This is a genomic window from Reyranella sp. CPCC 100927 (assembly GCF_007859315.1).
Lineage (GTDB): Bacteria > Pseudomonadota > Alphaproteobacteria > Reyranellales > Reyranellaceae > Vineibacter.
The window spans coordinates 1-54,435 of record NZ_VOHA01000035.1; the positions used below are offsets into that span (position 1 = coordinate 1).

Sequence of the window (54,435 nt, forward strand, 5' to 3'; positions counted from 1 at the left end):
CTTCGTCGCCGATACTCGCTGCTCGATTCCCCTTGCGAAACGGGGGCCGTCCACACATGACAGCAAACCCCGCTGCCGCCGGATGCGCAAGGGTGCGGCGCCGTCTATGGTGCGACCATGTCCGCCGCCACGATCGCCGTCGTTGCCGTTGTCGTCCTGATCACCTCGTTCCTTTCCGGTATTTTCGGCATGGCAGGTGGTCTCATCCTGCTGGGCGTACTGCTGGTCCTGCTCGACGTCGCGTCGGCCATGATCCTGTTCGGCACGACGCAGCTGGGCGCCAACGGCTGGCGCGCCTTCCTGTGGCGCAAGCACGTCGTGTGGCGGCTGATCTGGAGCTACGTCGCCGGCGCCCTGGCCACGTTCGCCGTCATGAAGGTGGTCGCCTTCCTGCCCGACAAGGCCATGGTCTATATCGGCCTGGGCCTGCTGCCGATCATCGGCGATGTCGTGCCACCCACGCTGCGGCCGGATATCACGCGCCGTTTCATGCCGTTCATCTGCGGCGCCTTCATCATGGCGCTGCAGCTGATGGCCGGTGCCGCCGGCACCGTGCTCGACATCTTCTTCCAGAAGAGCCCGTTGGACCGCAAGGCGATCGTGGCGACCAAGGCCGTGACTCAGGTGGTGGCCCATGTCTGCCGCATCGCCTACTTCGGCACCTTCGCGATTCCCGGCAACGACATCCTGCCATGGTGGATCTATGTCGGCGCCATCGCGCTGGCCCTGGCCGGCACGTCGCTCGCCGCCGAGGTGCTCCATCGCATGACCGACGAGAGCTTCCGGCGCTGGAGCCGACGGCTGATCCTGACCGTCAGCGTCGTCTACCTGGCGCGCGGCATCTGGTTGCTGATCGTGCCGTCGGCCTCGTCCTGACGATCATCGAAAGGTGACTTGCTGTCTGCTGTCATCCCGAGCGCAGCGAGGGATCCAGGCCTGCCGTTGGAAAAAGATCCCTCGCTGCACTCGGGATGACAGATGTGGAGCAGTGGAAAAGATTAGATTACGATGCAATTCGATCCGAACGGAAAAGGCCCGTGTCCGACCATCGCATCGAAGATCTCGTCGAGGACAGCATCAGGCTCACGCTTCGCTCCCGTCTCTCGGATGCGGAAAAGCAGCAGCTTGTCCGCGACCTCTATGTCTTTCAGAACCTGTTCGACACGTCCAAGACGATCGGACGCGTCAAGCCGGAACTGGACGCGATCGGCTACGATCCGGAAATGCCCGCCGGCGACCAGCCCTTTCTGGCCACCATTGCCGCGGTGGTCGCGCTGGCCGATGCGGCAAGTGACCGGCAGCTGGTGCACCACTGGCTGGGCGTGCTGGCCAGCGAGATCAACGAACTGACGCTGATCGACGACACGTTGCCGGAGGACTTCCCGGCTTTTCTCCAGCGCGCCGAGGCGATCGCCATCCGCGCGGCGGCGATCCGCCACGATGTGCGCAACTGGCGCGACCGTCGCGGCTATGTCCCGCTGCCGAGCTGGACGACGATCGCCCGCGACTATGAGCGGTCCGATCCGGAAACGATCGACCGGCGATCGATGCTGCGCTTCCTGCTGGATCATCGCGCCGATCCCGACGGCATCGCAGCCGACTACGAAAAGGACACGGCGCGGGCTGCGCGCATCGCCAAGAGCGTGTTGCCTGAATTGCCGGCCATGGTCGCCGCGCGCGGCGATTTCCGCCTGGTCACACACAGCGTCGCGTCCAAGGACAATATCTTCGTCTTCCAGATCGGTGAAAAACCACCCGACGCGGACGGCGCGCGCTTCTACCTTCTGGTCGAGCACCACCGCAGCAACGACGTTCTGTATCCCCGATTTGGCGTGCGTTCCGGACTGATCGAACGCTGGCAAGGCCGCGGCTTTGCGGCCGACGACGTGACCATGCACTTCCGCATCAGCTTGAGTTTCTTTGCGCCGCAGGCCGAGCTCGAGGCCGACCCGCAGTTCAATGGATTGGGTTGGCCATGGCGGCTCAACCAGTCAGCGAAACTGCTCAGCCAGCGGCTCGACTCGATCGTGCGGCATTGGTCCCATGCGGAAAGGCTGATGGCGTTCTATGCCAAGCCGCTGGCGCAGCGCATCGACGAGGAAGGGTTCGAGACGATGGCGCGCGAGCGCAGTACCCGCAAAGAGGAGTTCGGCTACTTCACCAACGAGGTCGACATGCTGTTCGCCTGCGCCTGCCGCGCGTGGGACCGCGGCGAGCGCCCCAGCACCGAGATCGCCGCGATCCGCGACTGGCTGGCGCATATTCATCCGAGCGGCCGAGCCGATCGCGGGGCGTGCCTGGCGCGGCTCGACGCGGGACCCGCCTTTCCGGCCGTCGTCGAGACCCTGGCGCTGCGGCGTTATGATACGCCCTTCCCGCTGGAAGCCGCCTAGTCCCCGGAATCACATGGCCCTGATGCAGCTGTCATCCTGAGCGCCCCTTCGGCAGGCTCAGGAGAGGGATCTTTCGATGCAGGCGCACCCGTGCGCCACTTTCGGAAGATCCCTCGCTGCGCTCGGGATGACGGCGTGGGCCTATGAAATCCCAGGCTGTCAGGACGACCGCGGCGCTTCCGTCAACGATGCGCCGCGCCAGGGTGGCCGTCAGCGCAACGACGCCCACAGGAAGATGGCCGTCGCGGCGAAGCCCAGCGCCGTGCGCACGGCGTGCAGGCGGGCCCATTTCGCCATCAGGGCGCGGCTTTGCGCCTGGGCATCGGCGGTGTCGAGTGCCATGAGCCGGCGATTGGTCGGCATGATGCCGATGATCGTGTAGGGCCAGTTCGCGATCAGCAGCGCTGCCCCCACCAGCCACGACGATTGGCCGGTCTGATGCCACGCCACGACGCCCAACACGAAGCCTGCCACCGCAAGCGGCGCCTGCATCGCTGCCCCGCGCTGATAGGCCGGTTTCCACTGCGCCAGCCGGGCCCGGTCGTCGAGTTTCATGCGCGCGGGTTGCTCGGCGACGTTGATGTAGAGCGCCGCGCCCGCGAACAGGGCGGCAATGACAAGAGCGAGCTGTCCGGCGAGCATGGCTGCGCCTCCGTCGTTCACTGTCGGCGATCGTCGTACCGTGCCGAGCGTGGCAGACATGCACGCCCAGCCTGATCCGCGACACATCATCCGATAGCATGCCGCGCCGGCACTTTGCATTGTGTCGCGCATGGCTTCGCCCCCCGACAGCACCCCTGCACCGCCGACGCCCACGGTTTCACTCGCCGTTCTGGCGAGCGCGACGTTCTCGAGCGCGGCCAGCGTGCGGGTGTCGGATCCCCTGCTGCCGCAGGTGGCCGCATCGTTCGGCGCCACGGCCGGCGAGGCCTCGTCCGTCATCACCGCGTTCACCCTGGCCTACGGGCTGATGCAGATCTTCTACGGCAGCGCCGGCGATCGCCTGGGCAAGGTCCGCCTGATTGCCATCACGACCTTGCTGTCGGCGGCCGGATCACTGGCCTGCGCGCTGGCGCCCTCGCTGTGGGCCTTGACGGTGGCGCGCTTCGCGACGGCGGCGGTGGCGTGCGCCATCATTCCGCTGTCCTTCGCCTGGATCGGCGACGTGATCCCCTACGCCAAGCGGCAACCCGTGCTGGCCCGGTTCATCTCAGGCCAGATCATGGGCATGATCTTCGGACAGGTCGCCGGCGGCATCCTGGGCGACTCGCTGGGCTGGCGCTGGGTGTTCGGCATTCTCGCGATCGGCTATGTCGTGGCCGGTCTCGCTCTTCTGTTGCGCCTGCGGGTCGATCCGCTGACGCGCCTGCGCAGCGGCACGGGGCAACCGGGCCTTGCCGGCCTGGTGCGATCATGGCGCGATACGATCGGCCTGCTGCGCGATCCCTGGGTGCGCGTCGTGCTGGCCGCGGTGGGCGCCGAAGGCTTCCTGTTCTTCGGCGCCTTCGCCTATGTCGGCAACGAACTGCGGCACCGCTTTGGCATCGACTACACCATCGTCGGTGTCGCCATGGCCGCGTATGGCGGCGGCGGCCTCGTTTACACCGCCAACGTTGCCCGGCTGGTCATGGTGCTGGGAGAGCGCGGTCTCGCCCGCATCGGCGGCCTGCTGTTGGGGTTGAGCTTCGTGGCGCTGAGCTTCGCACCATCGCTGTGGACGGCGGTGATCGCCATCGCGGTGTGCGGATTGGGCTTCTACATGCTGCACAACACGCTGCAGACCCATGGCACGCAGATGGCCCCCGCGGCGCGCGGCGCCGGAGTCGCCGCCTTCGCGACCGCGCTGTTCTTCGGCCAGTCGGTGGGCGTCGCCCTCGCCGCGCCGGTCGTCGATCACATCGGTGTGGTGCCGGTGTTCCTGGTCGCCGCCGCCGGATTGCCGGTGACGGGTCTGTTCCTGGCCGCGAGCCTGCGGCGCGCGCCTCAGGCGTCGCGGCTCAGTCCGCGGTAGAGCAGCGCCGCGAGATAGGCTTCCCACTTTTCCGGCTGCTTGACGCCCAGCTCGTGAAGATAGGCCCAGCTGAAAATGCCGGTGTCGTGCTTGTCATCGAAGCGAATGCGGATGGCGTAGTTGCCGACCGGCTCGATCGCCTCGATCCGCACGTGGCGCCGACCGGCAATGATCTTCTTCTGGCTGGGGCCATGACCCTGCACTTCGGCCGACGGACTCTCCACCCGCAGATACTCGGCCGTGTAGCGGAAGGTGTTGTTGTCGTCGAAATCGATCTCCAACTCGCCCTTCTCGCGGAACAGGCGCACCTCGACCGGCCACGGCGTGCCGGCCGCCGGTTCGTAGCCGCCGCTCGATGGCGCCGATTGCGGGAAGTCCGCCGAGTCCTTGGCTGCGCTCATGCCTCAGCTCGTCTCGTCCAGCCGGCGCGCTTCGCCCGGCAGCATGATCGGAATGCCGTCGCGAACGGGATAAGCGAGCCCGGCCTTGCGACTGATCAACTCGTTCTGGGCCGCGTCGAACTCCAGCGGTCCGTGCGTGACCGGGCACACCAGGATTTCGAGCAGCTTCGGATCGATACCCACCCGGCGGGCGGGGCCTTCAGAGGGGCTCATGGCGTGACGCTCCGCTTGCTGGGGGGCGGTTATAGCACCTTGTCCGGGGGGCCTGTCACCCGCTGCCGCGCATGGCGTCAACGAAGGGCAGCGCGAATTGACGCGAGCAGCCAGTCAAGGCCGGCATCGACATGGCCGGCGCGGCGGACAGCCGAAATCGTGAAGCGCGGGCTGGCAAAGGCGATATCGATGACCTGCAGTCCCAGGGGTTTCGCCAGATGCTGCGCCAGGCGGCGCGGGCATGTCGCGATCGCATCGCTGGCGGCGACCATGGTGAGCGCCGTGAGCCAGCGCGGCACCAGCGCCACCGTCGATACCAGGCGCGGGCTGGGCAACGTCGAGTCCGTGATGCCGGTCTCGCCCGACAGGCCAACAAAGACGTTGGGCAACGCAGCGTAGGTGCGCCGATCGATCCTGCCCTTGACCGTCGGATGGCGCCGGCGGGCCACGACGCAGTAGCGGTCCTCGTAGAGCCGCTCCGCCTCGAAACCGGGCGGCAAGGTCAGGAACTGGCCCAGCGCCAGATCGACCTCGCCGCGGCGCAGCGCCTCCAGCGTGGCGCGGCCAGCCAGGTAGTCGATCGCGAACGACGCATGCGGCGCCTCGCGCCCGAACACCGTCACCAGCGGCGCGCCGATCAGGACCGTCACGAACTCGGCCGCGGCGAGGCGAAAGCGCCGGTCGCTGCGCGCCGGATCGAAACCGCCGTCACCGCTCATCACCATGCCGGCCATGTCGATCAGTGCGTCGATGCGCGGCGCCAGGTCCAGCGCCCGCCGCGTCGGCTCCAGGCCGTGAGGCCGGCGCACGAACAACGGATCGGTGAACAGATCGCGCAGCCGCGCCAGTGCATGGCTGACGGTGGACTGCGTGAGGCTCAGGCGTTGCGCTGCCGCCGTGGTGCGTCGTGTGCGCATCAGCTCGCGAAACACCAGCAGCAGGTTTCCGTCGAGACGACGGATATTGACAATGTCGATATCAGTCATGGTTTGAAATCATTATACTGGCGAAGCGGCGTGCGCTAGAGAATGCCTTGTTCATGTGGAAGGACCGTGCGGTGCGTCGATCCAGTGCAACGGTGTGTCGATGCGGAAAAGCTTCACCACAGAGACACAGAGATCACAGAGGCGCACAGAGGAAAGAGGAGATGCCGCGCCAGAGGCGCGCTCCCGACTTTTCTCTCACTACTGACCTCAAGAATCGTCGCGCTGCGATGATTCTCCTTGCGGTGGCTCGGCCAGTGAATGCCGTCCTGGCGACGGCTGGGACCGCGCCGCTCCAGCGGCGCTCATGATCCGCCGCTGCGCGTCGGGGCGTCGCTGGAGCGACGCGGTCCGACCCGTCACCAGCGCCATCTACGCTTAGATTGCGGCCAATGGCTGCGCTGTGCCTCTGTGCCTGAAAGGAAACTGGCCAAGGTGGCTCGATCACACGCTGGGGACGCGCGACTCTGTGGCGCGTCCGTTTGCCCGCACCACCGTGCGCCGCTTCAGTCCTTGTGATTGGCGTAGCCGGTGGAGAACTGTGTGGTGAAATCTTCGGCGGAACCGACATGTCTCATCGTGAGTGACCGGCGCACCGCAGGATCCTTCGCTGCGCTCAGAATGACAGCGGGGTGAGGCATGCCCGTCCGGGCAGATATCCGCGTGCCTCGCGCGGCGACGATTCTGAGACTGTCGTGGCCCGTTGTCGTCGGCCTGACGGCGCAGAACGCCATGAGCCTGATCGCCATCGCCATGGTCGGCCGTCTGGGCGATGTCGCCCTGGCCGCCGTCGGCGTCGGCGGCACGCTGTACGCGACGCTGCTGGCTGTGCTCTTCGGCCTGGACACCGCGGTGCAGACGATGGTTGCCCGCAAAACAGGCGCGCAGGACATGCCAGGCGCCGCCGCGGTGCTGGCCGATGCCCTGCCAATCTCGCTGTTGGCTGGCGCGGTTCTGGCCACGCTCGCCTACACGGCGGCGCCGGCCGTCCTGACCGTGATCGCCGGCGATCCCGCCGTGATCGCGCTCGGCACAGCCTATGTGCGCGCGCTGTGTCCGACCTTGCTGTTCATGGGCGCCGGTTTCGCCTTCAGTGCCTATTGGAACGGCCGCGGCAGGCCCGAACGGGCGCTGCTGGCGATCCTGGTCCAGTTGCCCTGCAGCGTTCTTTTCAGCTACGCCCTGATCTTCGGCGCCTTCGGGCTGCCGCGCCTGGACGTTGCCGGTGCCGGCCTGGGTGCCATGCTCGCCGCCCTGGTCGCATTGGGTGTCCATCTCGCGGTGATCAGGGTGCCGGTGCGCGACGCCGCGCGACGACGGCCAGCGCTGTCCGGCATGGTCGGCCTTCTGCGCCTGGGGCTACCCGTCAGCCTGCAGCAGGTCCTGCTGTACATCGGCATGAGCGTGTTCTTCGCCATCGTGGCGCGGCTGGGTGTGCGCGAGGTCGCGGCCATCAATGTGATGATCGCGCTGTTTCTGATATCGATCCTGGCCGCCACCGGTGTCGGCATTGCTGCCGCCACGCTGGTGGGTCAGGCGCTGGGACGCCATGACATCAGCGACGCGCAGCGCTGGGGCTGGCAGGCGAGCCTGATCGGCATGCTGCTGGTCGCACCGCTGAGCCTGGCCATCGTCATGGCGCCGGGCCACGTGCTCGCACTGTTCATCGTTGATGACACCACGATCGCGCTCGCTGCGACGCCCTTGCGTCTGCTGGCACTGGCCATGGTCATCGATACCGCCGGGCGCGTGCTTGTCTTCGCCCTGCGCGGCGCCGGCGCGGCACACGTGTCGGCACTGGTCTCCTTCGCTTTCCAGTGGGGCGCCCAGTTGCCGCTGTGCTGGATCGTGGGCGTGATGCTGGATTACGGACTGGTCGGCATTGCGGCGGTGCGATTGACGCTCAGTATCGCCGAGAGTGCGGTCATGGCTGTCGCTTGGAGACGCCAAGGCTCTGCAGGCCGCTGAGCAGCACGTCGACCAGCGACACGGCGAAGTCGTCCATCTTGGCCGTCATCGCCGGACGCAGCCGTTGCGGCGTGGTGGCGACGTGGTTGGTCACGCTGCCCACCACCATGTCCATGACCAGGCCGGGATTGGTCGCGGGCGGCAGCTCGCCGCGCTCGATGGCGCGGCGCACGATCGCGCGCGCCTGGCGCACCGTCGCCTCGCCGTAGCTGCCCAGGACGTCTGCGACCTCGGGAAAGCGCGTGGTATCGACCATCATGTGCAGGCTGACCTTGCCGTGGGGTCCCGTGCGCAGGCGCAACGACAGGCGCGCCAGCGCCAGCAGGTCCTCGCGGATCGATCCGGTATCGATCGCGTCGACGCCATACCAGCGCGCCTCCAGCGTCTGGCGCAGCAGCCCGGGACGCGAGGCGCCCCAGCGCCGGTAGAGCGCGTCCTTGCCGACGCCGGACCGCTTCGCCAGGGCATCGAAGGTGAACCCCGCCCAGCCGACCTCGGCATAGAGCGCAATGGCGGCATCGAAGACACGGTCCTCGAGCCCCGGATCCCGGGGTCGCCCCCGGCCGTTGCGGACCCGGCCGCCTGGCGGTGCGGCCCGCGTCGACGTTCTTGCCATCGGCGCTTTACCCCTTGCGTGGCGCGACGCATCGCCATAATTACAGACGAAATCAGACTGATATTAGCAAGGGAGGCGGGATTGGCAATCACGACGACCCTGGAAGAACGCCGGGCCATCGCCGACACGGTGCGCAAGCTGCTGGCGGACGCGAGCAGCGAGAAGCACGTGCGCGCCATCATGGAAACGCCGGAGGGGATCGACCGGGCGCTGTGGTCGACGTTGGCGGCGCTGGGTATCGCCGGCCTGCTGGTCCCGACCCGGTTCGGCGGCGCCGGCCTGGGGCCGGTCGAGCTCGAGCTGGTCGCCGAGGAGACCGGCGCGGCACTGGCGTGCACGCCGTTCCTGTCGAGCAGCGTGCTGGCGGCCGGCCTGCTGACGGAAAGCGGCGATGAGGCCGCCTGCGCCCGCCTGCTGCCGGGCATCGCCGACGGCACGACGATCGCCACCGCGGCGCTCACCGGCGCGCGCGGCTCATGGCAGGCGCCGGATGTGACCGTGACGGCGGCGGATGAGGGCGGCACGACCCGGCTGTCGGGCGTCGCCTCCTATGTGATGCATGCCGCCATCGCCGACGTTCTGCTGGTGATCGCACGCACGGCGGATGGTCACGGCCTGTTCGAGGTCGACCCGCGCGCCGACGGCGTGGCGATCGAAGCGCTGTCGACGTTTGACCGGACGCTGCGGTTGGGGCGGATCACGTTCGCGCGCACGCCGGCGCGGCGGATCGGCACCGCGGGCTGGCCGGCCGTCGAGGCGGCCTTGCGCCTGGCCCTGGTGGCGCGAGCCGGCGAGCAGGCCGGCGGCGCGCGGCGCATTTTCGACATGACCGTCGAATACACCCGCAACCGCATCCAGTTCGGCCGTCCGATCGGCGGTTTCCAGGCCATCAAGCACATGGCGGCCGAGCTGCTGCTGGAGGCCGAGTCGGCGACATCGGCGGCGCGCGACGCAGCCCAGCAGTTGGCCCAGCAGACACAAGGTGCCGACGAAGCGATCGACATGGCCGCCTTCGCCTGCGCCGATGCGTTCGCGCAGATCGCCGCCACGGCCATCCAGATGCATGGCGGCATCGCCTTCACGTGGGAACACCCGGCGCATCTCTACCTGCGCCGGGCGCGCGCCTACAGCTACCTGCTGGGATCGTCGGGCTCCCATCGCGAGCGATTCGTGACCCGGATCGCGGCCCAACCCGAGGATGTGAGGATCGCATCATGAGCCATGACGATCTGCGTCGCGAGGTGCGCGACTGGCTGGCCGCGCATTGGACCGGGCTCGGCTCGGTCGGCCAGAGCATGTGGGAAACCAACGACGCCATGCGCGCCTGGTACACCAAGGTGTTCGAGGCGCGGTGGTCGGTGACGGGCTGGCCCGAGATCTGGTTCGGCCGCGGCTTCTCCGACGAGGAGACGCGCATCGTGATCGAGGAATTCGCCCGCGTCGGTGCGCCGGGAGCGGGACAGGATCGCTTCAACCTGCCGGCCAACACGCTGCTGGCGTTCGGCAACGATGCGCTGAGAATCACGCTGATCCCCGGGCTGCTGAAGCGCGAGATCACGACATGCCTGCTGTACAGCGAGCCGGGTGCCGGGTCCGACCTGGCGGGCGTGCGCACGCGGGTCGAGCGCCAGGGCGACACCTTCGTCGTCAACGGCCAGAAGGTGTGGACGTCGGGCGCCGCGTCGGCCGACTACGGCATGCTGATCGCACGCACCGACTGGGACGTGCCCAAGCACAGCGGACTGAGCTTCTTCTTCCTGCCCATGAAGCAGCCCGGCGTCGAAGTACGGCCGCTGCGGCAGATCACCGATGAAGCGCACTTCAACGAGGTGTTCATCACCAACGCCGTCATGCCGGTCGACAACCTGGTGGGCGGGCTGAACCAGGGCTGGCGCGTGCTGCAGACGGCGCTGGCCTACGAACGGTCGGTCATGGGCGCCAACGCGCGCGGCGCCCGCCGCGGCAGTGCCGACGTCGTGGCGCTGGCCCGCGCCGCCGGCCGGCTGAACGACCCGCAGGTGCGACAGGACATCGCCCGCGTGGTGGCGCTGCGCCGGCTCAACGCGCTCAACAACGCGCGCGCCAAGGCCGACCTCGAGCAGGGCACGTCGTCGTCCATCATGTCGCTGGGCAAGCTCGCGATGTCGCGCATCCTGCACGAGGAAGCGCGCGTGCGCACCGCCATCATCGGTGCCGAAAGCCTGCTGGCGGGCGATGCGCATCCGGTCGCCGACGACGTCAACTTCCTGGCGCTGAACGCCTACTTCACGTCGATCGGCGGCGGCACCGACCAGATCCAGAAGAACATCATCGGCGAACGCGTGCTCGGCCTGCCCAAGGAACCCGAACTCGACCGCAACATCCCGTTCAAGCAGGTGCGCAGCGGGTGAAACCCCGGGAGCGCGCGCGTTTCGCCCGTCCGTCCTGTGGTCCTGAGCGATGCGAAGGACCTCGCAGTGCGCCGATCACCGATCGGACGTCTCAGTTCTGCTGAAAGAATTCACCACAGAGACACAGAGACACACAGAGGGAAGAAGAGACGGCGCGCTAAAGGCGCGCTCCCAACTTTCTCTGTGTTCTCTGTGCCTCTGTGGTGAATCTCTTAACGCGCACCATCTGAACGGGACAGGCTTGGCGTGCTGATGCGGGCGGGACGCCCGCGGTTCCAGGAGGCTCAATGCCGCGAGGTGCTGCCGCCTTCTTCGCCGCGGCTGTCCATCTCCAGCAGCGCGATCAGCAGGCGCGCGCGGGCGGTGCTGTCGGTGGCTTCCAGCAGCGCCTGTTTTTCGGCCGGCCCGAAGGGCAGCACCATCGACAGCGACGTCACCAGATTGCGGTCGCCGGCATCCTGCACGGCTTTCCAGTCGGTCGACAGCTTGTGGCCGCGGAAATAGGCCTGCAGCGCCGCCATCATGCGCGGCCGGTCGAGTTCGATCATCTCGTCGGCATGGTCGAGATCGCCACGGTAGCGCTCGAAGTGCGTCATCACCCGGCGATAGCCGCTGTGGTGCAGTCCTAGCTCCTGCCCGATCTCGAAGCGGCTGATGCCGGCCAGGGTGATCAGCAGCCGACCATCCTCGGTCTCGGCGAACTGGATGATACGGCCGGCACAACCGACCGGCTGGACCGGGGGCGGCCCCTCACCGACCGGCAATCCGTCACCGGCGTAACCGCCGATCTTGGCCGGCTGCACCATGCCGATCATGCGATGGCCGGCCAGGCAATCCATCACCATGGCCAGATAGCGCGGCTCGAAGATGTTCAGCGGCAAGCGGCCGCCCGGCAGCAGCAAGGCGCCGGACAAAGGAAAGATCGGAATCGCTTCCGGCAATTGCTCGAATGCCGGGTCGAACGGGTTCCTGCCGACGCGCTGATCGGTCATGCCGTATGGGCTCTCCCTGGCCGTCGGTCGAACGGCCTTTGCCGCGTCAGCGCACCGGCAATGTCACCCGGCGATCGCCGCGCGTTTCCTACCACTCATGAGAACAGGATCGACGACAGCCGCTTGCGGCCGTCGACGGAAATCGGGTCGTTGAAACCCAGAGCCTCGAAATACTTCAGCAGCTGCTTGCGGGCGGCTTCCTCGTTCCACTTGCGGTCGATCTTGATCGACTGCAGCAGGTGATCGACGGCGGCCTCCTTGTTGTCGGCAGCATAAAGGGCTGTTGCCAGCTCGAGCCGCGCCTCGTGATCCTTGGGATTGGCGGCGACCTTCGCCTCCAGCTCGCCGACCGGACCGGCCTGTTCAGCCTGCTCGGCCAGCTCGATCGCCGAGCGAACGGCGGCGATCTCGGCGTTGTTGGCGACCGCTGGCGGCAGCGACGCCAGCAGCGCCTTGGCGCGCTCCGCATCGCCGCTGGCCAGGTAGCATTTGGCCATGCCGGCCACTGCCGTCGGGTTTTCCGGTTCCTGCTGCAGGATCTCGCCATAGACGCGGGCCGCCAGCGAGACGTCGCCGCCCTCGAGCGCCGCCTTGGCATGCTCCAGCAATTCGGCGAGCTGGTCGCCGCCCGGCGTGCCGCCGGTCGCCTGCACCAGCCGGTCGATGAACTGCTTGATCTGCCCTTCGGGCAGCGCGCCCTGAAAACCGTCGACCGGGCGGCCCTGGAAGAAGGCGTACACCGTCGGGATCGACTGGATGCGCAGCTGCTGGGCCAGCATCTGGTTTTCGTCGATGTTGATCTTGATCAACTGCACGGCGCCCTTGGCGTTCTTCACCGCCTTTTCGATGATCGGACCCAGCGTCTTGCACGGACCGCACCAGGGCGCCCAGAAATCGACGATGACCGGGCGCGTGCGGCTGGCCTCCAGCACGTCCTTGGCGAAGCGCTTCTGGTCGGAGTCCTTGACAAGGTCGGCATCGGCGGGGGCGCCGCCGCCAATAATCTGGTCCATCTGTCCTCGACAGGTTCGCATGGCGGACCCAGCCGCCGTCGGGTTTCCCGGAATGTGGCCGCTGGCCGCCGGGAAGGCAAGGCCGGCGGCATCGCCGGCCATGTTCAAGCGTCGAAGGCCAGCGGCTGTGGCGTGTGGCCCGTGGCGGCAAAAAAGCGCTGGAGGTCGGCACCCGACAGGCGCGTGACCATGGTGTTCACCATCGGATGGGCCCAGACCGCCGCGGCGTCGAGCACGGCACGGTCAACCGCCAGGCGCACCTGGCGGCCCGCATCGTTGAGCAGCGCCAGCGGCGTCACCGATCCGGGCCGCACCCCCAGGTGGCGCATCAGCCGTTCGGGGCTGCCGAACGAGACGCGGCCGGCGCCGATCCTTTCACCCAACTGCTTCAAGTCGACCACGCGGTGGGCCTCCAGGGTCACCAGCCACATCTCCTCGCGTTTGTTGCGCAAAAACAGGTTCTTGATGTGCGTACCGGTCTGCAGCACCGGCAACCGGGCGCGCACCGCCGTTGACTGCTCGACGGTGAACACCGCTTCGTGGGTGACCGTCTCATGGGCGATGCCGAGCGCCGACAGCCGCGCCAGGGTGGCGGCGGGCGTGGTCGGCAGGTCGTTGCCTTCGGGATCGGCCTGGGGATCGGGAGCGGAACTCATGACGGCGGCTTTGGTACCGGCGCGCGGCGATGCAGGCAACCATCTTGCCAAGGGATGAGAAAGCGGTTATCTCCGCGCCTCCACGCCGATGACCCAATGCGGCGCGGGACATGGAGTGCGGGCGTAGCTCAGGGGTAGAGCACAACCTTGCCAAGGTTGGGGTCGAGGGTTCGAATCCCTTCGCCCGCTCCAAATTTGTCAGGAAAATCAGAGCCTTATAAAAGGGCTGCCGTGAGGCGGCCTTTCGCCTTTCCGACTGGCTCGAGCCCGGAAAACACCCTATCGCGCTCATTGCGCGACGGGGCCATCCACGTACGCCCTATCTGCCACGGAAATGGTCGCGCCCTCAAATGATGGGACGGCGGGGCGCATTATATTTCGCATCCAGCAGCTTACAGTTCCACGTCATCGCGACAGGGTCTTCCGGCACCACGATCATCTTGGGCTTCCGTGGCGCGGCGACGAAGTGGGGATCTTTCAACGTAATTTTGTCGTTCGGCGTGAACCACGGGTGCACAGGCCGGTCTTGCTGCTCCGACCAGCGCTCATTGAACAAGTTCATCGCATAGCGCACCAACCCGGAATTGGATGGCGGTTGCAGCTGCAGATGCCGCCCCAGTCTTGTGAGGAATGCGCCACTGACCGTGCCATAGGGTGACCCCGCCCACTTCCACGTCTGCTGGTAATTCGACACCACCGTAGGCGGGCTGTTTATTCCCTCCATCAGGTTCTCTTTCTCGATGCCCACCCATTCGATGTCCAGCTGCAGGGTGCCTGCATGTCCCGCGGATCTGGGATGAAAGACGTGCAGCTTGTAGCGGACGTGGTAATCGCATTCCCAGACGTCTGATGGTGTATGGATGATGCGCATGCTGCCCCCCGCGTTCACGACACGCTGACGCCGAGGCTAGCGATCTGCTGATGACGGCGCGTCAACCCCAGGGTTGACACGCCGCTGTCGCGCTTCCTCGCGCGGTCCGCGTCGAGGCGGCCGGATCCTCGCCGTGTCGTCGTTCACGTGCGAGATCTGGGCCTGTCACGACCTTCTGTAGACGCCGGGTCCGCTCAACCATGCGCGCGTCGCTTGGCCGCCTCCGCCACCTTCGCTCTGCGGCAGGAGGCGGAATGTCTTCCCCACGCGCGCTCGACGTCGATATGCTCCGCCGCCTGACACTTGACGGAAGACCCCATGCGCGCCCGTATCCGCGATACCGAGATCTACTTCGACGTCGATGGCGTCGGCCTCGTGCCCGATGGCCCGCGCATGCGCGAAAAGCCCACCGCCTTCATCATCCATGGCGGCCCGGGCGGCGATCACAGCGACTTCAAGACCGCGCTGGGGCCGCTCACCGACAAGATGCAGCTGGTCTATTTCGATCATCGCGGCCAGGGGCGGTCGGCCCAGGGTGATCCCGCGAAATACACCCTCGACGAGAATGTCGAGGACATGGAGGCCTTGCGCCGCCATCTCGGCCTGGGCCCGATCGTCAGCGTCGGCACCAGCTACGGCGGCATGGTGGCCATGGCCCACGCCGCCCGCCATCCCGCTGCAGTGTCGCATCTCATCCTGGTCGTGACCGCCGCGCACGGCGGCTTCAACGCGCGCGCCAAGGAGATCGTGGCCCAGCGCGGCACACCCGAGCAGATCGCGGTATGCGACGATCTGTGGGCCGGCCGCCTCGATACGCCGGCGAAGCTGCGGCACTACTACGAAGTCATGGGCCCGCTGTATTCGTACAAGTACGATGCGGCCCTGGCCAAGGTCGGCCTCGATCGGCGAATCCAGGCGCCGGAGCCTCTCAATCGCGCCTTCAGCCCAGGCGGCTTTCTGCGCAGCTTCGATCTGCGGCCGGAACTCGGTTCGATCACCGCGCCGACCTTGATCCTGGCCGGCCGCCACGACTGGATCTGCGCGCCGGAGTTCTCGGAAGAGATCCACCGCCTCATCCCCGGATCCGACCTGCGGATCTTCGAGAACAGCAGCCATTCGATCCGCGGCGACGAAACGCAGCTCTTCCTCGACGCCGTGGCCGGGTTCCTCGTCTACAAGACCAGGGGGAACAGCCTCTGACCGGAGCGTCCCGGGATCAAAGCTCGTCTCGAACGGCACGAATCGCCTGTGCGACGGACAGCTCGCGGCTTTCGTCTTTGTCGTTGTCATCGCCTGCATGCCACGCGGCCGACAGGCATCCGTAGGCGATCGCGTAGTCGAGCAGCCGGCGCGGGCTCTGTCTCAGCGTTCGGGAAAACACGGTGGCCATATGGGCGATCCGGGCCGGATCGAGGCAGAGGTCGTCGCGGCCCAGGGGGTTGTAGAACAGGTTGGCGGCGTCAAAGGCGGAATCGCCGAGCACGCCCTTGGGATCAATCGCCAGCCAGCCGCGCCGTCCGTGCAGGATGTTGTCGTGATGCAGGTCGCCGTGCAGCGGACGGACGTCATGCGGCTCCGCCAGCAGGCGCTCGGCGATACCGGCCGCTTCGAGGTAGAAGCGCGGCTGTCCGGCGTCGGCGCAGGCTTTGGCTTTGTCGAACAAGGCCGCGAAACGCTGCCGCAACGGCTGCAGGTCTGACGGCAGCGGCGTGTCGGACGGCGCGAACAGCCGTGCCATCACATCGGCAGCGACGTCGGTCGCGAACGCATCGCCCTGGTCGACGAGGTCCTGTGAGAGCAGCCGGTCGCCGGCATACTCCAGCAACATGCGCTGGCCGTCGCGATCCAGCAGCCTGACCGCGCCGACGCCATCGCGCCAGCTCAGATAGTGGGCGCCGCGCAATTCGTCCTCGACGTCGTCGAAGGGCTTGAGGTCCTTGATCACGGCGATATCGCCGCTGTCCAACCGCACCGTCCAGATGCGGCTGGAAAACGTTTCGGCGATGAGCGTGGGGTCGCTGACATTCCAGCGCGCGGGGAAAACCGGCTCGATCATGTCGGCGGGATTTAGGAACTCACGACATCGATGTCCATCGCGCACCGACATCACACCCACACAAATGCAGGCATTCGGTCAATAATTCACACATTCGCAGAGAAACCGTCATCGGCTCTTTATCGTCGGCGCGTTAGCTGGCCTCACGATTTTTCGGAGGTCCGCCGATGAACGCCCTTCCTCTGCACCGGCGCGCCGCGCTCGCCGGCATGCTCGCCACCACGGCCATCGCCGGTGCCCGCGCCGCCGACGGTGACGGCAAGAGCAGCGCGCGTCGCCGGCTGATCGTCGGCATGTCGGGATTTCCGCCGGCACTGGAACCCGTGCTGGCCAACCACACGGCAACGCGGCGGGTGGTGCCGCAGATGTTTGACACGCTGATCGCGTTCGACCACGGCAACCAGATGGCGCTGCGGCCGGCGCTGGCGGAGCGCTGGGAACGGCTCGATGCGCGCGCGCTGAAAGTGGCCCTGCGGCCGGGCGTGACCTTCCACGATGGCAGCCCGTTCACGGCGGCCGATGTCGCCTTTTCCTTCAGCCCGGATCATCTGCTGGGTCCGGACCGGTCGGGCCGTTCGGTGGCCATGCAGACGCTGGATCGCCTCGACCGGGTCGAGGTGGTCGATCCGCACACCGTGATCATCCACGCCAAGGGCGACGACGCCCTGCTGGAGCAGCGCCTGGCGGCGTGGGCGTCGGAGATCGTCAGCCAACGCGCCTTCGACGCCGCAGGTTCGTGGGATCGCTGGGCCGCGGCGCCCGTCGGTACCGGTCCTTATCGGCTGGTCGAACAGAAGCTCGACCTCCATGTCGTGCTGGCATCGCACGACGCCTACTGGGGCGGACGTCCACCCTTCGACGGTGTCGAATTCCGCATCCGCGCCGAGCTGGCGGCGCGCGTGAACGGTCTCGTCGCGGGCGAACTCGACGTCGTGACCGACGTGCCGCCGGACCAGTTCGGCGACATCCGCAAACGCGCGCAGCTCGAGATCGTCGGTGGGGCCGTGCAGAACGTCCGCTTCCTGGCGATCGACACCGGTGATCCGGTGCTGAAGGATCCGCGCGTGCGCCGCGCGCTCAGCCTGGCGATCGATCGCAAACTGTTCGTCGAATCGCTGTGGGACAACCGCGTGCCGGTACCCAACGGCTTCCAGCTGCCGAGCTTCGGTGTGGGCTACATCGAGGATGCACCGGCGCTGGCCTACGATCCCGACCAAGCCCGCGCGCTGCTGGCGGCAGCCCAGTACAAAGGCGAGCCGATCACCTATCGCCTTCTGGGCAACTACTACACCAACCAGGTCTCGGGCGCGCAGGCCATGGTCGAGATGTGGCGCGCTGTCGGGCTGAACGTGCAGATCCAGATGATGGAGAATTTCTCGCAAATCCAGCGCAAGCCGGTGAGGGCCATCTACGACAGCTCATCGACGGCGATCTTTCCCGATCATCTCGGCCACGCCTGGCGCGAATTCGGCCCCAACGGCACGCTGCCCAAGCAGGTGGGGATCTGGAGCAACGCCGAATACTTCGCGCTCGGCGCCCGCCTGCAGGATACGTTCGACGTACAGAAGCGCCGCGAGATCGTGCGGCGGATGCTGCAGATCATCGATCGCGATGATCCGCCCTGCATCATCCTGCACGCCTCGGGCCAGTTCTACGGCAAGCGCCGCGATGTGCCGTGGCTGCCCGGGCAGACACTCGATCTCAATTTCGGCCCCTCCAACCAGGCCCTGTCCCGCACATGACGATACGGACCGCCCTCAAGCTTGGCGCGGCACGCCAGCAGAGCATTCGCGGGATGATCGCGCGCGGCGACATCCTGACGGTCGGCGACCTGGCACAGCGCTTCGGCGTGTCGCAGGAGACGATCCGCCGCGACATGCGCGTGCTCGACGAGGCCGGCCATCTGCGCCGCGTGCATGGTGGCGCCACCCCGCCGGCCGCGGTCGATCTGACCGCACGCCGCCCGGTGAGCGAGCGCCTGGATGTCGCGCGCGCGGCCAAGATGCTGGCGGCAAAAGCGGCGCTGCCGCTGTTCGAGGACGGCATGACCGTGTTTCTCGGCGGCAGCTCGACCATGCTGTTGTTGGCCGAGGCGATCGCGCGCAGCGACAGGATGCTGTCGGTGACAACCAACATGATCGACATCGCAACCGTCCTTGCCGGTGCGGGCCGCGGCTCGGTGACGCTGCTGGGCGGCATCGTGAAGGCGACAACCCACACCCTGGTCGGCCCCGACGTGCTGCGGGCGTTGGACCAGCGCGTGTTCGATCTCGCCGTCTGCGGCGCCAGCGCCGTCGACGCCACGCACGGAGTCCTCGGGCCGTCGGCCTGGCATGCGGCGATCGGGGCAACGCTGGCGCGGCGCGCCCGCCGCATGGCCTTCGTCGTCGACGCAACGAAGTTCGATCGTACGGACAGCCATGTCGTCCTGCCTTTCGATGACGTCGATGCCCTGGCGGCCGACCTGCCGCCGCCACCGCCGGTCCAGGCCGCTCTGGAAGCCGCCAGCGTCACGCTGTACCTCGACGCCTGACCGATACCGTCTCGCGGCCGTTACTAAGAGCGCTCGACTGCAAGCGTTTGCAGTTGACGGACAACGGAAGCGGGTGATTACGTGTGGCGTCTCGTTCTCACGTCGGGCTGACATCGCGATGCCCGATCGGTGTTGTCGGCGCCTTGCGGTGAGCGCCTGTTGATCACCGCCTGCCCTGGTTCGCGTGCTTCGCATTCTCTTGACGTCTTGGCCGAACCCACGGGGTTCGGGCTGACGCCATGCCGTAGCGTGATCGCGTTCAACAAATGACCTTGGGAGGAAGGCGATGACAAAGGTTCATCGAGGCCTGCCGCTGCTGGTCGCCGCCCTATCGGTGTCGGCGAGCCTGCTGGGCGGATCGGCCTCCGCCATCGACATATCGCGCCTGGATGCCTCGAAGGACAGCCCGGGCGACTGGCTGACGTACCACGGGACCTACCGGTCCTATCACTTCAGCCAGCTTGACCAGATCAACGCGGGCAACGTCAAACAGCTCAAGGTCGCCTGGATGCACCAGCCCGGCCGATCGACGCGCGGCCTGCAGTCGATGCCGCTGGTCGCCGACGGCATACTCTACTACTCTGGCTCGTACAGTCGCGTGTTCGCGCTCGACGGCGCCACCGGGCAGGTCAAGTGGACCTACTTTCCCAAGCTCGACGACGATCTGGTCGCCGCGCAGACCCACTCGCCCTACAACCGCGGCATCGCGCTGGGGCACGGCAAGGTGTATGTCGGCACCGTGGACGGACGCCTGATCGCGCTCGACATGGCCACCGGCAAACCGGTGTGGGACACCAAGCTCATCGATTCCAAGAAGCTCACCGTCGGCTTCACGGGCGCGCCGCTGGTCGTCAAGGACAAGGTCATCATCGGCTCGCAGGGCGGCGAGTGGCCGTGGCGCGGACCGATCTTCGGCGTCGACGCCAGCACCGGCGACAAGAAGTGGGAGTTCCTGACGGTTGCCGGCACCGAGGAAGCCAAGGCGACGTGGGGCAATGAATCCTGGCGCACCGGTGGCGGTGGCGGCTGGATGCCCGGCACGTACGATGCCCAGACCAACACGGTGTGGTGGGGCACCGGCAATCCGGCGCCGCTCTACGACTGGGCTGGCCCGAACTGGAAGACCCAGGGACCGCGGCCCGGCGACAACCTTTACACCACGTCGGTGATCGGCCTCGACCCCGACACCGGAAAGCTGCGCTTCTATCATCAGGAACTGCCGCACGATGCATGGGACTTCGACAGTTCCGTCGGCGAGTTCGTGATGATCGAGCGCGGCGGTCGCAACCTGATGGTGCATCCCAACAAGGGCGGCTTCGTGTTCGTCTACGATCGCGGCAACGGCAAGGTCGCCAATGTCTGGCGGCTGGTCCAGAACATCAACTTCGTGAAGGACATCGATCCCAAGACCGGCGAGCTGATCGGGCGTCGCGACATGGTCGAAGGCGCGCACAAGAACCTTTGCCCGGCAATCCCCGGCGGTATCAGCTGGAACTCGGGCTCCTATAGCCCGCAGACCGGGCTGTACTACAAGGTCGGCCAGGAATGGTGCATGGATCTCGAGGTCGTCAAGACGACGCCGATCCTCGAGCCCATGGCCCAGCTCAACATCGGCGCGAATTTCAAGCTGACCAATCCCGAAGGCAGCAAGGCACATGGCCACGTCAGCGCCCGCGATCCGATCACGGGCGAGAAGAAGTGGGAGGTCAAGTTCGACGAGCCGCCGCTGGCCAGCCTGCTCTCCACCGCCGGCAATCTCGTGTTCGTACCCGACGCCCGCGGCGTGCTGCGCGCCTACAACGCCGCCAATGGCGAGTTGTTGTGGTCGCACAACAACGGCAACGGCCACAACGGCGGCATCATCAGCTACCGCGCGGGCGGCAAGCAGTATGTCGCTGTCACGACCGGCTGGGGCTCGCTGGTGGGCGACGAGTTTGCCGCACTGTTCGGCGAGCCGTACGCCAGCATGGCGAAAGACTCCGGCGCGCTCGTGGTCTTCGCGCTGCCCTAGATCGCGTGACGAGGGCGGGCCGTCCGGCTCGCCCTCGTGCGCCGCTGCCAGTCACCTCGGATGATTCGATCCATGGCCCGGTTTCGATGGTGGTCCGTTGCCGTCCTGAGCGTTGCCGGCGCCTTCATCGCCGCAGCGTCGGCCGACGCGCAGAGCGCGCCGTCGGCCGATCCGGATAAAGGTCCGTCCGTCGACCCGGCCGTCACCCGGCTGTTCGCGACCTCGTGCGGCTGGTGTCATCAGGGCGGCGGCCGCGTGGCAGGGCGCGGGCCCAAGCTGGCCGGCACGGACAAGTCGGACGAGTTCATCATCAAGCAGATCAAACAGGGTAAGCCGCCGGGCATGCCGGCCTTCGGCAAGAGCTTCAACGATGACCAGATCCAGGCGATCGTCGCCTATATCCGCAGCCTGCCCGACGCACCGTAGCGATCGCCGGGCCGGCGGCACGGCGACATGTCTTGCGCTCATTGCCGGCGCCGTGGTTTGCCTCACCGCGACAGCGTCGGCGCGTTCGCTGGAAGCGATCACGGCGCGCGGCGTCCTCAGCCTGTGCGCTCATCCCAACGCACTGCCCTTTGCCAGCCGTCGCAACGACCCGCCCGGATTCCAGATCGACCTGGCCCGTGCGATCGCGCAACATCTCGATGTAAGCCTCGACGTCGCCTGGGTGGTCAGCCCGATCCAGTACCGCTCGGCCGACTGCGACATCGTCCTCGACACGATCGTCGAACCGCAGGTCCAGGCCGAAGGCCGCATCCGGATCTCCAGGCCCTACCATCGCAGCGGCGTCGCGCTGGCCCTGCCGATGAGCGCTGCGGCCATTGCATCGTTTCGCGATCTCGACGGCACGCGACGCATTGGCGTGCAGGCCGGATCGCTGGCCCAGATGGTCCTGGGCCAGCGCGGCCTCAAGACGACGCCGTACGGTTTCGAGGACGAGATGATCGCGGCGCTGGCGGCTGGCGGCATCGATGCCGCCGCGGTGTCGCCGGCGAGCGTCGGTTATTTCAACCTGCAGCACCCGGCCACGCCGATCCGGCTGGTTCACGCCTACGAGCAGGAGCCGCAGCTATCCTGGAACATCGCCGTCGGCATGCGCGGCGGCGATACCGCGCTGCGCCAGAAGATCGATGCTGCGATCGACCGCATGCTGGGCGACGGCACGTTCAAGACCGTCTACGCGCGCTACGGCATCGAACACCGATCGCCGGCGCCCTAGATCCCTCGCTGCGCTCGGGATGACGGCGTGATCGCGTTCAGTGCCGCGTGCTCGACCGCGATGCGGGCGGCCAGATCGACATTGCTTTTGACCAGCGCGATGTTGGCCTTGAGGCTGGCGCCGCCGGTCAATGCGTTGACGAGCGCGAGCAGGAAGGGCGTCACGTCCTTGCGCGACACGCCGGCGGCCTCTGCGTCGCGGCAGGCGTCGGCGATCAGCGCATCCATGTCGGCTGCCGGCAGTGCATGCTCCGCCGGGACGGGATTGGCGATCAACATGCCGGTTTCGATACCCAGGCGCTGCTGGGCGTGCATGATCTCGGCGACGGCGCGCGGCGAGTCGATGCGGTAGTCGACGGCGTGGCCGCTCTCGCGGGCGTAGAACGCCGGGAACACCTGCGTGCCGTAGCCCAGCACCGGCACACCTTGCGTCTCGAGGACCTCCAGCGTCTTGCCGATGTCGAGGATCGATTTGATGCCGGCCACGACGGCGACCGGCGTGCGGCCCAGTTCGATCAAGTCGGCGGAGATGTCGAACGTCTCCTCCGCGCCGCGATGCACGCCGCCGATGCCGCCGGTGCCGAAGACGGCGATGCCGCACCGCGCCGCAATCAGCATGGTGGCGGATACGGTCGTGCCGGCGGTACCGCGGCTCGCAACGAGCGCCGCCAGATCGCGGCGCGATGCCTTGCGGGCCTCGCGCGTCTGCGCCAGCCGGCCGAGTTGCTCATCGCCGAGCCCGACGCGGATACGCCCATCGATGACGGCGATGGTTGCCGGCGTCGCGCCCACCGCGCGCGCGATCCCCTCGACCGTCGTGGCCATGTCCAGGTTGGCGGGGTAGGGCATGCCGTGGGTGATGATCGTCGATTCGAGCGCCACGACCGGCCGCCCTTCGGACAGCGCCGCCTGAACCGACGGCGCAACCTCGATCAGATCGTCATCACGTGCCCGCATCGGCCACCTCCCGGCGCGCGACTCATACCGTGGGCAGCCGGCAACAGCCAGCCGGCGGTGGCAGGCTCAGTGCACGTCCGCCCCCTGCCGCGCCGCCGCTTCCGGCTGGAACGCGACCTGCAGCAGCGTAAGCTTGCGGCTTTCGCCGTTGCGCGTGTGCCAGGACATCGACTGGCCCTCGCCAAGGCCGATCAGGGCTGCACCGACCGGCGTGAGGACCGAGATCTGGCCGGACGCGAGGTCCTCATCCTCGGGATAGACCAGCGTCACCGTGCGATCGCGGCCGCTGGCATCGTCGCGAAAGACGCAGCGCGAATTCATGGTCACGACCGAGGGTGGAATCTGCTCGGGCGCGACAATGTCGGCGCGATCGATTTCGCGGGCGAGGAAATCGGCTTCGGCCGCCACGCCATCCGACGCGACATCGACCAGGTGACCCAGCCGCTCGTGGTTGTCGGCGGTCAGCACGATGGGCGGCAACGCGACGGCGTCGCCGGCGTGAAGCACGGCAGAAGTCATGATGGTCCCTTTCTTTGACCGATGCGAAACGACGCGACGTTCCAGCGCCGCGCGAGAGACAGTCTGATCTGGTGAGATGAGGAGAAAATCGGCCCCGGCTGGGCCGACGAACGCACAAACGTGCGAATCGGCTCCGGGGCGGGCTAGCCTGCCCGCACGCGTCCTGCGCGAGCGTACGTCTGGATGTGCCGGCGAGCCGTCATGATCCATCACACATGGGTCGATGCGACGGGAATGTCAAGCTGGACCGAAATCCTCGGCCTTTACAAGGCTTACGAAGTCAAACCTTCACTTGATCGCAAACACAGGACCGTGGAAAGTATTTGCGTCCGCAGCGTCCGTTGCGCGCGCCCGCCAATAAACCAAGAAGAGGAACGCCCCCATGCTTCGTGACCGGTTTGCCGAATACGCCCAGGATCGGTTTCTCCGCAAAGGCTACGACATCGTGCGCTATGGCAGTCGTATCGCCAGCCTGACATTCTTCATCGCCGCAGTCGGCATCGTCAGCTACGTCACGTTCATCGCCGACTGATCCCGCTCAACCATGGGAGGAAACATGCCTGTCACCCTTTTGCGTCGCGCTGCCACGCTTGCCCTCGTCGGAGCCGCTTTGCTGGGCACGTCGCCGGTGCAGGCGCAGAGCGATGACTGGCCCAAGCAGCCGATCAAGTTCATCGTACCCTTCCCGCCCGGCGGCACGGTCGATCCGGTAGCGCGCATCGTGCAGAAGCAGATCGTCGATGCGACGGGCTGGAACATCATCGTCGACAACCGGCCCGGCGCCGGCGGCTCGATCGGCACGGCCGCGGCCGCGAAGTCGCCGCCCGACGGCTATACCTGGGTGTTCGTGTTCGATACGCACGCCGTCAATCCCAGCCTGCTGCCGAACATGCCGTTCGACACCATGAAGGACCTGGCGCCGGTGATGCTGATCGGCACGTCGCCCAACACCGTGGTGACGCCGCCGGGCCGGCCGTTCAAAACCTTCAGCGAAGTGGTGGCCGCCGCCAAGGCCAAGCCCGACACGATCACCTACGGCTCAATCGGCAACGGCAGCCTGGGCCATCTCACCATGACCCTGGTGCAGCAGGCGGGCGATTTCAAAGTCGTGCATGTGCCCTACAAGGGCGGCGGGCCGATGACGCAGGATATCGTCGCCGGCCAGATCGACCTCGCCATCGGCACGGTGGCGTTGCTGGTGCCACAGATCAAGGGCGGCAAAGTGCGCCCGCTGGCGGTCACCGGCGACAAGCGCTCGGCGGTGTTGCCCGACGTGCCGTCCCTGGCCGAGCAGGGCTTCCCGAATTTCTCGGCCCTGGCCTGGTGGGGCGTACTGGCGCCGGCCGGAACGCCCAAGGCGATCCAGGAGCGCATGCATGCGGCGTTGAAGAAGGCCCTGGAGCACCCCGAGGTGCGCAAGCAGCTCGGCGAACAGCTCGGCATGGACCTCGTGGCCAGCTCGCCGGAGCAGTTCAACACCTTCCTCACCGAGCAGGTGGCGCGCTGGGGCAAGGTGGTGAAGGACAACAACATCAAGGCCGACTGATCGCTCCGCGCAGAAGCTGCGGTGGTCGTATCAACCCAGGCGGTGCTGATGATCCATCAGCACCGCTGTTCTTTAAGCAATCCACCGCAAGCCGACGTGACTGACGGAACCCGCACATGACCACGAAGCTCGCCATCCTCGACGACTATCAGAACCTCGCCCTCAGCTACGCCGACTGGGACAAGGCCCGGGCACGCGACGTGGCGATCACCGTGTTCAATCAGCCGCTGGGGACGATCGACCAGGCGGCGGCAGCCTTGGCGCCGTTCGACGCCATCGTGCTGATGCGCGAGCGGCAGCCGATGCCCGGGACGTTGATCGCACGACTGCCGAATTTGAAATTCATGGTCCTGACCGGCGCGCGGGCACCCAGCCTCGATCTCGCCGCCTGCACGGCGCGCGGCATTCCCGTCAGCAACACCAGCACCGGCCCCAATCAATCGGCGACGTCGGAACTGGCGTGGGCGCTGTTGATGGACGCGGCGCGCCATGTCACCCGCGCCGACCGGCTGGTGCGCGCGGGCGGCTGGCATGACGGCCTGGACATGGGATTGATCCTGGCCGGCAAGCGCCTGGGCGTCATCGGCCTGGGCAAGCTCGGCGCCAAGATGGCGCACTACGCCAGGGCGTTCGACATGGAGGTGGTCGCCTGGAGCGCCAACCTGACGGCTGAGCGCGCCCGCGACGGTGGTGCCCGGTTGGTATCGAAGGACGAGCTGTTGTCGACATCGGACATCGTCTCGATCCATCTCGTGCTGAGCGATCGCACGCGGGGGCTGATCGGCCGTGCCGAGCTGGCGCGCATGAAGAAGGGCGCGGTCCTGGTCAACAGCTCGCGCGGCCCGATCGTCGACGAGGCGGCGTTGGTCGATGCCCTGCGCAGCCGGCACCTGGGCGCCGCCGGGCTCGACGTTTACGACATCGAGCCGCTGCCGGCCAGGCATGCGCTGACGACGCTGGACAACGTCGTGCTGTCACCACACCTGGGCTACGTCGCCGAGGCGACGTTCCGTGCCTTCTACCAGGACAGTGTCGAGAACCTGCTGGCCTGGCTCGACGGTCAGCCCGTGCGCGTGATCAATCCCGAGGCGATCGGAACGCGTTGAGCGCCTGGCTCAGGGCGATACCTGAACGCCCGGCTGCGATCGCGAAGACACTCCGGCATCGGCCTTTTCCGGGGCAATGATCGGGTAGACGATTCCGGCGAGAACCGCACCAATGACCGGTGCAACCCAGAACAGCCACAGCTGCTGAATCGCCCAGCCGCCGACGAACACGGCCGGACCCGTGCTGCGGGCGGGGTTCACCGACGTGTTCGTCACCGGAATGCTGATCAGGTGGATCAGCGTCAACGCCAGGCCGATGGCGATGGGCGCGAACCCGGCGGGCGCCCGCTTGTCCGTCGCGCCCAGGATGATGAACAGGAACATGAACGTCATGACGATCTCGGTGACCAGGCCCGCGACCATCGTGTACTTGCCGGGCGAATGATCGGCGTAGCCGTTCGATGCCAGGCCGCCGGCGAGATCGAACCCGGCCTTGCCGCTGGCGATCACGTAGAGAACGCCGGCGCCAATGATGCCGCCGATCACCTGCGCGACGATGTAGGGAATGACCTCCCCCATCGGGAACCGCCGCGCGGTGGCGAGGCCAACCGTCACGGCCGGGTTGAGGTGACAGCCCGACACGTGCCCGATGGCGAACGCCATGGTCAGGACGGTGAGACCGAAAGCCAGGGAGACCCCGGCCAACCCGATGCCGACATCAGGGAAAGCGGCCGCCAAGACGGCGCTGCCGCAACCGCCCAACACCAGCCAGAAGGTACCGACGACTTCCGCAATGCATCGATTCGCCAGAGACATGACGACCTCCTACTCAAGCGCCGAGCTGTGTTGGGGAGACGATGTCAGCTCCCCTGGAAGTAATAGGTGAAGACGCCGGACTTGCCGCCCACGTCGATCTGGTTGAACTGCCGCCGCACATATCCCTGTGAGCACTGCACTTCGGCGATGCGGAAGGACTTTTCGCTGACGCACATCGGGTAGCCGCCCGACCAGTGCGAGCTCGACGACTCGGCGTAGACGTAATAGTAGCGATTGGCCAACGGGCCGTTCCACAGCGTGATGCACTGGGACGGATTGAGTTCGTACCAGCCCTGGGACAGGAAGACGTTCTTGCCATCCTGCTGCTGGCCGGTGGCCGCCGCCTTGGCGACCATGACCACCTTGCTGCTCTGATTGCAGGCCCGGATGGACGTCACGTCGCTGAACTGACCACCTTGTGCGTGCGCCGCGGGCGTCAGTGACAGCGCCACGATCGCCATTGCCAGCACCGCGCCCCACCGCATCATGAATATCCCCCCACAGACATAAATCCGGCAGGAGTTTAGCGCCGCTCCGACAGGGCCTCAAGCAATGTCACGCGAACCACCTTGAATGCTTCGCATACGAAGCGTCGGTTGTGAAGTGGGATGTGAGAAGCGCGCGGCCAACCGTTTGCGCACCCGTGCGATCTTAGCTGTGCGTCGCGCGGCACGGCCCCGCCAGTCCACGCTTCAACCGGTCCGCGATGCGCTCGACGCCATGCTCGAAGGAGAACCGGGTCCGCACGATCTCGGTCCCGCGCTGCGCCAGCCGCGCCCGGCGTGCCGGATCGCGAATCACCTGTTCCAGCGCCGCGGCCAGCGCCGCCGGGTCGGCCGGCGGCACCAGCAGGCCGCTGTCGCCGTCATCGATCAGTTCGGGGATTGCCGACACCCGGGTCGCCACGCACGCCATGCCGCTGAACTGGGCTTCCATCAGCACGTTGGGCAGTCCATCGCGATCGCCGTCGCCGGCGACCTTGCTGGCCAGCACGAAGATGTCGGCCCGGGCATAGGCGTCGAAGACGAACGCCTGCGCGCGTGCGCCGTGCCACACGCAGCGTTCGCCGAGCCCCAGCTGCACCGCCCGCGCCTTCAGTTTTGCGCCCAGCGGCCCGCCGCCGATATGCTCGAAGCGCCAATGGATGTCCCTGGGCAGCACGGCGAGCGCTTCCAGGACGTCGTCGAGACCCTTCTTCTCGACCCGCCGGCCGACCGACAGGATGATGACGGGATCGGCGCTGTTGCGTCCATCGCGCACCGGTCGGGTAGCCAGGGCCGGCGGCAGGCGCTGCAAATCGAGCCCGTGATAGACCAGCATCACCGTGCCCGGTGTCGGCGCCAGGGCTGCCAGCCGGTCACGACCGGCCGCCGTGCAGGTCACCAGCCAGCGGCAGTCGGCCAGCTTCTCGGCGATCTCCCAGTCCGGCGTGGTCCAGATGTCCTTGGCGTGCGCCGAGCCGCTCCAAGGCAGGCCGCGCATCATCGCGGTGTAGCGCACCACCGAGGCCGGCGTGTGCAGGAAATGGACATGGAGCCAGCCCACGCTGGCCGGCAGCTCGCGCGCCAGCACCAGCGCCTGGCCCCAGCGCCGGCCGCGGTTGGGGGTCGGGTCGCGCCGCCAGTCGCGCAGCCACTGCGCCCGGGCCGCGGGATAGCCCGGCAGGCGCCGGGCCGCCCACCAGCCGCGCAGGACGCGCAGCGGCTCCTGATAAAGATATTCGGGCAGATAGGAGACGGCGGCGCGGATGCGCTCATGGACCGGGTGGTGCGTGGTATCCGTCGGGTGACGCAGCGAGACCAGCGACAGCCGCAGGCCGTGTCGCTCGAGACCCTCGATCTCCTGCGCAATGAAGGTCTCGGACAGTCGCGGATAGCCCTTCAGCACGACCGCCACCGACGGTGAACCGTCCGCCACCACGCCGCCGTCGGCGGACGACGCCGGATCGAGGTTCGCGCTCACGCCACGCCGCGTTGGCGTTCCTGGACCGATTCGTACGGCACCGGCTCCATCGACGATCCGCTGACCACGCCATCATCAGGCGTGACCACCGACACCGGCCGCAGCAGGGGCCGCTTGAGGTGCTTGGCCACCAGCTTGCCGACATTGGGCAGGCCGTCGAGCAGGCCGGGGATGATGGCGTCTGACGGCAGCCCTTGCTGGGGCAGCTGGCGCAGTGCCGTGGCCATGGTCGCCGGGTCGCGCCGGCCATCATCGGCCAGCATTTCCAGCAGCTTCTGCTGACGCGCGCTCTGGGCACGGATGAACTGCTCCAGGCGCGGTCGGGTGCGCGGCACGATCAGCGCCCGCTTGTCGAAGCTGAGGATCTCGCAGAACGTATTGTAGCCGCCCATCGCCACGACGCCCGCGGCACAGGACATCAGCGCGCCGAGGTTGGTCTCGAACGTCATCGTGCGGATGCCGGACAGGCGTGCCGCGCGCTGGCGGAAGCCTTCGCGCACCTCCGGCGCCATGAAGGGACCGAAAACGACGACTGCGGCGTATGGGATCTTGGCGTCGTGCTCGTAGGCGCGCAGCACCCAGTCGACCAGCAACTCGCCGTCGCCGCCGCCGCCGGGCGTCACCAGGATATACGGCCGGTCCAGGCCGCGGACCACGGCCGGCAGGCCGGACTCGGTGGGCAGGTCACGCCGCAGATAGCCGGTATAGACGACCTTGCGCTTGACCGATTTGGGCAGCGCAATGCCGGCCAGCGGGTCGGTCATCTGCGGCAAGCCGTAGATCCAGATGTCGTCGTAGAGATCGCGCAGCGCCGGCAGGACGTTCTTGCGCTTCCATTCCGGCGCCAGCAGGGCCGGCTCGTCCATGACGTCGCGCAGGCCCAGGACCAGCGGCTTGCCGCGGTCCTTCAGCATGCGCAGGGTAGCCGCCACCTCGCCGCGCAGCCCCAGCGGCTCCTTGTCGACGATGAACAGGTCCGGCTCGAAAATCTCGGCGGTCTGCCGGATCAGCGCTGCCCGCATCTCCAGGGTGCGCTCGATGCCGATGTTCAGGTTCAGCGCTTCGTACTCGCCGTCCTGCTGCTTGACCACCCCGGGCACGCGCACGAAATCGACCCGGGCCTTGAAATCAAAGCTGCCGATGATCGGGGAGCCGGACAGGATCAGCACGGACAAATCGTCGTCGGCGCCAACCAGGGCATTGGCGATCGTGCGACAGCGGCTCAGATGGCCCAGCCCGAAGCTGTCGTGGCTGTAGATCAGTACGCGCCTGGCCCGGTCCGCTCCGGTCATACGCTTCGTCTCCCCACAGCCACCCGGGTCCCCAACGCCTGTCCGACGGCCGGTTTTGCGGCCAGACTATGGCACGAAGAATCCTGGCGTGGCGACCAAAAAAGCGCCGCGGAAAGCCGTTTTAGGCTTGACATCAATGGGTTACAAGGAGGTTGCGGTTTCGGGTACAGGACTTGATGGGGCCAAATCCACTTGATGGACATGGCTTTTATCGCACCCTGCGCCGTCGAACATAGGAAGCCGACGCGCGCTCGTCAGCGCGACGTTTCAGCCACCATCGCCTGACACGAAACCATATTCGCGGTCGGGGAATATACCGAGGGCTCTATTCCGCTGCCCGCCGCACCGCCGTCGCGGGCGATCCCGTCGTGCGCAACACCGCCATGGCCGCCTGCACACCACCCTCGCGGTGGGGCACGCCAGCCAGCGCCAACCCCATCTCGACCCCGCCCAACGTCCCGACCAGGGTCAGGTCGTTGAAGTCGCCGAGGTGGCCGATGCGGAAGACCTTGCCGGCGACCTTGGTCAGACCCTGGCCCAGCGACATGTTGAAGTGCTGCAGGACGATCTTGCGGAAGGCATCGGCATCGTGGCCGGCCGGCATCACCACCGCGGTCAGCGCCTGGCTGTACTCGGCCGGGTTGAGGCACAGCAGGTCCAGGCCCCAGGCCGTGACCGCCGCGCGCGTCGCCGCGCCGTGGCGGGCGTGGCGGGCAAAGACAGCCGTCAGGCCCTCCTCCATCAACATGTCGATGGCCTCGGCCAGGCCGTAGAGCAGGTTGGTGGCGGGCGTGAAGGGAAACCAGCCGTTGGCATTGGCTGCCAGCATCTCGTCCCAGGCCCAGTAGGATCGCGGCAGCCGCGCCGTCTTTGACGCCGCCAGCGCCTTGGCGCTGATGGCGTTGAACGACAATCCGGGCGGCAGCATCAGCCCCTTCTGCGAACCGGCCACCGTGACATCGACACCCCAGGCATCGTGGCGATAGTCGATCGAGCCCAAGGACGAGATCGTGTCGACCAGCAGCAGCGCCGGGTGGCCGGCAGCATCGATGGCGCGGCGCACCGCGGCGATGTCGGACGTGACGGCAGTCGATGTCTCGTTGTGCACGACACAAACGGCCTTCAGGGTTCGGCCGGTATCCTCGCGCAGCCGCTGTTCGACCTGGGCGGCATCGACGCCATGGCGCCAGTCGCCCGGCAGGAACTCGGGCTTCAGCCCCAACCGCTCGGCGAGCTTCTTCCACAAGGTGGCGAAATGGCCGGTCTCCACCATCAGAACGGCATCGCCGGGCGAGAGCGTGTTGACCAGCGCCGCCTCCCACGCGCCCGTTCCCGACGCCGGATAGATCACCACCGGACCCTGGGTCTGGAAAACCGGCCGCAACCCGGCCAGAACCTGCTGGGCCAGCGCCTGGAATTCAGGGCCGCGATGGTCGATCGTGGGATGGTCCATTGCCCGCAGGATGCGGTCGGGCACGTTGGTCGGGCCAGGGATCTGCAGGAAGTGCCGGCCACTGGGGTGCGCGTTCAAGCGTGCCATGGGCATTCTCCGGGTCGGGCGTCCAGCGTTCTACGTGACTCGCCGCGTCGGTTTTGTCGAGCGATTGTCATGGTGTCCCGCCGTCGGACCGGGCACATCACCGGTGAACGGCGCGCCAGGAAACGATGCTCCGCCTACAGGACCCGGCGAAACAACCCCGGGTAGGTCACGACCAGGCCATCGGTATCGATGTCGATGTCGCGCGTGAAATCGCTGTCGAGCGACTCGTAGCGAAAGCGTCGACCGGGCTCGAGACAGGTGTAGCGCTGCGGGTCGGCCGATACGGCCAGATCGGGCAGCAGCACGTAGGCCATGCGCAGATCGGCCGCGCGGCCCGCCGCCCACTCCAACCGCCGGATCGGCAGCGTGTTGGTGAACGGCGTCACCGAGATGTCGATGTCGATGGCACCGGCGAGTTGCGGTAGCGCCGCACCGGCGCCGTCCGTCCAACGGCCCGCGCCATCGCTGCGCAGCTCGAGTGCTCGTTGCTCGCCGGGGATCATGATGCGCGCCTCGCGCACGCGCCATTGGCGATCGAGGCGCAACTCGTATTGCACGACGAACGGACGCTCGTCCGTCATCGCCAGTACGATCGACGACGCGGTGACGCCGTCGGCATCAAGATCAAGGACGATGTGTTCCAGTCCCTTGCCCGACCAGTCCTGCCAACGTGCGACCCATCGCCGGGACATGCGCGATCACCGCGGCGCGACGGTGCTGTCCGTCGCCACGTCGCATTCGAGCACCGATGCGGATGCCATGCAGAACAACAGCACTGCGATGCACGTGTCGACGGGGGCGATCGTTTTCATCAATGCCCTCAATGCTACACTTGCCGCATCTTGACAACCCACCGCATGGAGACCCGCCATGGCCAAGTCTTTGTCATCGGCCCGCGACCAGCTCGGATCGTTCGCCCCCAAGCTGCTCGATCTCACCGAGAACGTGCTGTTCGGCGATGTCTGGGAGCGTCCCGGCCTGTCCAAGCGGGACCGCAGCCTGATCACCGTTGCCACGCTGGTGGCGCTCAACCGGACCGAACAGCTGCGCGGTCATCTCGTGCGGGCACAAAGCAATGGCGTGACGCAGGACGAGCTGGTCGAGCTGATCACCCACCTGGCGTTCTACTCCGGCTGGCCGACCGCGATGTCCGCCGCCAAACTGGCCAAGGACGTGTTCGCCGAGAAATGATCCGTCGCCGCCCGCGCAGCGCCTTGCACCAGGAGACCATGTCATGGCTACGCCACTGACGCCGCCGGCCACCATCGCCTTCATCGGACTGGGCATGATGGGCAAACCGATGGCGGCCCATCTGATCGCGGCCGGCTATGCGCTGCGCGTCTATGACGCCTCACAGCAAGCGGTGTCGGACTTCGTCGGCGCCCATCCCGCGGCAACGGCGACACCATCGGCCAAGGCAGCGGCGGACGGCGCCGACGCCGTCATCACCATGCTGCCCGACGGCAAGATCGTGCGCCAGGCCGTGCTCGACGGCTCCGACGCCGCCGCCGACGGCCTGCCGCGCGGCCGCATCGTGATCGACATGTCGTCGAGCGCGCCGACCGGCACCCGCGCGCTGAGCGCCGATCTCGCGGCGCGCGGCCTGCGCTGCATCGATGCGCCGGTCTCCGGCGGCGTGCGGCGCGCCCTCGACGGCTCGCTCGCCATCATGGCCGGCGGCTCGGCCGAGGACGTTGCGCAGTGCCAGCCGCTGCTGCAGGCGATGGGCAAGACGGTGTTTCACGCCGGCGCCATCGGATCGGGCCATGCGCTGAAGGCGCTCAACAACTACCTGTCGGCCACCAGCCTGCTGTCGATGTGCGAAGCGCTGATCGTCGGCGAGAAATTCGGCCTCGATCCCAATGTCATGGTCGAGGTGTTCAACACCTCCAGCGGCATGAGCAACAGCACGCAGGTCAAGGCCAAGCCGTTCGTGATCCCGCGTAACTATACCGCCGGCTTCGCCCTGGCGCTGATGGCCAAGGACCTCGCGACGGCAGCCGAACTCGCCGACCAGATGGGCGCGCGCGTCGATACGATGCAGGACATGGCCAAGGTGTGGGCCGACGCGATGCGCAAACTCGGCAAGGACACCGACCACACGGCGATCCACCGGTACCTGGAGCAACGTGATTGACGGCGCAATCTATCGGCTACGCGTGAAGGCAAGCCAGACACCACCGCCGATCAACGTAGCGCCGCTGATCTGCGACATCAGCCGCACGCGACGGCGCGAGAACAGGCTGCGGGCGCGGCCGGTCAGGACAGCGTAGACGCTGTCGGATACCAGCGCGACGCCCATCGCGGTCACACCCAGCAGCGCGATCTGACCGACCTGGTCGTGCTCGGGATTGATGAACTGCGGGATGAAGGCGCCGAAGAAGATCAGCACCTTGGGATTGCTCAGCATCACCAGGAAGCCTTGCAGGAAGAAGCCGCCGCGCGGTTTGGGCGTGATGCCGCCGGCGTCGACGGCGCCGGACGTGCGCAGCAGCTTCCAGCCCAGCCAGACCAGGTATGCGGCGCCCAACAGCCGGATCCAATCGAACCAGAAGCCCATGGTTTCGACAATCGACGCCAGTCCGACAACCAGGACGCCCATCATCGCCGCCAATGCCAACTGCGTGCCGGCGACGTTCAGCAGGCCCGCGCGCATACCGTGTGTCAGGCTGTTGGCGACAACCAGCGCCACGGTCGGGCCGGGCACGATGGCGATCAGGATGCAGGTCGCGAGATAGGCAAGATAGAGCTCCAGCGACATCGATTCCTCCGTGTGGGCGGCGACGGTGTCACGCAGCCTTTGAATCGGCAAGACGCCTGTCATCGCAAGAGCCGCACGGATCGCTGGTCATCGCTGCCATTCTGTGATGCTCTCGCCGCGCTCTGACCAACAATGGGGGACTGCCATGACACGCGAGGAATTTCCCGACGGCACGGAGATCGCCGGCTGGTACGTGCGCGCGGTGAAGACCGGGCCGTTCGTGTTCGTTGCCGGCACGACGTCGCTCGACAACAAGGGGCGGGTGCGCGGCAAGGATGCCGGTGCGCAGACACGCCTCACCATGAGCAAGATCAGCCGCGCCTTGCGTCAGGCCGGTGCCAAGATGGAGCACGTCACGCGACTCACCATCTACTGCACCGACATCCGCGACGGTGGTGCGATCACCAGCGAACTGGCGCGCTGGGTGAAGAAGTCGCGCTGCGCCTCGGCCTTGATCGGCATCTCGACGCTCGCCGTGCCCGGCCTGGTGGTCGAGATCGAGGCGACCGCGGTGATCACCGACGCTTGAGTGTCTTGTTCTCCCTTCCCAGCTCCGGCGGGGAGAGGGATCATGCAGCAACCGCGCTGTCGTTCTGACAGGGTTGCATCAACCGCAACCGGCGTCGATTGACTTAACCCCACCACCGCTGCGAGCGTTTTCTTTCCTAATATGGATTGGGGAAACGGCATGGCGGCGACGTGGTCGGACAAGCCTGTCGAAGTGGCCGGCATCAAACTGCATGTATCGCGCGCCGGCAGTGGCGCGCCGCTTCTCATCCTGCACCACGATATCGGCACCCTGGAGCGCCTGCCGCTCTACGAGGCGTTGTCGCGGCGGTTCGACGTGCTGGTGCCGCACCATCCCGGATACGGACGATCCGAGCGCCCATCATGGCTGCGCCGCGTGCGCGACGTGGCGGTCATGTATCGTTGCCTGCTGTCGGATCTGGGCCTGCAGCAGGCATCGCTGCTGGGCCTGGGCTTCGGCGGCTGGATCGCGTCCGAAATGGCAAGCATGGCGCCGCGTGATCCGAAGCGGCTCGTGCTGGTGGGCGCCATGGGACTGAAGCCGCCTGAAGGCGACATCCTGGATCAGGCGCTGCTGAGCTACATCGACTACGCGCGCGCCGGCTTTCACACGGACGAAGGCTTCGCGGCTGCCTACGGGTCCGAGCCCAGCACCGACCAGCTCGAGCAATGGGACATCTGCCGCGAGATGAGCTTCCGTATCGCCTGGAAGCCCTACATGTACAGCCAGACCCTGCCGCACCTGCTCGCCGGCGTGCGATTGCCGTCGCTGGTCGTGTGGGGCGAGGACGATCGCGTGGTGCCGCTCAGCGCCGGCCGCCTCTATGCGTCGCGCCTGCCGGACGCGCGCCTGGAGATCATTCCGGCGTGCGGCCATTGCGTCGACATGGAAAAGCCGGCGGCGCTGGCCGCCCTGGTCACGTCGTTCCTTGACGGAAAATGATGCGAACGACGCTGTCGTGACATCGGTCGGCCATGGGAGGCCCTCATGCATCTGATGTACTTCACCGAACAGCCGATGTCGGCCTACGCCTCCGAGGAGGGGCTGCGATTCGGCGCCACGGCGTTGACGTTTTCCAACAAGCACTTCGATCCGGTGGCCGGCAGCCGGCTGTACAACGAGTACATCGAACAGTACGTGCACGCTGAGGACATGGGCTTCGACGGCATCATGCTGAACGAGCACCACAACGCGCCATTCTGCATGCAGGCTAAGGCGAATGTCTTCGCCAGCGTGCTGGCCGGCGTCACCAAGCGGGTCAAGCTGGTGATGCTGGGCAACCCGCTGCCGCTGGCCGAGAATCCGATCCGCCTGGCCGAAGAGCTGGCGATGATCGACATGATCTCCAAGGGCCGACTGGTATCGGGCTTCGTCCGCGGCGGCGGCCAGGAGCAGCTCGCCACCGGCGTCAACCCGGCCTACAACCGCGAGCGCTTCGAAGAGGCCCACGACCTGATCGTCAAGACCTGGACTCAGCCCGGCCCCTTCCGCTGGGAAGGCACGCACTATCAGCATCGCGTCGTGAACCCGTGGGCTGTGCCGCTGCAGAAGCCCTATCCCCGCGTCTGGATTCCGGGCGTCGTCAGCCGCGAGACCATCATCTGGTCGGCCCAGCAGCGCTATCCCTACATCGCGCTCAACACCTCGATCGAGGCGACCAAGAAGATCTGGGAAACCTACGACAAAGCCGCCGCCGAGGCCGGCTACACCGCCGGCCCGGAGAACCGCGGCTACCTGCAGCGCGTGCACGTGGCGGAGACCGAGGAGAAGGCGATCGAGAACGCGCGGCAATTCATGTGGATGCAGGGCGAATTCACCGGCCTGGCGCATCCGGTGTGGAGCAGCCCGTCGGGCTATTTCTCGCCGACGCAACGGCGCGCCTTCGTCGAGTTCGCCAGCGGTCGCGCGGTGAGCCCGCGCGGCCGCCCCAGCTTCGAGCAGCAGCTCGAGGACATGCAGATCATCGCCGGTACGCCCAAGACGGTGATCCCCAAGCTCAAGCGCATCCTGGAGGAAACGCGGCCCAGCATCATGGCCATCTGGGCCAACGACGGTGCCGTCTCGCACCAGGACTCGATGACCTGCATCCGCCTGCTGGCACAGGAGGTGTTGCCGGCACTGCGCGACTTCGGCGACACGCTGGGCCTGAAGAGCCCGTTCGAGGCCGACGCACCGGTCAGCATCGCCTATTCGAAGGACCTCAAGAAAGTCGCGGCCGAGTAGGGCCGCGGCATCTCACCAGAACAGGTCGCGCGCACCGCTGGGGCTGACGCTGAGAACGGGCCGTTCCAGCCGCACGTACAGCCGCTTGTTGATGCGACCCTTGTTCTCGACCCGGAAGATCGAGAACCGTCCGACATGTGACGTCATCGGCACGTGCGTGCCGCCGCAAGCCTGCGCATCGAAACCCTCGATCTCCACCACGCGCACCGTGCCGTTCACGACAGGCGGCTTCACCTCCAAGGTCCGCAGCAGATCCTGGCGCTCGCGAAACGCGCCTTCGCTGATGGTGTAGGACCGCAGCGGCCGGTTGGCATCGAGGACGGCGTTGACCTTGGCTTCCACGGCCGCCGTCAGCGCCGCGGCAAAACCGTCCCACTTGAAATCGATCCGCGAGTAGTCGACACCGATCTGCACGCCGGTGATCCATGCACCGTAGTCCTGCAGGGCGATCGTGTTCAGCACGTGCAGCACGGTGTGATAGCGCGCCAGCGCCAATCGCCGCTCGCGGTCCACCGCCAGCCGGACGCGCGCCCCTACGGTATCCGGCGATGGCGCCACCGCGCAGGCATGCCAGATCACGCCATCAGGATCAGCATGGACGGACCCGATGTCGACAGCAGTGCCGCTCTCGAAAGTCGCCAGTCCCCGGTCCGGTGGCTGGCCGCCGCCACCGGGATAGAAGCAGGTACGGTCGAACGCCATCGCGGCATCGCGCACGGCGATCACCGTCGCATCCGTGTCGAAACAGTGATCGTCTTGCAGGTAGAGGCGCTCGGTCGCGGGTAGGGTCATGGATCTTCCCTCCCCACTGCGTGGGGAGGATCACATTACCGTTGCATCGCCTGCGTGGCGGCACCGCCGGTCGCCGTGCGGCCGCCATCGACGACCCATTGCGCACCAGTGACATTGCCCGACAGGTCCGACAGCAGGAACAGCACCACGTTGGCGATTTCCTCGGGCGTGGTGTAGCGCCCGGTCGGCAGCGCCGCCTGGTAGCGCTGGCTGGCATTGGCGGGGTCGTTGGGATCAAGCTGCGCTTCCAGTGAGTGGATCATGCGGGTGTCGACCGGGCCGGGGCAAACGGCATTGATCCGGATGCCTTGGCGCGCCACCTCGCCGGAGGCGGTCTTGGTCAGACCGATCACGGCGTGCTTGGAGGCGACATAGGCCGGCATGCCGGGCGTACCCACCAGGCCGGCGACCGATGCCGTATTCACGATCGTGCCCGACTTCTGCTTCAGCATGACGGGCAGAACATGGCGCAGACCGAGGAACACCCCCTTCACGTTGACCGAGATGACGGCATCGAACATGGCTTCGTCGTAGTCGGCGGTCGGCTGGACCTTGCCTTCGATGCCGGCGTTGTTGAAAAAGCAATCGATGCGTCCGTAGGCGTCGAGGGCCGCCTTCACGTAAGCCTGCACCTCGGCCGACCGCGTGACGTCGGCGGCGACGGACCGCGCGTCGCCGCCCTGTTGCCGGATGGCGCCGGCGGTGCCCTCAGCCCCCGCCGCGTCCCGATCGACGACGATCACTTTTGCGCCATGACTGGCGAGCGCCAGCGCCGTGGCGCGACCGATACCGTTGCCGCCGCCCGTGATCAGGGCAACCTTTCCGTTGAAATCCATGACATTCCTCCCGAATTCCGCCTGCGATTATTGCCGTCGCCACGCGCGGTTGCGACCGGGCGGCGCAGCGTGTCTGCCATGCGACAGAACGCGTCGGAGGCCATCATCAAATTCGCCGACGCCCTTTGACATTCCGGGAACCCATCGCTATCTAGGGCGCAGATACCGGGGTGCCCCGATGAGTGGCGCAGCACCGGGTCGCGCCAGATACCGCTGCGTCACACTTTCCCGGTAAGCCGTCTCCAGACGGCCGACGTCCGCGGCTAACCTCCTGACGTTTCTCGTAAATCCGGCCTGGTGGTCGATTTTCCATCGCCGCTGCCCGCCCGGGCCCCGCCTACCGATACTCCCAAGACACTGAGATGAATCTCAACGACCTCAAGAAAAAGACCCCCGCCGAACTCCTGGCCGCCGCCGAGGAGCTGCAGATCGAGGGTGCCTCGACACTCCGACGCCAGGAGCTGATGTTCGGCATTCTCAAACGGATGGCCGACAGCGACCAGGCGATCTACGGCTCCGGCGTGGTCGAAGTGCTGTCCGACGGCTTCGGCTTCCTGCGCTCGATCGAATCGAACTATCTGCCGGGACCCGATGACATCTACGTCAGCCCGGCCCAGATCCGCCGTCACGGCCTGCGGACGGGCGATACGGTCGACGGCGAAATCCGCGCCCCCAAGGACGGCGAGCGCTATTTCGCACTGACCAAGATCAACCTGATCAATTTCGAGGACCCCGACGCGGTCCGCCACCGCATCAACTTCGACAACCTCACGCCGCTCTATCCCGACGAGAAGCTGAGCCTCGAGATGGAAGGCGCCGGGTTCGTCCCGGCCGCCGCGCTCGCCGAGGAAGCCGGTTCGGGCCGGACCTCGACGGCCGGCCGGGTCAGCACCGGCCGTACCCGTGGCACGCTCACCGCCAAGAAGCAGGTGTCGCACCAGCAGCAGATCGACATGAGCACGCGCGTGATCGACCTGATCACGCCGATCGGCAAGGGCCAGCGCGCCCTGATCGTGGCGCCGCCGCGCACCGGCAAGACCATGATCCTGCAGAACATCGCCCACGCGATTGCGCAGAACAATCCCGAGTGCTTCCTGATGGTGCTGCTGATCGACGAGCGGCCCGAGGAAGTCACCGACATGCAGCGCACGGTGAAGGGCGAGGTGATCTCCTCGACCTTCGATGAGCCGGCGTCACGCCATGTCCAGGTGGCCGAGATGGTGATCGAAAAGGCCAAGCGCCTGGTCGAGCACAAGAAGGACGTCGTCATCCTGCTCGATTCGATCACCCGCCTGGGCCGCGCCTACAACACCGTGGTGCCCAGCTCGGGCAAGGTACTGACCGGCGGTGTCGACGCCAACGCCCTGCAGCGGCCCAAGCGCTTCTTCGGTGCCGCCCGCAACATCGAGGAAGGCGGCAGCCTCACCATCATCTCGACGGCGCTGATCGATACCGGCAGCCGCATGGACGAGGTGATCTTCGAAGAGTTCAAGGGCACCGGCAACAGCGAGATCATTCTCGACCGCAAGGTGGCCGACAAGCGCACCTTCCCGGCCATCGACATCACCAAGTCGGGCACCCGTAAGGAGGAGCTGCTGGTCGATCGCGCCACCTTGAGCAAGATGTGGGTGCTGCGACGCATCCTGATGCCGATGGGGCCGGTCGACGCCATCGAGTTCCTGCTCGACAAGCTGCGCACCAGCAAGAACAACGCCGACTTCTTCTCGGCGATGAACCAGTAGGCGGTTCGGCCGCCTCAATATCGGAGATCGGCCCAGACGCCGAAATGATCGGATCCGATCCGGTCGGCGTCGGCACCCAGCAGACCGCAGGCCGTGGGCTGACCACGGCCCGCCGGGCTACCCCACGCCGAGAATATGTAATCGATACGGCAGTCTGATCGCGGGGACGCCTTGGCATAGGCGTTCGTGCCGGACCAGGTAAAGCCACGCTCGTCCGGCCGGATGGCGTCCCACGCGTCATAGAAGACCAGCCCGGGTGCAGGCGGCCTGGACTTGCCCGTGAGCATCCGGATCTCGTCGGAGTCGGGTGGCGCGTTGAAGTCGCCGCACAGCACGATGGACGCACCCCGTACGCGACGTTCCCGTATCCATGCGCACAGTCTTTCGACCTGGCGCTGGCGGACGTGGCTGAGATCCGGACGCCAGTCCAGCATGGCATTGAAAACCTGGAGCACGCCACGTGGCCCGGCGAGTTCCGCGAACTGGAAGACCGCGCCGCTGCCGCGGTCCTCCGGCGGCAACCTGAGGTCTTCACGCTTCGCGATCTTCCAGCGCGACAGGATGGCCGTGCCTGACGCCAGCTTCAGGGGTTCGAACCACTCGATGGTGGCGGCCTGATCATACCCCAGGCTGGCAGCCAGCACTTCCGCCGCGTCATACCCGTCGTCACGCCATGCTTCCTGCAGGCAGATCACATCCGGGTTTGCATCACGCAGCACGGCCTCGATCATGGCGTACCTGTCGCGCCACGGCCCAAAATTCCCCCACACGTTCCAGGTCGCGATCCGGGCGGTCGAGCCGACCAGGTCCGCCGTTTCAGTCGCAACGGGTTCACTCATCGCCTCACCTTCCCACGACTGTCATCGTCGATCGCCAAGGTTGCGTCAGTTGCCGGCGTCCGTCACGGTCATTCGAACGAATGCCGACACCGACGGAGGAGCACATGACGGACACCCCAGAAACGGTCAACTGGCTCGGCTTGAGCGGGCGGGTCTGTGTCGTCACGGGGGCCGGTGGCGGCATCGGCGGCGCGATCGCGGCCACCTTCGCGGCGGCGGGCGCCGCGGTTGCGCTCCTCGACAAGAACGAAGCGGCCTGCCGGGCTGCCGCCGACGCGCTGGCGGCCCGGGGCACCCGCGCTGTGGCGGTTGCCTGTGATACCGCTGATCCCGCCAGCGTCGACGCTGCCTGCGCGCGGGTGACGGCGGCGCTGGGACCGTGCGACGTGCTGGCCAACAATGCCGGCTTCCTGAGCCCAGGCGCCCTTGCCAGCCTGCCGCTGGAAGCCTGGAACGCCAACATCGCGGTCAATCTGACGGGCTATTTCATCTGCGCCCAGGTCTTCGGCCGCGCCATGCTGGAGCGCAAGCGTGGTGCGCTGGTGCATGTCGCCTCGATCGCGGCCACCAACCCACAGCCATGGAGCGGCGCCTACAGCGTCACCAAAGCCGGTGTCGCCATGCTCTCGCGCCAGCTGGCGGCGGAATGGGGCGCCTCCGGCGTGCGCAGCAACGCCGTCAGCCCCGGCCTGATCCGCACGCCGATGTCGGAAGCGTTCTACCAGCACGAAGACACCGCCCGCCGGCGCGCCGAGCTGGTGCCCACCGGCCGGGTCGGCACGCCGCAGGACATCGCCGATGCCGTCGTCTGGCTCGCCAGCGACCGGGCCGCCTACATCAGCGGCGAGGAAGTGATCGTCGATGGTGGCGTCACGCAGACGCTGATGGGGATGATCCCGCGCCCCGGTTTCACCCAGGCGTCGACCCGGTAGAGGGCGCCAGTGCCAGCGCCAGCACGCGCGCCACGTGAAGCGCCTCGCGCGCGGCGCCATCGCGGATCTGATGCCGGCAGCTGGTGCCGTCGGCGACGATCAGTGTCTCGCTGTCCGCCGCGCGCACGGCCGGCAGCAGCGACAGCTCGGCCATCGCCATCGACACGTCGTAGTGCGCTTCTTCATAACCGAACGCGCCGGCCATGCCGCAACAGCTCGACTCGATCGGCTTGACGGTCAGGCCGGGGATCCAGCCCAGCACGGTCTGCACCGGCGTGAACGCATCGAATGCTTTCTGATGGCAATGGCCATGCACCAGCGCCGTCTTCTGCGGCAGCGCCTTGAGCGGCAGCTTCAAGCGCGCGGCCTTGTGCTCGCGCACCAGGAACTCCTCGAACAGGAAACTGTTGGCCGCCACCTGATCAGCGCCGCTGCCCAGGCCCATGACCGTATATTCGTCACGCAAGGTGAGCAGACACGACGGTTCCAGACCCACGATCGGCACGCCGCGGGCCGCGAACGGCGACAGTGCCGCCACGGTCCGGCGCGCTTCGGCCTTGGCCTCGTCGACCATGCCGCTGGCCAGATAGGTGCGCCCACAGCACAGCGGTCGCGACCGGCGTCCCTCGCCGCCCGGTATCGCCACGTGAACCGTGTAGCCAGCCGCTTCCAGGATCGCCAGCGCACTGTGTGCGTTCTCGGCTTCGAAGGCGTTGTTGAACGTGTCGGCGAACAGCACGACCTCGCCGGCCGGACCCTCGCATAGCGGCGCCACCGCGCCGTCGCTCTCGAACGGAAAGACCAGGCCGCCCAGAAACGTATCGCGGCGCCATGTCGGCAATGTGCGCCGGGCGGAGAAGCCCGCCATGCGCTGCGACAGTGCGGCGGCACCGGGCAGCTTGTCGCGCAGATTGAACAGCCAGGGCAGACGCGCGCCCCAGTGGGCGTAGCGCGGCAGGTGCGCGACCAAGCGGTCTTTCAGCGTATGACCGTGGCGCGCCTTGTAGTGATGCAGGAACTCGATCTTCATGCGCGCCATGTCGACACCGGTCGGACAGTCGCGCTTGCAGCCCTTGCAGGACACGCACAGATCCAGCGTCTCGTACAGGGCGTCCGATGTGAAGGCGTCGGCGCCGAGCTGGCCCGACAGCGCTCGCCGCAATGTATTGGCGCGGCCGCGCGTCAGATGCTGCTCGTCACGCGTGGCGCGGTAGCTGGGGCACATGGTGCCGGCATCGAACTTGCGGCAATGGCCGTTGTTGTTGCACATCTCGACGGCCTTGCCGAAGCCGCCGGCCGGATCGCCGCCGCTGCCGGGTGCCGTCAGCGCCTCGGTGCGCGGGTCGTTCTGCACATCCCAGGCCGACCAGTCGAGTGCGGTCTTGAGCGCAAGACCCTGGTAGCCCGGCGGATAGCGGAACAGCTCCCGCTGGTCCATCCGGGTCGGCCGCACGATCTTGCCCGGGTTGAGCAGGTTGTGCGGATCGAACAGGCCCTTGATCTCCTCGAACGCGCGGGTCAGGCGCGGGCCGAACTGCCAGGCCACCCATTCGCTGCGCACCAACCCATCGCCGTGCTCGCCCGAGTAGGCGCCCTTGTACTGGCGCACCAGGGCCGACGCCTCCTCGGCGATGGCGCGCATCCGGGCGGCACCGTCGCGGCGCATGTCGAGGATCGGCCGCACATGCAGGGTGCCGACCGAGGCGTGCGCATACCAGGTGCCGCGCGTGCCGTGGCGGGTGAAGACGTCGGTCAGGCGCGCGGTGTAATCGGCCAGATGCTCCAGCGGCACGGCGCAGTCCTCGATGAAGGACACCGGTTTGCCGTCGCCCTTCATCGACATCATGATGTTGAGCCCGGCTTTGCGCACCTCCCACAGTGCCGACTGGCGCCTGGCATCGGTCATCTCGACGACGCCGTCGGGCAGGCCGAGATCGCCCATCAGCTCGACCAGCTTCTTCAGATCACGCCGCGGCGTGTCCTCGTCCTCGCCCGTGAACTCGACCAGCAGGATCGCATCGGGCGCACCGATCAGCGCATCCTCGATCACCGGCCGGAACGCTGGGTTGGCGCGCGCCAGCTCGATCATGGTGCGATCGACAAGCTCCACCGTCACCGGCTTCAGCTTCACGATGTGCTGTGCCGACTCCATCGCCTTGTGGAAGGTCGGGAAATTCACCACGCCCAGCACCTTGTGCCGGGGCAGCGGCGAGAGTTTCAGCGTGAGCCGCCGCGTCACTGCCAGGGTGCCTTCGCTGCCGACCAGCAGATGCGCGAGGTTGACGGTGTTGTCGGTGGTGTACGGCAGCTCGCTTTGCGGATGGAAGATGTCGATGTTGTAGCCGCCCACGCGCCGCAGCACCTTGGGCACCTGCCGCTCGATCTCGTCGCGCTCGCGCGCCGCCAGCGCCCGCACGGCGTCACCCAGATGGCGGACCGCGGCGCCTTCGGAGCCATCCAGCCGGCCGAACGTCGCCTCGCTGCCATCAGCCAGGATGGCGTCGATCGCCGCCACGTTGTGCACCATGTTGCCGTAGCGGATGGAGCGCGAGCCGCACGAGTTGTTGCCCGCCATGCCGCCCAGGGTGCACTGCGCCGCCGTCGAGACATCGACCGGGTACCAGAGGCCGTGCGGCTTGAGCCAGGCATTGAGGTGATCGAGCACCAGGCCGGGCTGCACCGTGACCTCGGCGCGATCGCGGTCGAACGAGACGATCTCGCGCAGGTATTTGCTGCAATCGATCACCAGCGCCGCGCCCACGGTCTGCCCGCATTGCGAGGTGCCGGCGCCGCGCGGCAGGATGGGCACGGCAAGACCGCGTGCGATATCGACGACGGCCTTCAGATCGGCCTCGTCGCGCGGCACCACGACCCCGACGGGATCGATCTGGTAGATCGACGCATCGGTGCTGTAGCGACTGCGCGATGCGGCATCGAACATCACCTCGCCACGTACCTCGCGCCGCAACGCCCGCTCCAGCGTCAGGGCCGGAACGGTTGCGGGTTTGGGTGTTGCTGTTTCAGAGGTGCTCATCGCGACCTGTCAATCCAGCCCGTCATGTCGAGCGCAGCGAGACATCTCCATGACATGGAGTCTCCATTCGCAGAAGATTCCTCGCTTCGCTCGGAATGACAGAGCGCCCTAATCCAGCTTCACGCCGGCTTCCTGGCTCACCTTGGCCCATTTCTCGGTCTCGCTGCGGATGCGCTTGGCGAAGTCGGCGCGCGACTCGCCACCCGCCTGCGCCGACTGCTCGGCCCAGATCTTCTGCAGATCCGGGTGCTGCAGGGCCTTCACGAGTTCCGCGTGCGTGCGATCGATGATGGGTTCGGGGGTGCCCTTGATCGCCCACAGGCCATACCAGCTGGAGACTTCCCAGCCGGGGATACCCAGCTCCAGCGCGGTGGGAATGTCAGGGAATGCTTGTACCCGCTCCCGCGTCGCCACGGCCAGCCCCTTGAGGCGCCCGGTCCGGATCGGCTGTGCCGATGTCCCCATGCCGTCGAACATCATGTCGACCTGCCCGGCCAGCAGATCCTGCATCGCGGGGCCGGCGCCGCGGAACGGCACATGCGTCAGCTTGATCTTGGTCTGGATCTGGAACAGCTCACCCGCCAGATGGTGGGCCGTGCCGGCACCCGGCGAGGCATAGTTGATCTTGCCGGGATTGGCCTTGGCGTAGTCGAGGAACTCCTTGAGCGTGTTCACCGGCACGCGCTGGGGGTGGATCGACACCACCTGTGGCACCAGCGCCACCATGGTGATCGGCACGAAGTCCTTCTCCAGGTCGTACTCCAGTTTCTTGTACACGCTGGGTGCGATGGTGTGATGAATGGCGCCGACGAAGAAGGTGTAGCCGTCCGGCCTGGCCTTGGCCGCCTGGGTCGCGCCCACCGTGCCGCCCGCGCCGCCCTTGTTGTCGATCAGCACCTGCTGGCCCAGCGCCTCGGTCAGCTTTGCCGCCAGCGGCCGGGCGAACACATCGGTGCCGCCGCCGGCCGGGAACGGATTGATCCAGGTGATCGGCTTGTCGGGCCAGGCCTGCGCCCGCACCACCGGCGGCATGGCCATCGCACCGGCAACCGCCGCCGCACCCCCCAACAAACCCCTGCGCTTCATCGTCATGACGTCATCCTCCACCGTTCTGGTCGTTAACTTGACGGTACTCCCCACGATCTTCACATGAAAGAACCCTGGGTCTCATGTCCGGCGACGGCCGCCCCGGATCTTCGTTTCGACATCACGACCCGCGTAGGCAACTGCCAGAATCACAACCCGTTTGCGGCGCCGATCGAGACGAAAAACGATCGTGGCACGGCGCTCAAATCCCAGCGTTCGCAATCCCGGCCGCAGATCATCTCGCCGCGTGCCGCGCTCGGGGAATGTCTGCAAGGCGAGGCAATGGTCGTAAATCCGGCGTACATAGGTGCGCGCAGTCCGTGCGCCTGCGTGCCTGCCGATATAGTCATAGATCTGTTGGAGATCCTGCAGCGCGGTGGGATCGAAGGTGACCGTGTAGTGATTGATCACCACCTACCGCGCCTGTTTCCGCCTGTGCTTCATATGGTCTTCAAGGCTTGACCAAGCTTCGTCCGCTGACAGCGCCCGAGCGGGGTCGGCAACCGAGGCGTCGTATCGAGCGACACCTTCTGTGCGCAGCCATTGCTCCTGCGCCACATCACGCGCCATCAGCGCCCGCAGACCGTCTCGGATAACCTCACTCTCAGACGCGTAAACGCCTGACCGAACCTTTTCCTTGACCAAGCGTCCCAGTTCATCGGGTAGCGTGACGCTGAATTGCATGACTGCGCGCATGGGCTTTGGTTCCAAACCGATACCGAGTGGAAGAAAATCCTATCACGATCCGATCGCGTTGCCATGCGGGCTGCTTCAGCACGCCCATACTTCCGTCACCTTCGCCGTCTTGAATACGCCCATCCTCATCCCATCTGTCGAAAGCACCGTCATGGCCCGGCCGCTCACCCTCTACTATGCGCCGTTCTCCCGCGCTTCGCGCGGGCTCTGGATGCTGGAGGAGCTGGACGAACCCTACGCCTTGCGGCTGATCGATATCCGCAAGGGCGAGCAGAAGCGGCCGGAATTTCTGGCGATCAATCCGGCGGGCAAGGTGCCGGCGCTGCGCGACGGCGATCGCACGGTGGCGGAATCGGCAGCGATCTGCGCCTACCTGGCCGATCGCTTTCCTGACGCCAAGCTGGCGCCGGCAGCCGACGCACCGGAGCGCGCCGCCTACCTGACGTGGCTGTTCTACGCCGCCAGCAATATCGAACCCGCCGTCATGGCACGCGCCAACAAGTGGGACGTCTCGGCCTACCAGGCGAGCTGGGGTGGTTACGAGTCCGTCATCGACAATATTGCCGGCGCTGTGCGTCGCGGCCCTTATCTGCTGGGCCCGCAGTTCACGGCAGCCGACGTCATCCTGGGCTCGATGGTGCGCTTCGGCGTCAGCGCCAAGCTGATACCGAACCGACCCGAGTTCACGGCCTACATCGCCCATCTGGAAGCGCGGCCGGCCCTGCAGCGCGCGATCAAGATCGAGGCGGAGTATGTGGCGCAGCTGAAGACCTAGGCGGCGGCCCGAGGTCCAGCGTGTAGAGCGGCAGCTGGCGGCCGGGAATCGCATCGGACGGCGCCGTGCGCAGGAACCGGGCGCCCATCTTCTCGTAGAACACCGCTGCGTTGGGATCGGCCAGGACCACCATGCGGCGCGCCGCGCGCTCGCGTGCCAGCGCCACGGCGTGTCCGAACAGCACTGCGCCGACACCGCGACCGATCGCCGGCGGATCGATGAAGAGTTTGTCGAGCTCGATCACATCGCCGGCGATGGCGCTGAGTTCGGCCATGCCGATGACCGTGGACGGATCGGGGCCGTGGGCAACCAGCACGCGACCTTCGGCGATGGCATCGACCGACACCGCCAATGACAGCGCCGAGCGTGCCATGAAGGTGTCGTCGTAGCCCCAGTGACGCTTGGACCGCCGACACAGTGCCGTCAGCGCGTCGGCCTCGTGGACCTGCGCCGAGCGGATCACGATGCTGGTCGGCATCGCCGTGGTCGCGTTCATGGCTGACTAGACGCCGCGTTCCTTGAAGACGTCCTTGGCCGTCTTGAAGGCATCGAGGCAAGCCGGAATACCGCAGTAGATGCCGACCTGCAGGAAGATCTCCTTCATTTCCTCCTTGGTGACGCCATTGGTCAGCGCGCCGTTGATGTGCAGCTTCAGCTCGGGCCCGCGGTTGAGCGCCGCCAGCATGGCCAGGTTCAGCATGCTGCGCGTCTTCTTGGAGATCCCGTCGCGGCCCCAGACATAGCCCCAGCAGTACTCGGTCGTGATCTCCTGGAACGCCATCATGAAATCGTCGGCGTTGGCCAGGGAGTTCTCGACATACTCCTTGCCCAGCACGGCCTTGCGGATCTCGAGGCCCTTCTTGAACACCTTGGGGTTGGCGGGCTTGGGTTTCACTTTGGGCTTGGCCATCATCGTCTCCTGTTGGCGGTCATGTGACATCATCGGCACCGCGCTCGCGGGCAAGCCGCCGGCCGACGAGCAGCAGCAGCACATCGTAACCGGCCTTCAACCCGCCGCCCACCACGACGGCCCAGCCGAACGGCGATGACGCCAGCAGCCAGCCGGCGATGATCGGCGCACCGGCGGCGGCCAGGGCGCGCGGCACCGCCGTCACGCTGGTCGCCGCGGCGCGCTCCGTCGGCGGCACCAGCGACAGCACCAGGGCGGTGCGCGGCGCCACGTCCATCGACGACAGCGCGCTGCGCAGGAACAGCAGCGCCAGCGCGATTTCGAGGCTGGGTGCGAACGGCGCCAGCATCAGGAACAGGTTGGCCGGCAGATGGGTGAACACCATGGTGTTCACCAGGCCGATGCGGCGCGCCACCCAGGGTGCGGCCAACTGCGAGAAACCGCCCAGCAAGGCCATCACGAACAAGGTGCGACTGGCATCGGCCAGCGAGAAGCCGAAGCGATCGAACAGCCACAGGGCGATCAGGGACTGCAGCACGAAGCCGCCGCCAAAGGCATCGATGCAGAATAGCGCCGTCAGCACCAGGATCGGTCGCCGCGCCTGCGGCGACAACCCGATCCGCGGCGTTTCGGCGACCGGTTCGACCCGCGGCAGCGTGAGAACATAGATGGCCGCCAGGATCACGCCGGCCACGACATAGCTCAGGAACGCCGGTGCCAACGGCCAGCCGAGCCGGTCGAAAACCTCGGCCGCCAGGGTGCCGACGGCACCGGCCAGGGTCGCGAACAGACCGTAGCGCGCGAATACCGCCGTGCGCTGGTCCGGCGCCGCCAGATCGGCCATGCGTGCCTGTTCGGCCGGCAGGAACAGGCTGACGTCGCCCACCGACGGATTGAGCGTGCCGATCAACGCTGCCAGCACCAGGGCCCAGAAGGCCTCGATGCTGAAGAAGGCCAGGCCGGTAGCCACCATCAGGCCGCAGCCGGCCAGCAGCACGGCGCGCCGCGGCAGGCGTGCCGACCACAGGCCCACCGCCAGGGTCAGCATCGCCGAGCCCAGCAGGGTCGCGGTCGCGATCACGCCGACATCGAAAGCATCGTACCCGAGCCGCAGCAGGTGCAACGGCAGCAGCACGCTGACCAGCCCGTCGGCAAAGGCGCGCACAGCGCGCGCCAGGATCAGCAGTCGGAGGATGGACGGTGCGGACACCGCCTGACTATCCGCCGCAATTGCCGCGGCGGAAACATGGGAAATGCCGCCAGCCGCTACGCAGCGCCCACCACGGCCTGCCGGAAGCGGTCCTTCAGGTAAGCGCCGTCCTTGGGCGGCACGATGGTGTTGGGCAGCGTCTCGACCAACACCTTGACGTTGCGGAAGATCGGCCCGGACTTGGTTCGCGCATCGCGCGCCAGGACCGCGATGTCGGCTTCCTGCGTCACGGTGGTACTGTCGGCGATTCCGCAACCACGCGCCACCGCCGCCAGGTCGGTGCCGGCACCGCGGTCGCTCGGGCCGCCGGCGACCGGGGCGGTGTGCGTGGCCTGGTTGCCGGTCTCGCCGAACTTCTCGTTGTCGAGCACCACGATGACGAGATTGGCCGGACGTTGCGCCGCCACGGTCGCCAGCGAGCCCAGCCCCATCAGCATGTCGCCATCGCCGGTGATCACCAGCACACGCTTGTCCGGCTGCGCCAGCGCCAGGCCCAGCCCGATCATCACTGCGCCGCCCATGCCACCCCACAGCGGCAGGTTCTGCGGCCGGTCGCCGGCCTCGGTGATGTCCCAGGTGCACTGACCCAGGCCGGCGATCACCAGCAGGTCGTCGGTCGGATTCTGCATCAGCGCCCTGACCACGGCGCGGCGGTGAAGCGTCATCTTATTTCTTCCCGAAGCTCTTGGCGCCGATCAGCTTCTGGCGCAGCAGGACGGCCACGGCCTGGTTGCCCTCGAACGCCATGTTGGCCGCGGCGTTCACCGTCGGCTGCACATCCTCCGGCCGCTCGACGGAGAAGACGATGCAACCGGTCGCCTCCAGCACCTTGGGCGTCGCCTGCCCCATCGAATTCTGCCAGGGATTCATCTCGCCGAAATCGCCGCGCATGGTGATCAGCATCAGCATGGGGTAACGCAGCGTCTTGCTGAGCCCCAGCATGTTGATGCAGTTGCCGACACCCGAGGACTGCATCAGGGTGACGCTCTTCTCGCCGCCGAGCCAGGCACCCAGGGTGCCCGCCATCGCCTCTTCCTCGGTGGTGAGCACGATGGCGCGCATGGAATTGGCGTTCTGACACGCCTCGATCAGCGTCGCATGACCGGCGTCCGGCACGTAGTAGACCTGCCGGATGTCGTGCGCCTTCAACGTATCGAAAATCTGCTCGCGCCAGTCGGCGGTGGCCGTCGTCATGCCGTCTCCCTGCGATCGCGACGCGATCCTAGCGATGCCGCTGCAGCGGCGGAAGACGGTGCGGCGCAAGGCACGCTTGCACGGGTCTATCCACCGACTGTCCCCGCACGTTCTGTGGAACAATCACGTAATGATATCGACGGCTCAACCCGCACACGAACCGGTGATCATGCCGCCCAGCCTGAAAGCGGGCGACAAGGTGCGTTTCGTATCGCCCGCCAGCACGCCCGAGCGAGAGGCCGTCCTCCACCGCGCGCACGTGTTGCGGAGCTGGGGCCTTGATGTGGATTTCGGTGAGCACGCCTTCGACAAAGACGGTTATCTCGCCGGCACGGATGATCAGCGCCTGGCCGACGTCAACGCGGCACTGCGGGACCCAACGGTTCGCGCCATCTTCGCGACGCGCGGCGGCAAGGGTTCGTATCGCATTGCCGATCGTCTTGATTTCGCGACTGCGCGACGCGACCCGAAGTTCCTGGTCGGCTTCAGCGACATCACCATCCTGCATCTCAGCCTGTGGCGAGAGTGCCGATTGGTCGGCCTTCACGGTGCGCTGATGGACGACGATCCGGGATGTCTCAGTCCTCAAAGTGCGGCGGCACTGAAGAGCGCGCTGATGCGAGACGATGCCATCGTGCTGAGGAGCCGCGACGAGGAGCCGACAGCGGCCCTCACGACGAACGGCCGCGCCACGGGGCCCCTGATCGGCGGCAACCTCTCCATGATCGCGACCGCGGCGGGCTGGGCACTGCCCGACCTGCGGGGTGCCATCCTGCTGATCGAAGCCGTCAACATGTACGTGGGCCAGGTGGATCGTCAGCTCACCATGCTGCGCAAGGCCGGCCATCTGGCCGGGCTCGCGGGCGTCGCGGTCGGTCAGTTCACCGATTTCAAACCCAGTGACGGCTGGTCCCTCATCGACCTGCTGCGCGATCACCTGGCAGCGCTTGGTGTTCCCATCCTCGGCGGATTGCCGCTGGGCCACGGCAGCCATCCTCTGGCCGTACCCGTGGGATCCATGGCCTGTCTCGACGCGACAGCCCGGACACTGACGGTCGCGCGATCGACGATCAGGATGGCTTGATCACCACGATGAACACGATACCGATCATGAGCAACGTCGGCACTTCGTTCCAGAAGCGATAGAAGCGCGCCGACCGCGTGTTGCGATCGGCGTCGAAATCACGGCGCCACCGTGAGAACAGGCCGTGCACGGCCGACATCGCCAGCACCAGCACGATCTTGGCGATGAACCAGCCCTGCAGCCAGTAGCCGTTGAGCCATGCCAGCGACAGCCCCATCACCCAGGTCAGCACCATCGCCGGGTTGATGATGGCGCGCAGCAGCCGGCGCTCCATGACCTTGAACGTCTCGGACTGCACCGACCCTTTTTCGGCACCGCAGTGATAGACGAACAGCCGCGGCAGATAGAGCATGCCTGCCATCCAGGCGATGACGGCGATGATGTGCAGCGATTTCAGCACCAGGTAGAGCATCAGCCCGCACCCACCGGGATCCAGCGTAGGGCGGCGGCCGCACCCGCCCGTTTCGGACACGCACTGAATTCGACATGGCACGCCGGCATGCTGTCGTCATTGCCGATGGCGCGCGTCGGATCACGCACGGCGTGCAGCACCAGGTCGGCCAGGCCATCGATGAATGCCGTCGTGACACCCACCGTCGCCACCCGCCGATAGTCGGCAACGCCCGCCTGATGCGCCAACTCGCGATATTCGATATCGAGCTCGACCAGGGTTTCGGAGTGCTCCGAGACGAATGCGATCGGGAATAGCACCACGGCCTTGCCGTCGTTGCCGGCCCGACGGATTTCGCTGTCGGTCGACGGTCCGATCCATTTCAGCGGGCCGACCCGGCTTTGGTAGCAGACCGCCCAGTCCAAGCCGGGAATGGCCAGACGTTCGACGATGGCTTGCGCCGTGCGTTCGACCTGCCACTGGTAGGGATCGCCGGCGCGAATGACCTTCTCGGGCAGCCCATGGGCCGAGAACAGCAGGCGCACGGGACGCGTGGTCGCGGCCGGATCGTAGGCGTGCCGGATGAGGGCCGCGGCCGCCGCGATCAGGCCGTCCTGCGCGGGATAGCAGCAGATGGTCTGCGTCGGCGCGTCCAGTCCGGCCGACCGGGCCGATCGCCGCCAATCGATCACCGAGGATTCCGACGTTGCCGTCGACATCTGCGGATAGAGCGGCAGCAGCACGATGCGATCCGGCGCATAGGCCTTGACCGCACTGACGGCCTCGGCGCTGAACGGATGCCAGTAGCGCATCGCAATGAACGACCGGAAAGCATGTTCGGGCGACCGCGCCGCCAGCGCGGCGTCGAGTGCCGCCGCCTGGGCCTGGGTTTGCGGCAGGATCGGCGAGCGACCGCCCATCTGGGCATAGATCGCCTGTGCCGTGGGCGCCCGGCGCCGGGCGATCAGCGGCGCCAGAAAGCGGCGTACCAAGCCGGGCACCCGCAGGATGGCGGGGTCGGCAAACAGGTTGCGCAGAAACGGCTCGACCGCCGCCGGTGAGTCCGGGCCACCCAGGTTGAACAGAACGACGGCGATGCGGCTCATGTCACCGGCTGGTCCAGTCGCGCACGATCTCGACCAGGCGCGCGACGTTGTCGGGTGGGGTTTGCGGCAGGATGCCATGGCCGAGATTGAACACATGGCGGCCGCCGGCGAGCTTGCCGAGGATCCGCTTGACCTCGTGCACCATGGTCTCGCCGCCGGCAATCAGCATGGCCGGATCGAGGTTGCCCTGCACGGCGACGTGCGGCTGCAGTTCCTGCGCCGCCCAGTGGGCGCCGATCGTGGTGTCGATCGACAACGCCGCGAACTCAGGCAGCCGGCGGTACATCAGCGC

At 66.8% G+C, this 54,435-nt stretch carries 58 protein-coding genes and 1 tRNA gene (1 of these 59 only partly in view); 25 read left to right on the forward strand and 34 right to left on the reverse strand.

From position 1 onward, the window contains the following. Positions 1-117 precede the first annotated feature (117 nt). Positions 118-876, forward strand: coding sequence for a TSUP family transporter (locus FQU96_RS39720; protein ID WP_146546978.1), 759 nt, complete (start codon positions 118-120; stop codon positions 874-876). A gap of 161 nt (positions 877-1,037) precedes the next feature. Next, a complete protein-coding gene (locus tag FQU96_RS39725) occupies positions 1,038-2,393 on the forward strand; it encodes a hypothetical protein (RefSeq protein ID WP_146546979.1) in 1,356 nt (451 codons plus the stop codon). 210 nt (positions 2,394-2,603) lie between these two features. Here the strand turns inward: FQU96_RS39725 and FQU96_RS39730 are convergent, their stop codons facing one another. Continuing rightward, positions 2,604-3,035 (reverse strand): DUF1772 domain-containing protein, encoded by a 432-nt coding sequence (locus FQU96_RS39730; protein WP_146546980.1) that lies wholly within the window; start codon positions 3,033-3,035, stop codon positions 2,604-2,606. A gap of 130 nt (positions 3,036-3,165) precedes the next feature. On the opposite strand from FQU96_RS39730, the gene FQU96_RS39735 reads away from it, so the two are divergent. Further along, the gene (locus FQU96_RS39735) at positions 3,166-4,404 is read left to right on the forward strand and encodes an MFS transporter (RefSeq protein ID WP_146546981.1); all 1,239 of its coding nucleotides are present in this window, start codon (positions 3,166-3,168) and stop codon (positions 4,402-4,404) included. Here the strand turns inward: FQU96_RS39735 and FQU96_RS39740 are convergent. The 3 genes from FQU96_RS39740 to FQU96_RS39750 form a co-directional block, all read right to left on the reverse strand. Continuing rightward, positions 4,377-4,805 (reverse strand): gamma-butyrobetaine hydroxylase-like domain-containing protein, encoded by a 429-nt coding sequence (locus tag FQU96_RS39740; protein WP_146546982.1) that lies wholly within the window; start codon positions 4,803-4,805, stop codon positions 4,377-4,379. The genes FQU96_RS39735 and FQU96_RS39740 overlap by 28 nt on opposite strands. A gap of 3 nt (positions 4,806-4,808) precedes the next feature. Then, entirely contained in the window at positions 4,809-5,018 is a 210-nt protein-coding gene (locus FQU96_RS39745) for a Trm112 family protein (protein WP_146546983.1), read from the reverse strand. 77 nt (positions 5,019-5,095) lie between these two features. Further along, positions 5,096-6,004: a LysR family transcriptional regulator gene (locus FQU96_RS39750; RefSeq protein WP_146546984.1), complete on the reverse strand. Its 909-nt coding sequence runs from the start codon at positions 6,002-6,004 to the stop codon at positions 5,096-5,098. Between the two features lie 636 nt (positions 6,005-6,640). Between FQU96_RS39750 and FQU96_RS39755 the strand changes: the two genes are divergently transcribed. Further along, positions 6,641-7,969, forward strand: coding sequence for an MATE family efflux transporter (locus tag FQU96_RS39755; RefSeq protein ID WP_146546985.1), 1,329 nt, complete (start codon positions 6,641-6,643; stop codon positions 7,967-7,969). Here the strand turns inward: FQU96_RS39755 and FQU96_RS39760 are convergent. After that, positions 7,926-8,585: a TetR/AcrR family transcriptional regulator gene (locus tag FQU96_RS39760; protein ID WP_146546986.1), complete on the reverse strand. Its 660-nt coding sequence runs from the start codon at positions 8,583-8,585 to the stop codon at positions 7,926-7,928. The two genes, FQU96_RS39755 and FQU96_RS39760, sit on opposite strands and share 44 nt — an antisense overlap. 81 nt (positions 8,586-8,666) lie before the next feature. Between FQU96_RS39760 and FQU96_RS39765 the strand changes: the two genes are divergently transcribed. Next, positions 8,667-9,803: an acyl-CoA dehydrogenase family protein gene (locus FQU96_RS39765; protein ID WP_218575062.1), complete on the forward strand. Its 1,137-nt coding sequence runs from the start codon at positions 8,667-8,669 to the stop codon at positions 9,801-9,803. Further along, positions 9,800-10,975 carry an acyl-CoA dehydrogenase family protein gene (locus FQU96_RS39770; RefSeq protein WP_146546987.1) on the forward strand — a complete coding sequence of 392 codons (1,176 nt, stop codon included), beginning with the start codon at positions 9,800-9,802 and terminating at the stop codon, positions 10,973-10,975. The genes FQU96_RS39765 and FQU96_RS39770 overlap by 4 nt, the downstream gene beginning before the upstream one ends. 284 nt (positions 10,976-11,259) lie before the next feature. On the opposite strand, the gene FQU96_RS39775 is transcribed toward FQU96_RS39770, so the two are convergent. The 3 genes from FQU96_RS39775 to FQU96_RS39785 form a co-directional block, all read right to left on the reverse strand. Beyond that, positions 11,260-11,967: an LON peptidase substrate-binding domain-containing protein gene (locus tag FQU96_RS39775; RefSeq protein ID WP_146546988.1), complete on the reverse strand. Its 708-nt coding sequence runs from the start codon at positions 11,965-11,967 to the stop codon at positions 11,260-11,262. Positions 11,968-12,062: 95 nt separating this feature from the next. Further along, positions 12,063-12,980: a thioredoxin gene (trxA, locus tag FQU96_RS39780; protein ID WP_146546989.1), complete on the reverse strand. Its 918-nt coding sequence runs from the start codon at positions 12,978-12,980 to the stop codon at positions 12,063-12,065. A gap of 104 nt (positions 12,981-13,084) precedes the next feature. Then, on the reverse strand, positions 13,085-13,636 hold the full coding sequence (locus tag FQU96_RS39785; RefSeq protein ID WP_218575063.1) for a prolyl-tRNA synthetase associated domain-containing protein: 552 nt from the start codon (positions 13,634-13,636) through the stop codon (positions 13,085-13,087). Between the two features lie 117 nt (positions 13,637-13,753). Here FQU96_RS39785 and FQU96_RS39790 point away from each other — a divergent pair. After that, a tRNA-Gly gene (locus FQU96_RS39790) sits at positions 13,754-13,828 on the forward strand. Between the two features lie 154 nt (positions 13,829-13,982). Here FQU96_RS39790 and FQU96_RS39795 read toward each other — a convergent pair. Next, positions 13,983-14,507: a hypothetical protein gene (locus FQU96_RS39795; RefSeq protein ID WP_146546990.1), complete on the reverse strand. Its 525-nt coding sequence runs from the start codon at positions 14,505-14,507 to the stop codon at positions 13,983-13,985. 318 nt (positions 14,508-14,825) lie between these two features. Here FQU96_RS39795 and FQU96_RS39800 point away from each other — a divergent pair, with 318 nt between their 5' ends. Next, on the forward strand, positions 14,826-15,707 hold the full coding sequence (locus FQU96_RS39800) for an alpha/beta fold hydrolase (RefSeq protein WP_146546991.1): 882 nt from the start codon (positions 14,826-14,828) through the stop codon (positions 15,705-15,707). Between the two features lie 16 nt (positions 15,708-15,723). Here the strand turns inward: FQU96_RS39800 and FQU96_RS39805 are convergent, their stop codons facing one another. Next, positions 15,724-16,563 carry an aminoglycoside phosphotransferase family protein gene (locus FQU96_RS39805; protein ID WP_146547030.1) on the reverse strand — a complete coding sequence of 280 codons (840 nt, stop codon included), beginning with the start codon at positions 16,561-16,563 and terminating at the stop codon, positions 15,724-15,726. Positions 16,564-16,730: 167 nt separating this feature from the next. On the opposite strand from FQU96_RS39805, the gene FQU96_RS39810 reads away from it, so the two are divergent. The 5 genes from FQU96_RS39810 to FQU96_RS39830 all read left to right on the forward strand — a co-directional run bounded on the left by FQU96_RS39810 (position 16,731) and on the right by FQU96_RS39830 (position 22,326). After that, positions 16,731-18,305 carry an ABC transporter substrate-binding protein gene (locus FQU96_RS39810; protein ID WP_146546992.1) on the forward strand — a complete coding sequence of 525 codons (1,575 nt, stop codon included), beginning with the start codon at positions 16,731-16,733 and terminating at the stop codon, positions 18,303-18,305. After that, positions 18,302-19,096, forward strand: coding sequence for a DeoR/GlpR family DNA-binding transcription regulator (locus FQU96_RS39815; RefSeq protein WP_146546993.1), 795 nt, complete (start codon positions 18,302-18,304; stop codon positions 19,094-19,096). Before FQU96_RS39810 ends, FQU96_RS39815 begins: the two co-directional genes overlap by 4 nt. Positions 19,097-19,382: 286 nt before the next feature. Next, positions 19,383-21,107 (forward strand): PQQ-binding-like beta-propeller repeat protein, encoded by a 1,725-nt coding sequence (locus FQU96_RS39820; protein ID WP_146546994.1) that lies wholly within the window; start codon positions 19,383-19,385, stop codon positions 21,105-21,107. Between the two features lie 72 nt (positions 21,108-21,179). Continuing rightward, positions 21,180-21,533 (forward strand): cytochrome c, encoded by a 354-nt coding sequence (locus FQU96_RS39825; protein ID WP_146546995.1) that lies wholly within the window; start codon positions 21,180-21,182, stop codon positions 21,531-21,533. Further along, a complete protein-coding gene (locus FQU96_RS39830) occupies positions 21,478-22,326 on the forward strand; it encodes an ABC transporter substrate-binding protein (RefSeq protein ID WP_146546996.1) in 849 nt (282 codons plus the stop codon). Before FQU96_RS39825 ends, FQU96_RS39830 begins: the two co-directional genes overlap by 56 nt. Here the strand turns inward: FQU96_RS39830 and FQU96_RS39835 are convergent. Both FQU96_RS39835 and rnk read right to left on the reverse strand, forming a co-directional pair. After that, the gene (locus FQU96_RS39835) at positions 22,323-23,282 is read right to left on the reverse strand and encodes a pseudouridine-5'-phosphate glycosidase (protein WP_146546997.1); all 960 of its coding nucleotides are present in this window, start codon (positions 23,280-23,282) and stop codon (positions 22,323-22,325) included. The genes FQU96_RS39830 and FQU96_RS39835 overlap by 4 nt on opposite strands. 66 nt (positions 23,283-23,348) lie before the next feature. Further along, positions 23,349-23,801, reverse strand: coding sequence for a nucleoside diphosphate kinase regulator (rnk, locus tag FQU96_RS39840; protein WP_146546998.1), 453 nt, complete (start codon positions 23,799-23,801; stop codon positions 23,349-23,351). 382 nt (positions 23,802-24,183) lie between these two features. On the opposite strand from rnk, the gene FQU96_RS42400 reads away from it, so the two are divergent. From FQU96_RS42400 to FQU96_RS39850, 3 genes are all read left to right on the forward strand, one after another. Next, entirely contained in the window at positions 24,184-24,333 is a 150-nt protein-coding gene (locus FQU96_RS42400) for a hypothetical protein (protein WP_178131111.1), read from the forward strand. A gap of 24 nt (positions 24,334-24,357) precedes the next feature. Beyond that, positions 24,358-25,347 (forward strand): tripartite tricarboxylate transporter substrate binding protein, encoded by a 990-nt coding sequence (locus tag FQU96_RS39845; RefSeq protein ID WP_218575064.1) that lies wholly within the window; start codon positions 24,358-24,360, stop codon positions 25,345-25,347. A 116-nt stretch (positions 25,348-25,463) separates the two neighbouring features. Then, positions 25,464-26,453: a D-2-hydroxyacid dehydrogenase family protein gene (locus FQU96_RS39850; RefSeq protein WP_146547000.1), complete on the forward strand. Its 990-nt coding sequence runs from the start codon at positions 25,464-25,466 to the stop codon at positions 26,451-26,453. 9 nt (positions 26,454-26,462) lie between these two features. On the opposite strand, the gene aqpZ is transcribed toward FQU96_RS39850, so the two are convergent. The 6 genes from aqpZ to FQU96_RS39880 form a co-directional block, all read right to left on the reverse strand. After that, positions 26,463-27,209, reverse strand: a complete 747-nt coding sequence (aqpZ, locus tag FQU96_RS39855) for an aquaporin Z (RefSeq protein ID WP_146547001.1) — start codon at positions 27,207-27,209, stop codon at positions 26,463-26,465. Positions 27,210-27,253: 44 nt separating this feature from the next. Next, complete coding sequence (locus tag FQU96_RS39860; protein ID WP_146547002.1) at positions 27,254-27,697, reverse strand: DUF1036 domain-containing protein; 444 nt, start codon at positions 27,695-27,697, stop codon at positions 27,254-27,256. A 163-nt stretch (positions 27,698-27,860) separates the two neighbouring features. Further along, positions 27,861-29,105: a glycosyltransferase family 4 protein gene (locus tag FQU96_RS39865; protein ID WP_218575066.1), complete on the reverse strand. Its 1,245-nt coding sequence runs from the start codon at positions 29,103-29,105 to the stop codon at positions 27,861-27,863. A 62-nt stretch (positions 29,106-29,167) separates the two neighbouring features. After that, positions 29,168-30,463, reverse strand: a complete 1,296-nt coding sequence (locus FQU96_RS39870) for a glycosyltransferase family protein (protein WP_218575065.1) — start codon at positions 30,461-30,463, stop codon at positions 29,168-29,170. A 325-nt stretch (positions 30,464-30,788) separates the two neighbouring features. Continuing rightward, the gene (locus FQU96_RS39875) at positions 30,789-32,003 is read right to left on the reverse strand and encodes an alanine--glyoxylate aminotransferase family protein (protein WP_146547003.1); all 1,215 of its coding nucleotides are present in this window, start codon (positions 32,001-32,003) and stop codon (positions 30,789-30,791) included. Positions 32,004-32,137: 134 nt separating this feature from the next. Beyond that, positions 32,138-32,695 carry a putative glycolipid-binding domain-containing protein gene (locus FQU96_RS39880; RefSeq protein ID WP_146547004.1) on the reverse strand — a complete coding sequence of 186 codons (558 nt, stop codon included), beginning with the start codon at positions 32,693-32,695 and terminating at the stop codon, positions 32,138-32,140. A gap of 178 nt (positions 32,696-32,873) precedes the next feature. Here FQU96_RS39880 and FQU96_RS39885 point away from each other — a divergent pair, with 178 nt between their 5' ends. Both FQU96_RS39885 and FQU96_RS39890 read left to right on the forward strand, forming a co-directional pair. Beyond that, the gene (locus FQU96_RS39885) at positions 32,874-33,194 is read left to right on the forward strand and encodes a carboxymuconolactone decarboxylase family protein (RefSeq protein WP_146547005.1); all 321 of its coding nucleotides are present in this window, start codon (positions 32,874-32,876) and stop codon (positions 33,192-33,194) included. A 43-nt stretch (positions 33,195-33,237) separates the two neighbouring features. Next, entirely contained in the window at positions 33,238-34,140 is a 903-nt protein-coding gene (locus tag FQU96_RS39890) for an NAD(P)-dependent oxidoreductase (protein WP_255468855.1), read from the forward strand. A 9-nt stretch (positions 34,141-34,149) separates the two neighbouring features. On the opposite strand, the gene FQU96_RS39895 is transcribed toward FQU96_RS39890, so the two are convergent. Continuing rightward, positions 34,150-34,764 (reverse strand): LysE family translocator, encoded by a 615-nt coding sequence (locus FQU96_RS39895; RefSeq protein ID WP_146547006.1) that lies wholly within the window; start codon positions 34,762-34,764, stop codon positions 34,150-34,152. Between the two features lie 145 nt (positions 34,765-34,909). Between FQU96_RS39895 and FQU96_RS39900 the strand changes: the two genes are divergently transcribed. The 3 genes from FQU96_RS39900 (at position 34,910) to FQU96_RS39910 (ending at position 37,516) form a co-directional block, all read left to right on the forward strand. Then, on the forward strand, positions 34,910-35,293 hold the full coding sequence (locus FQU96_RS39900) for a RidA family protein (RefSeq protein ID WP_178131113.1): 384 nt from the start codon (positions 34,910-34,912) through the stop codon (positions 35,291-35,293). A 159-nt stretch (positions 35,294-35,452) separates the two neighbouring features. Beyond that, positions 35,453-36,235, forward strand: coding sequence for an alpha/beta fold hydrolase (locus FQU96_RS39905; RefSeq protein WP_178131115.1), 783 nt, complete (start codon positions 35,453-35,455; stop codon positions 36,233-36,235). A 45-nt stretch (positions 36,236-36,280) separates the two neighbouring features. After that, positions 36,281-37,516 (forward strand): LLM class flavin-dependent oxidoreductase, encoded by a 1,236-nt coding sequence (locus tag FQU96_RS39910; protein WP_146547009.1) that lies wholly within the window; start codon positions 36,281-36,283, stop codon positions 37,514-37,516. Positions 37,517-37,528: 12 nt separating this feature from the next. Here the strand turns inward: FQU96_RS39910 and FQU96_RS39915 are convergent, their stop codons facing one another. Both FQU96_RS39915 and FQU96_RS39920 read right to left on the reverse strand, forming a co-directional pair. Further along, entirely contained in the window at positions 37,529-38,308 is a 780-nt protein-coding gene (locus tag FQU96_RS39915; RefSeq protein WP_146547010.1) for an alanyl-tRNA editing protein, read from the reverse strand. Between the two features lie 35 nt (positions 38,309-38,343). Then, positions 38,344-39,144: a glucose 1-dehydrogenase gene (locus FQU96_RS39920; RefSeq protein ID WP_146547011.1), complete on the reverse strand. Its 801-nt coding sequence runs from the start codon at positions 39,142-39,144 to the stop codon at positions 38,344-38,346. Between the two features lie 362 nt (positions 39,145-39,506). Between FQU96_RS39920 and rho the strand changes: the two genes are divergently transcribed. Further along, a complete protein-coding gene (gene rho / locus FQU96_RS42970; protein ID WP_146547012.1) occupies positions 39,507-40,886 on the forward strand; it encodes a transcription termination factor Rho in 1,380 nt (459 codons plus the stop codon). A 14-nt stretch (positions 40,887-40,900) separates the two neighbouring features. Here rho and FQU96_RS39930 read toward each other — a convergent pair whose 3' ends face one another. Continuing rightward, entirely contained in the window at positions 40,901-41,725 is an 825-nt protein-coding gene (locus tag FQU96_RS39930) for an endonuclease/exonuclease/phosphatase family protein (RefSeq protein ID WP_146547013.1), read from the reverse strand. A 104-nt stretch (positions 41,726-41,829) separates the two neighbouring features. Here FQU96_RS39930 and FQU96_RS39935 point away from each other — a divergent pair, with 104 nt between their 5' ends. Next, positions 41,830-42,657 carry an SDR family NAD(P)-dependent oxidoreductase gene (locus tag FQU96_RS39935; protein WP_146547014.1) on the forward strand — a complete coding sequence of 276 codons (828 nt, stop codon included), beginning with the start codon at positions 41,830-41,832 and terminating at the stop codon, positions 42,655-42,657. On the opposite strand, the gene FQU96_RS39940 is transcribed toward FQU96_RS39935, so the two are convergent. From FQU96_RS39940 to FQU96_RS39955, 4 genes are all read right to left on the reverse strand, one after another. Continuing rightward, on the reverse strand, positions 42,635-45,691 hold the full coding sequence (locus FQU96_RS39940) for an FAD-binding and (Fe-S)-binding domain-containing protein (protein WP_146547015.1): 3,057 nt from the start codon (positions 45,689-45,691) through the stop codon (positions 42,635-42,637). The genes FQU96_RS39935 and FQU96_RS39940 overlap by 23 nt on opposite strands. A gap of 108 nt (positions 45,692-45,799) precedes the next feature. Continuing rightward, positions 45,800-46,783 (reverse strand): tripartite tricarboxylate transporter substrate binding protein, encoded by a 984-nt coding sequence (locus tag FQU96_RS39945; protein WP_255468856.1) that lies wholly within the window; start codon positions 46,781-46,783, stop codon positions 45,800-45,802. Between the two features lie 75 nt (positions 46,784-46,858). After that, positions 46,859-47,191, reverse strand: coding sequence for a type II toxin-antitoxin system RelE/ParE family toxin (locus FQU96_RS39950; protein ID WP_255468857.1), 333 nt, complete (start codon positions 47,189-47,191; stop codon positions 46,859-46,861). Then, a complete protein-coding gene (locus tag FQU96_RS39955; protein ID WP_146547016.1) occupies positions 47,192-47,473 on the reverse strand; it encodes a type II toxin-antitoxin system ParD family antitoxin in 282 nt (93 codons plus the stop codon). A 151-nt stretch (positions 47,474-47,624) separates the two neighbouring features. Here FQU96_RS39955 and FQU96_RS39960 point away from each other — a divergent pair, with 151 nt between their 5' ends. Further along, positions 47,625-48,248: a glutathione S-transferase family protein gene (locus FQU96_RS39960; RefSeq protein ID WP_146547017.1), complete on the forward strand. Its 624-nt coding sequence runs from the start codon at positions 47,625-47,627 to the stop codon at positions 48,246-48,248. Here the strand turns inward: FQU96_RS39960 and FQU96_RS39965 are convergent. The 5 genes from FQU96_RS39965 to FQU96_RS39985 are packed head-to-tail and all read right to left on the reverse strand — an operon-like array spanning position 48,208 to position 51,562. Next, positions 48,208-48,744 carry a GNAT family N-acetyltransferase gene (locus FQU96_RS39965; RefSeq protein WP_146547018.1) on the reverse strand — a complete coding sequence of 179 codons (537 nt, stop codon included), beginning with the start codon at positions 48,742-48,744 and terminating at the stop codon, positions 48,208-48,210. The genes FQU96_RS39960 and FQU96_RS39965 overlap by 41 nt on opposite strands. Positions 48,745-48,750: 6 nt before the next feature. Beyond that, positions 48,751-49,158 (reverse strand): carboxymuconolactone decarboxylase family protein, encoded by a 408-nt coding sequence (locus tag FQU96_RS39970; protein ID WP_146547019.1) that lies wholly within the window; start codon positions 49,156-49,158, stop codon positions 48,751-48,753. A 19-nt stretch (positions 49,159-49,177) separates the two neighbouring features. Beyond that, entirely contained in the window at positions 49,178-50,368 is a 1,191-nt protein-coding gene (locus tag FQU96_RS39975) for an MFS transporter (RefSeq protein WP_255468858.1), read from the reverse strand. Positions 50,369-50,424: 56 nt separating this feature from the next. After that, the gene (locus FQU96_RS39980) at positions 50,425-51,033 is read right to left on the reverse strand and encodes a thiamine pyrophosphate-dependent enzyme (RefSeq protein WP_146547020.1); all 609 of its coding nucleotides are present in this window, start codon (positions 51,031-51,033) and stop codon (positions 50,425-50,427) included. Between the two features lies 1 nt (position 51,034). After that, entirely contained in the window at positions 51,035-51,562 is a 528-nt protein-coding gene (locus tag FQU96_RS39985) for a thiamine pyrophosphate-binding protein (protein ID WP_146547021.1), read from the reverse strand. Between the two features lie 169 nt (positions 51,563-51,731). Here FQU96_RS39985 and FQU96_RS39990 point away from each other — a divergent pair, with 169 nt between their 5' ends. Beyond that, positions 51,732-52,646, forward strand: coding sequence for an LD-carboxypeptidase (locus FQU96_RS39990; RefSeq protein WP_146547022.1), 915 nt, complete (start codon positions 51,732-51,734; stop codon positions 52,644-52,646). On the opposite strand, the gene hemJ is transcribed toward FQU96_RS39990, so the two are convergent. The 3 genes in view from hemJ to hemE are tightly spaced (at most 1 nt apart) and all read right to left on the reverse strand, a layout consistent with a single transcriptional unit that may run on beyond the window. Beyond that, complete coding sequence (gene hemJ, locus FQU96_RS39995; RefSeq protein ID WP_146547023.1) at positions 52,633-53,058, reverse strand: protoporphyrinogen oxidase HemJ; 426 nt, start codon at positions 53,056-53,058, stop codon at positions 52,633-52,635. The genes FQU96_RS39990 and hemJ overlap by 14 nt on opposite strands. Continuing rightward, entirely contained in the window at positions 53,058-54,143 is a 1,086-nt protein-coding gene (gene hemH, locus FQU96_RS40000; RefSeq protein WP_146547024.1) for a ferrochelatase, read from the reverse strand. The genes hemJ and hemH overlap by 1 nt, the downstream gene beginning before the upstream one ends. Before the next feature lies 1 nt (position 54,144). Further along, positions 54,145-54,435, reverse strand: the final stretch of a protein-coding gene (hemE, locus tag FQU96_RS40005; RefSeq protein ID WP_146547025.1) for a uroporphyrinogen decarboxylase. 753 nt of this gene lie beyond the right edge of the window; only the last 291 of its 1,044 coding nucleotides appear in the window; the start codon falls outside the window, past its right edge — the gene reads right to left on this strand; it ends in the stop codon at positions 54,145-54,147.

Excerpts from the sequence above, each read along its gene's own strand:
- FQU96_RS39985 (WP_146547021.1), bottom strand. The coding sequence starts at position 51,562 with ATGACGACGGCCACCGCCGACTGGCGCGAGCAGATTTTCGATACGTTG.
- FQU96_RS39785 (WP_218575063.1), bottom strand. The coding sequence starts at position 13,636 with ATGAGTTCCGCTCCCGATCCCCAGGCCGATCCCGAAGGCAACGACCTG.
- FQU96_RS39770 (WP_146546987.1), top strand. The coding sequence starts at position 9,800 with ATGAGCCATGACGATCTGCGTCGCGAGGTGCGCGACTGGCTGGCCGCG.
- FQU96_RS39730 (WP_146546980.1), bottom strand. The coding sequence starts at position 3,035 with ATGCTCGCCGGACAGCTCGCTCTTGTCATTGCCGCCCTGTTCGCGGGC.
- FQU96_RS39970 (WP_146547019.1), bottom strand. The coding sequence starts at position 49,158 with ATGGCCAAGCCCAAAGTGAAACCCAAGCCCGCCAACCCCAAGGTGTTC.
- hemH (WP_146547024.1), bottom strand. The coding sequence starts at position 54,143 with ATGAGCCGCATCGCCGTCGTTCTGTTCAACCTGGGTGGCCCGGACTCA.
- FQU96_RS39905 (WP_178131115.1), top strand. The coding sequence starts at position 35,453 with ATGGCGGCGACGTGGTCGGACAAGCCTGTCGAAGTGGCCGGCATCAAA.
- FQU96_RS39735 (WP_146546981.1), top strand. The coding sequence starts at position 3,166 with ATGGCTTCGCCCCCCGACAGCACCCCTGCACCGCCGACGCCCACGGTT.
- FQU96_RS39880 (WP_146547004.1), bottom strand. The coding sequence starts at position 32,695 with ATGTCCCGGCGATGGGTCGCACGTTGGCAGGACTGGTCGGGCAAGGGA.
- FQU96_RS39875 (WP_146547003.1), bottom strand. The coding sequence starts at position 32,003 with ATGGCACGCTTGAACGCGCACCCCAGTGGCCGGCACTTCCTGCAGATC.
- FQU96_RS39980 (WP_146547020.1), bottom strand. The coding sequence starts at position 51,033 with ATGACGCTTCACCGCCGCGCCGTGGTCAGGGCGCTGATGCAGAATCCG.
- FQU96_RS39860 (WP_146547002.1), bottom strand. The coding sequence starts at position 27,697 with ATGATGCGGTGGGGCGCGGTGCTGGCAATGGCGATCGTGGCGCTGTCA.
- FQU96_RS39885 (WP_146547005.1), top strand. The coding sequence starts at position 32,874 with ATGGCCAAGTCTTTGTCATCGGCCCGCGACCAGCTCGGATCGTTCGCC.
- FQU96_RS39830 (WP_146546996.1), top strand. The coding sequence starts at position 21,478 with ATGACCAGATCCAGGCGATCGTCGCCTATATCCGCAGCCTGCCCGACG.
- rnk (WP_146546998.1), bottom strand. The coding sequence starts at position 23,801 with ATGACTTCTGCCGTGCTTCACGCCGGCGACGCCGTCGCGTTGCCGCCC.
- FQU96_RS39820 (WP_146546994.1), top strand. The coding sequence starts at position 19,383 with ATGACAAAGGTTCATCGAGGCCTGCCGCTGCTGGTCGCCGCCCTATCG.
- FQU96_RS39890 (WP_255468855.1), top strand. The coding sequence starts at position 33,238 with ATGGCTACGCCACTGACGCCGCCGGCCACCATCGCCTTCATCGGACTG.
- rho (WP_146547012.1), top strand. The coding sequence starts at position 39,507 with ATGAATCTCAACGACCTCAAGAAAAAGACCCCCGCCGAACTCCTGGCC.
- FQU96_RS39775 (WP_146546988.1), bottom strand. The coding sequence starts at position 11,967 with ATGACCGATCAGCGCGTCGGCAGGAACCCGTTCGACCCGGCATTCGAG.
- FQU96_RS39965 (WP_146547018.1), bottom strand. The coding sequence starts at position 48,744 with ATGAACGCGACCACGGCGATGCCGACCAGCATCGTGATCCGCTCGGCG.
- FQU96_RS39945 (WP_255468856.1), bottom strand. The coding sequence starts at position 46,783 with ATGACGATGAAGCGCAGGGGTTTGTTGGGGGGTGCGGCGGCGGTTGCC.
- trxA (WP_146546989.1), bottom strand. The coding sequence starts at position 12,980 with ATGGACCAGATTATTGGCGGCGGCGCCCCCGCCGATGCCGACCTTGTC.
- FQU96_RS39800 (WP_146546991.1), top strand. The coding sequence starts at position 14,826 with ATGCGCGCCCGTATCCGCGATACCGAGATCTACTTCGACGTCGATGGC.
- FQU96_RS39835 (WP_146546997.1), bottom strand. The coding sequence starts at position 23,282 with ATGCGGGCACGTGATGACGATCTGATCGAGGTTGCGCCGTCGGTTCAG.
- FQU96_RS39805 (WP_146547030.1), bottom strand. The coding sequence starts at position 16,563 with ATGATCGAGCCGGTTTTCCCCGCGCGCTGGAATGTCAGCGACCCCACG.
- FQU96_RS39740 (WP_146546982.1), bottom strand. The coding sequence starts at position 4,805 with ATGAGCGCAGCCAAGGACTCGGCGGACTTCCCGCAATCGGCGCCATCG.
- FQU96_RS39795 (WP_146546990.1), bottom strand. The coding sequence starts at position 14,507 with ATGCGCATCATCCATACACCATCAGACGTCTGGGAATGCGATTACCAC.
- FQU96_RS39750 (WP_146546984.1), bottom strand. The coding sequence starts at position 6,004 with ATGACTGATATCGACATTGTCAATATCCGTCGTCTCGACGGAAACCTG.
- FQU96_RS39760 (WP_146546986.1), bottom strand. The coding sequence starts at position 8,585 with ATGGCAAGAACGTCGACGCGGGCCGCACCGCCAGGCGGCCGGGTCCGC.
- FQU96_RS39920 (WP_146547011.1), bottom strand. The coding sequence starts at position 39,144 with ATGGATTTCAACGGAAAGGTTGCCCTGATCACGGGCGGCGGCAACGGT.
- FQU96_RS39895 (WP_146547006.1), bottom strand. The coding sequence starts at position 34,764 with ATGTCGCTGGAGCTCTATCTTGCCTATCTCGCGACCTGCATCCTGATC.
- FQU96_RS39745 (WP_146546983.1), bottom strand. The coding sequence starts at position 5,018 with ATGAGCCCCTCTGAAGGCCCCGCCCGCCGGGTGGGTATCGATCCGAAG.
- aqpZ (WP_146547001.1), bottom strand. The coding sequence starts at position 27,209 with ATGTCTCTGGCGAATCGATGCATTGCGGAAGTCGTCGGTACCTTCTGG.
- FQU96_RS39755 (WP_146546985.1), top strand. The coding sequence starts at position 6,641 with ATGCCCGTCCGGGCAGATATCCGCGTGCCTCGCGCGGCGACGATTCTG.
- FQU96_RS39930 (WP_146547013.1), bottom strand. The coding sequence starts at position 41,725 with ATGAGTGAACCCGTTGCGACTGAAACGGCGGACCTGGTCGGCTCGACC.
- FQU96_RS39955 (WP_146547016.1), bottom strand. The coding sequence starts at position 47,473 with ATGCGCGCAGTCATGCAATTCAGCGTCACGCTACCCGATGAACTGGGA.
- FQU96_RS39810 (WP_146546992.1), top strand. The coding sequence starts at position 16,731 with ATGAACGCCCTTCCTCTGCACCGGCGCGCCGCGCTCGCCGGCATGCTC.
- FQU96_RS39960 (WP_146547017.1), top strand. The coding sequence starts at position 47,625 with ATGGCCCGGCCGCTCACCCTCTACTATGCGCCGTTCTCCCGCGCTTCG.
- FQU96_RS39870 (WP_218575065.1), bottom strand. The coding sequence starts at position 30,463 with ATGACCGGAGCGGACCGGGCCAGGCGCGTACTGATCTACAGCCACGAC.
- FQU96_RS39910 (WP_146547009.1), top strand. The coding sequence starts at position 36,281 with ATGCATCTGATGTACTTCACCGAACAGCCGATGTCGGCCTACGCCTCC.
- FQU96_RS39915 (WP_146547010.1), bottom strand. The coding sequence starts at position 38,308 with ATGACCCTACCCGCGACCGAGCGCCTCTACCTGCAAGACGATCACTGT.
- FQU96_RS39845 (WP_218575064.1), top strand. The coding sequence starts at position 24,358 with ATGCCTGTCACCCTTTTGCGTCGCGCTGCCACGCTTGCCCTCGTCGGA.
- FQU96_RS42400 (WP_178131111.1), top strand. The coding sequence starts at position 24,184 with ATGCTTCGTGACCGGTTTGCCGAATACGCCCAGGATCGGTTTCTCCGC.
- hemJ (WP_146547023.1), bottom strand. The coding sequence starts at position 53,058 with ATGCTCTACCTGGTGCTGAAATCGCTGCACATCATCGCCGTCATCGCC.
- FQU96_RS39900 (WP_178131113.1), top strand. The coding sequence starts at position 34,910 with ATGACACGCGAGGAATTTCCCGACGGCACGGAGATCGCCGGCTGGTAC.
- FQU96_RS39815 (WP_146546993.1), top strand. The coding sequence starts at position 18,302 with ATGACGATACGGACCGCCCTCAAGCTTGGCGCGGCACGCCAGCAGAGC.
- FQU96_RS39720 (WP_146546978.1), top strand. The coding sequence starts at position 118 with ATGTCCGCCGCCACGATCGCCGTCGTTGCCGTTGTCGTCCTGATCACC.
- FQU96_RS39940 (WP_146547015.1), bottom strand. The coding sequence starts at position 45,691 with ATGAGCACCTCTGAAACAGCAACACCCAAACCCGCAACCGTTCCGGCC.
- FQU96_RS39825 (WP_146546995.1), top strand. The coding sequence starts at position 21,180 with ATGGCCCGGTTTCGATGGTGGTCCGTTGCCGTCCTGAGCGTTGCCGGC.
- FQU96_RS39850 (WP_146547000.1), top strand. The coding sequence starts at position 25,464 with ATGACCACGAAGCTCGCCATCCTCGACGACTATCAGAACCTCGCCCTC.
- FQU96_RS39935 (WP_146547014.1), top strand. The coding sequence starts at position 41,830 with ATGACGGACACCCCAGAAACGGTCAACTGGCTCGGCTTGAGCGGGCGG.
- FQU96_RS39990 (WP_146547022.1), top strand. The coding sequence starts at position 51,732 with ATGCCGCCCAGCCTGAAAGCGGGCGACAAGGTGCGTTTCGTATCGCCC.